The following is a 57,671-nucleotide window of genomic DNA, read 5'->3' as shown; positions in this document are numbered from 1 at the left end:
TGGGTCAAGGCGCAGGCACCGTCCAAGACCGGACCGTCGGGCGTCGGCAAGGCCGATTACGACTGGTACATGAAGCATGTTCAACTCCTCCCCTATGACTGGGAGGCGCAGCGGCAGATGCTCCAGCGCGAGCTCGACCGGGCCTGGGCGGGGCTGCGTCTGGAGGAGGCGCGCAACCGCAACCTTCCACCGCTCGCCGCGATCGATGATCCCGCCGCCTACCGCCAGTTCGCCGAACGGAAGATGGCCCGCTTCACCGATTTCCTGGTTGCCAACCGGCTGATGGCCGACAAGCCCTATTACCGGGCGGCGCTGGCGGCGCAGACGCTGAACTATGTTCCGCCCGAGCGGCGCAACTTCTTCTACCACGTGACCGCGCTCGACCCATGGCCGCTCTATTCGCACGACATCCACTGGATGGAACTCGCGCGGATCAAGCATGAGCCGAATGAAGATCCGATCCGCCGGACCGCGCCCCTGTTCAATATCTTCCAGTCGCGCTCCGAAGGCTTCGCGACCGCGCTCGAAGAGATCGCGATGCATGCGGGTCTCTATGACGAGGAGCCGCGTGGCCGGGAGCTGGTGTGGATCATGCTGGCCAATCGGGCTGCGCGGGGCCTCGCTTCGCTGCATGTGCAGGCGAATGAATGGACCCTCGCCGAGGCGGGGCGCTTCCATGCGCGCTGGACGCCGCGCGGCTATTCGGATCCCGACAACCCGCTTGTCGGGTTCGAGCAGCTGCTCTATCTGCGTCAGCCGGGCTACGGCACCAGCTACATCACCGGTAAGCTCGAGCTCGATGCGCTGATCGCGGACGCTGCGGCAGCAGACGAGAAGCGCCCGGCGGCTGACATAGTGGCCGATGTCTTCGGGACGCTGAACCGTGAAGGGGCGGTACCCTTCGCGCTTTATCCCCGCCGGACCCGCTGAGGCGGCGCGGCGGGTCGACCTGGCCCTTTGGCCCTTGTCGATCCTGCCGCGCCGCGCTCCGGGGGACGGTGAGATGTTGGCGGGACGTCGGCCTCAGAAGCTCGACCAGTCGTCCTCTTCCGCCTTCAACGCGAGATTGCCCGTGACTCGAGGCGCGGCTGCGATCTTCCTCGGGGCAGGGGCGGGGGTTGGGGCCCGCGCTGGCACGACCATGGCATTGCCGCCGAACTGAAAGCGCGCGACCTGCTCGGAGAGCGTCTGTGCCTCGTTGGCCAGGTTGACCGCCGACGCGGCGCTTTCCTCGACCATCGCGGCATTTTGCTGAGTCATCCGGTCCATTTCGCCCACGGCGTCGTTGACCTGGGTGAGGCTGGTGGACTGGCTTTCCGCCGAAGTGGCGATGTCGGTGATGACTTCGCTGACCTCGCCGACGCGATCGACGATGCGGGTCAGCATCCGGCCGGTTTCTCCGACCAGCTTCACGCCGATCTCGACCTGCTCGGTGCTGTTGGTGATCAGGTTCTTGATCTCCTGTGCCGCTTCCGCGCTGCGCTGCGCGAGCGCCCGCACTTCGTGGGCGACGACAGCGAAGCCCTTGCCCGCATCCCCTGCGCGCGCGGCCTCCACCCCTGCATTCAGGGCGAGAAGATTGGTCTGGAAGGCGATGCCGTCGATCACCGAGATGATCTTAGAGATTTCGCCCGACGAGCGCTCGATCGCGTCCATCGCGCTGACCGCCTGCTTGACCACGGCGCCCCCCTCGGTCGCCTCCTTGTGGGTCTTGGCGATCGAACTGTTTGCGGCGGCCGCGTTCTTTGCGGTTTGCTGCACCATCGCGGTCGCCTGACGCATCGCTTCTGCGGTTTCGGCGAGCGAAGCCGCCTGCTTCTCGGTGCGGGCCGCGAGGTCGTCCGATCCCACACGGATCTCGCTGCTGCCCGAGGAAATCATGTTCACGCTGGTGCTGACCGCCTGCAGCGTGTCGCGTAGCGCCTCGATCGCGGCGTTGAAGTCGCGCTCGACCTGGGCATATTCGGCCGGAAGTCCGGACATGCGGGCGGTCATATCGCCCTCCGCAAGCTGCGTCAGTGCAGACCCCATCTGCCCCAGGACCACCGCGCGCACCTTTTCTTCGGCGTTCACGAAGTAGGTCGACAGGGCGATGTCGATGTCGAGCAGAGCGACCTTGATAAGCGCGGATACATCCTGTGCCAGTCGGCGCTGCGACGGCAGCCAGCCGAGCCGGCCGGACGTCACCATGTCCGTCACCAGTTCTTCCAGGATGACCGCATAGCCGCCGACATACCATTTCGGCTCGAGACCGATGCGCGCATGCACGCGTCCGACGCCGACGGCGCGCTGATAATAATCCTCGGTGAGGCCGTCACCGAAGACCTTCATCCAGTGGCTGTTCTGTGCCGCCTTCGCATGTTCGAGCATCCCGTCGCTCGAAAAGAAATGAGTCAGTTCCGGAAAGTTCTTCACCTTACTGTAGAACTTCTCGAGAGCTCCGCCAACGTAGCGCGAGAGTGCGCTCCTGACGCTGTGAAAGGCCGATGTGTCGGCTTGTTCGAGACCGTAAAATTTAAGGCGTGCCTGCAACTCCGGATTCATCGCACCGTGCTCCCGTTGTGTAGAAACGCATCCCCGGGAGCCGTGTTGTCGAACCCAGGTAAATATATCGTGTAATTCCCCCTGGTCGATGAAGGTCGGTCAGCAAAATCTATAAGTATATATACTGATTAACGCGGCATTTACGGTCAAATTTCAGACTGTGTCCGCCCTGTTTCCCGCATAGCCAGATCACCTTGATCTATGTGTCTTTTTCTTTCTGAAAAGAGCCATCCTTAACGGGGTGTTTACTCGGAAAGACTAAGGGCGAGATCTCCAAAGAAAGAGGTCGCTGTGGGTATCGTCGTCACGCTCCAGGAAAAGGTCAATCTGCAGTCGATTGCCGCTGTGCAGATGCAGATCGTCGAGGCCATCGAGGCCGATGCAGATGTCGCCCTCGACATATCCGGTGTCGCGGATGCCGATCTGTCCTTCGTGCAACTGCTCGAAGCGGCCCGCCAATATGCGACCCATGACAACAAGCTGTTGAGGCTGACGCAGCCGGCGTCGGCAGACTGCGCCGCCTTGCTCGCCCGCGCCGGCTTTCTTCCGGGCTCTCCGGAGACGATCGATTTCTGGTTCCAGGGGAACGCCCCCGAATGAGCGCGGCACCGTGCTCCTCGACACCGGCCATGCGTGCTGCGCGTAGGATCATCGGGCAGCCGTCACCGCTTCGCGCGCGCGCGGTCGTACTGACCGCCCGACGGGGCCGTCCTTCGCTTCTGCGGACAGGGTCCAGCATGGCGTCGGCCTGCCTGTGTTTCGGAGTCGCGCTGCTGCCTGCCCCTGCGCGGGCCGCCAATCTCAAGCCGATCGTCGACCTGCGTTTCCGCTATGAGGGCGTGGACCAGAAGGGCTTCGACAAGCCGGCCGATGCGACAACATTGCGCGGCCGCCTGGGCGTGGAAGCCACGCAGGGGCCCCTCAGCCTGCTCGTCGAGGGCGAGGCGACCCTCGCGCTGGACGAAAGCTATTTCAGCGGGCTCAACCGCAAGACCGACCGTCCCCTGGTTCCGGACCCCGAGAATGTCGAGCTGAACCGGGCCCAGATTCAATACCGGAGCGAGGTCTTCACCTTCACGGGCGGGCGTCAGCGCGTCATTCTCGACGACCAGCGCTTCATCGGGACCGCCGCATGGCGCCAGAACGAGCAGACTTATGACGCCGCGCGGGTCGAGTGGCATCCGACGCCGAAGCTGAAGGTGGATCTCACCTATGCGTGGGCGCTGCGTACCGTCTGGGGCGTCGACGGTGGAGCGCGGGGCTTCGTCACCCGCCCGCAGGCGATCGACGGCAACAACATCTTCGCTCAAGTTTCGGCGGCCACGCGCCTGGGCGCGCTGTCGGGCTTCTTCTATCGCATCGAGGAGAATGAACCCTCACAGATTCTGCGGCGCAACAGCTCCGACAGCTATGGCGCCAGCCTGGTCGGCAGCCGCCCGCTCGGCGCCGGGTGGAAGGGGGGCTACAGCCTTCGCTTCGCGCATCAGCAGGATAACGGGGTCAACCCGCTCGACTATGCCGCAGACTATTTTCTTGTCGAGGGCGGTCTCGAAAAGGGCGCCTGGAAGCTGGGTCTGGGCTTGGAGCAACTGGGTGGCGACCGCTCGGTCGTGACCAAGGCGGGCGGAACCCCGTTCGCGGCGGGCTTCGCCTTCCAGACGCCTTTCGGGCTGCTGCACAAATTTCAGGGTTGGGCCGACAAATTCGTCGCGACGCCGCCACTTGGCGTTGCCGATCATTATGCATCGGTCGGCTATGGCTGGCAGCATGTCGGCCCGTTCGACACGGTCGCCGCGATCGCGATCGCGCACCACTTCAGGAGCGCCGAGGGCGATGTCCGTTACGGCGACGAGGTCGACCTCCGTCTGACCGCGACGATGGGGCGCTACGCCTTCCTGGTCAAATATGCCGATTATCGCCGGCATCGTCAGCCGAGCTTTCCGGGCGATGCGACGGTCAAGAAGCTGTGGGTGTCGGGAGAATGGATATTCTGACCGAGGCCAGCATGCTCCACGAGAGCTTCTCGGAAGAAGTGCGCAAATACAGTCGGATAGTGGTTTATCCGATCTTAACCAGACGGGGATAAGATGTCGATCAAGGCATTTGGGAATGAAAGCTCGATAGCATCGAGGGAGATCGTTGGATGACTGCTTCCATTTTGACGGTGGATGACTCTTCGAGCCTGCGCATGGCGACGCGTATCGCCCTGTCGGGTGCCGGCTACACGGTGACCGAGGCGGCCGACGGTCGAGAGGGCCTGACCAAGGCGCAGGACCGCAAGTTCGACATGATCATCACCGATCTCAACATGCCCAATATGGACGGCCTCAGCATGATCCGGGAGATCCGGAAGCTGCCGATCCAGGCGGGCACGCCGATCATCTTCCTGACCACCGAATCCGACGATGCGGTGAAGCAGCAGGCGAAGGCGGCGGGCGCGACCGGCTGGCTGGTCAAGCCCTTCGTCCCCGACCAGTTGCTCAAGATCGCCAAGAAGGTCCTCGGTCGATGAGCGACCAGGATCCCGTCGCCGCATTCCGGATAGAAGCGGCCGAACTTCTCGATCAGGTGGAGCAGGCCCTGCTCGACCTGACCCACAGGCTCGACGACAAGTCGCTGATCGACGCCACGTTTCGCGGCCTGCACACGCTGAAGGGATCGGGCGCGATGTTCGGTTTCGACCGGCTGGCGACCTTCACCCATCATTGCGAAAGCGCCTTCGACCGCGTGCGCAAGGGCTTCGTGCCTGCGACCGCCGAACTGGTCGCGGTCATTCTCTCCGCCATGGATCACATGCGCGCGCTGGTCGATAACGAGGCTGCAGCCGAAGAAGCGGTCGGGTCGGCCATTCTCGCCCGTCTGCAGGATGCGATCGGTGACGCGGGCAGCGCGTCGGCGGCGCCGGTGTCGGTCGATACGGACGCTGCGCCGGGTGACGTGCGCGCCGCGGGCTGGAAGCTCTTCTTCCGGCTGCCGCCCGATGCGATGGCAAACGGCACCAATCCGCTGATGCTGCTCGACGAGCTGCGCGACCTGGGCGAGTGCACCATCACCGCGCGGACCGACGCGATCCCGCCCTTGCCGGATATGGTGCCGACCGAATGCCATATCGGCTGGGACGTCGAACTGCGCGGCGACATCGAACGCAGCGCGATCGAGGATGTCTTCCTGTTCGTCATGGACGACATGGAAATGCAGCTGGAACCGCTTGGCGATACAGTCGGCGAGCATGTCGACAGCGCTGGCCCGGCACAGGTCGCGGTCGTGCAGGCGGCCGATACCACCGGCCCGACCGGCGAGGCTGCCGCGCGGCCGGGTGCCAAGGCCGGCGAGAGCGTTCGCGTTCCCGCCGAGCGCCTCGACATATTGATGGACCGCGTCGGCGAGCTGGTGATCGTGCAGAGCCGCCTGTCGCAGCTTGCCAATGGCGGCGCTTCCGGGCCGGCCGGCGAACTGGCGCTGCGGTCGATATCCGAGGAGATCGAACGGCTCGCGAGCGAATTGCGCGACACGATGATGGTCCTGCGCATGGTGCCGATCGCGGCGCTGTTCGGTCGCTTTCGTCGTCTCGTCCATGATCTGTCGCGGGAAACCGGCAAGACGATCGATCTGGTCACCAGCGGCGAGAGCACCGAGGTCGACAAGACCGTCACCGAGCGGTTGGCCGACCCGATCGTCCACCTGATCCGCAACGCCTGCGACCATGGGCTCGAAACGCCCGACGAGCGTGTCGCCGCCGGAAAGCCGCCGGCGGGACAGGTCCGCCTGGCCGCACAGCAAGCCGGTGGCGAAGTGCTGATCACGATCGAGGATGACGGGCGCGGCATCAACCGCGAGCGCGTGCGTGCCAAGGCCGAAGCAAACGGGTTGATCCAGCCCGGCCAGATCCTGACCGATCAGGATCTGCTCCAGATGATCTTCCACCCCGGCTTTTCGACGGCGGCGCAGGTCACCAACCTGTCGGGACGCGGTGTCGGCATGGACGTGGTCAAGCGGACCATCGAGATGCTGCGCGGGACGATTGACATGGTCAGCGAGGAGGGGCGCGGCTCGCGCATCACCCTGCGTATCCCGCTGACGCTCGCGATCATCGAAGGCCTGCTCGTACGGGTCGGCGACAGCCGCTACGTCATTCCGCTGGCGGCGGTCGAAGAGTGCCTCGAACTGTCGCTGGAAGAGGATCTGCGCTCGCGCGGTCGCAGCATGATCCAGGTGCGCGACACGCTCGTGCCCTTCATCCGCCTGCGTGAGCTGTTCGACACGGGCACGCGCCCGGACCCCTATCAGAAGATCGTGGTCATCACGACCGGGGGCGAGCGCGTCGGGCTGGTGGTCGATCAGATCATCGGCAGCCACCAGACCGTGATCAAGTCGATGTCCGTCCTGCATCAGGATGTGGCGAGCTTCTCCGGGGCGACCATCCTCGGCGACGGCGGGGTCGCGCTGATCCTCGACGTCGTCCAGCTGGTCGCGCTTGGACAGAACCGGGAGGAGCGGCTTCGCGCCGCTGGATGAACATGCTTGAACCCGAAAAGACAGCCTGGGACGACGCCGGCAACCTCGAGGTGCTCACCTTCGACATCGGCGAGGAGAAATTCGCGCTCGAAGCCGTGATGATCCGCGAGATCCTGGATCTCCTGCCCGAAACGAAGGTGCCTGGCGCCGCCGATCTGGTGGGCAGCATCGTCAACTTCCGCGGCAAGATCATCCCGATCGCCGACCTGCGGCTGGCCTTCGGCATGCCGCAGGAGGAGCCGGGTGCCGACAGCCGCATTGTCGTGATCGAAACCGAGATCGAGGGCGAGAGCATTCAGCTCGGCATCCGCACCGATCGGGTGCACGAAGTCGCCACGCTCAGCCGCGCGTCGAGCGCCGAGCCACCGATGGTGGGCATGCGCTGGCGTCGGGAGTTCGTTCGGGAACTGGTGCGAGAGTCCGAGGGCGTGGTGGTTCTTCCGGACCTCGATGCGATCTTTGGATCGATGTCGGGACGCGGTCAGGCAGCTGCCTTGTGACGATCACTTCGCCGGACGGGAAGGGTAGCGGAAGCCGCCCTCCTGATCGGCGCGCCGCCGGGCGGCGGCACATCAGAGATGAAGGCCCGGACGGGGGGGCATACCCGTTCGCTTTCGAAACAATATCGCCAATCGGCGGACGGAGCTAATTAATGCGCGCGACAATCAAGATGAAGCTCGGTGTGACCTTTGCGGTCCTACTGCTGATGCTGGCAGCCGTGGTCGGCGTCGCCATCACCAGGATGAGCGTCCTCAACACTGCGATCACCGACATCATATCGGGGCCGGCGGCCCGCCTGTCGCTCGCCCGCGAACTGGCGACGGAAACGAACCGCCTGCTGCGTCGTGAGAAGAATGTCGTCCTGGCGCGGGATCTGGAAGAGACCAAAAAATTTGACCAGACCTCGGGAGAAACGGTCGAGAAAATCGGTCCGATGATCGATCGCGGCATCGAGATGGCCAGCGAGGAAGGCAAGCCGCTTTGGCTGAAGGTCAAAGACCAGTGGAAAGGCGTTGCCGATCTCAATGCGAAGGTTCGCAGCTTGAGCCTCGAAGGCAAGAAGGCAGAGGCGGGGCTCGTGACTATGGTCGAATCGCGCAAGGCCGCGAATGACATGGAAGACACGATCAACAGCATCATCGATCTTCAGACCGAGCAAATGCGCAAGGCGGACGAGGACACCAACGCCCTCTATGCCAACGCGCGTGCCACTCTGTTGGGGACCGCTCTTGTCGGCTTCCTGATCGCGCTCGGCAGCGGGATCTGGATTTCGCTGACCGTATCGCGGGGCCTGGGTCGCGTCAGCGAGGTGATCGGCGCCGTCGCCGTTGGCGATCTCAACAATAGCGTCACCATCACGAGCAACGACGAGATCAGGGACCTGGTCGACGTCGTCGAGGGGATGACCGCGAATCTGCGCAAGACCGCCGACATCGCAGACAAGATTGCTGCTGGCGACCTGACCGTCGAGCACAAGGCTCTGTCCGAGCAGGACCGGCTGGGTCACGCGCTGATCGAGATGATCGACCGGCTGCGCAGCGTCGTGTCCGATGCCACCGCAGCTTCCGAAAATGTGTCGGCAGGCAGCCAGGAACTGGCGGCCAGCTCGGAACAGGTGTCGCAGGGTGCCACCGAGCAGGCGGCCTCGGCCGAGGAAGCCTCGGCGGCGATGGAAGAGATGGCGGCGAACATCAAGCAGAACGCCGACAACGCTGCGCAGACCGAGAAGATCGCGCGCCAGTCGTCGAAGGATGCCGAGGCTTCGGGTGTGGCGGTCGAGAAGGCTGTCGGCGCGATGCGCACGATTGCCGAGAAGATCGGCATCGTTCAGGAGATCGCCCGTCAGACCGACCTGCTCGCGCTGAACGCGGCGGTCGAGGCTGCCCGTGCCGGCGAACATGGCAAGGGCTTCGCGGTGGTCGCTTCGGAAGTGCGCAAGCTCGCCGAGCGCAGCCAGGCGGCAGCCTCCGAGATCGTCGCCGTGTCGTCCGACACGGTCAAGGCTGCAGCCGATGCGGGCGAGATGCTCACCCGGCTGGTGCCCGACATCCGTCGGACCGCCGAGCTTGTCTCCGAAATCAGCGCCGCGTGCCGCGAGCAGGACATCGGCGCCTCGCAGATCAACGAGGCGATCCAGCAGCTCGACAAGGTGACCCAGCAGAATGCCGGCGCGTCCGAGCAGATCTCGTCGACCTCTGAAGAACTCGCGGCGCAGGCCGAGGAGCTCCAGGCCAGCATCGCCTATTTCCGCGTCGATGCGCGCGGTGGTTCGCGCGCTGCCCGGCCGATCAGCGCCAGCCGACCCGCGCCAGCAAAGGTATCAGCAAAGGTATCGGCAAAGTCTGCGGGCCGTACGTCGCGCAAGGCAAAGCCCAATTCGGTCGCCGATCAGCAGGCGCGCGTGAAGGGGTTTGCGCTCGATCTGACTTCTGGCGGCGCGGACGATGAAGATATCGAGTTCGGCCAGGTTGCCTGATCGGGAGGGTGCCTGTCGACGGATGCCCTCCGTTTACAGGCACCACTGACGGCAAGTCGAACTCGCTGGGAGTGGATGGAGAAAAGCAATGCGTGCAACCATTAAGATGAAGCTGGCGGGATCCTTCGCCGCCATCCTTTTGCTGATGGGCGTACTGGGCGCCATCGGCATTCTCAAAATGTCGAGCATCAACGAGCAGTCCACGATCATCACCGAGAACTGGCTGCCCAGCATGGATGCCATTCACCGCATGAACACGGCGACGTCCGATCTGCGGGTTGCACAATATAATCATGTGGTTTCGACCGATCCAGCCGTGATGGCCCGGCTCGAGACCGAGATGGCCACGCTCCAGAGCGACATCAAGAAGAACCGGGCGCGCTATGAGCCCCTGATCACGGGGCCGGAAGAGCGCGCGATGTACACCGCCTTCTCCGAAAAATATGATCGCTATCTGGAGGTATCGAACGGGTTCCTGGCCCTCTCGCGGGCTCTGCAGACCGAAGCTGCCGCGGCGAAGCTCGACGCCAGCAAGGCGCTCTACGACGAAATGTCGGCCGATCTGCTGAAACTGGTCAACTACAATGTCGATGGTGCAGGCATTGCCAGCAAGGACGCGGACGCAGCTTTTGCAGATGCCAAGAGCATCTTCCTGACCGTCATTGCCATATCGCTGGTCGTTGGCATCGCGGCCGCGCTGTGGATCGGGCGCACCGTTTCCAAGGGGCTCAGCAGCATCGATACGGCGCTCAAGGCAGTTGCCGTAGGCGACCTCACCAGCAGCGTTTCCGTGACGACCAACGATGAGATCAAGGACCTGGTCGAAACCCTCGAAGGCATGACCGCGAATCTGCGCAAGACCGCCGACATCGCGGACAAGATTGCGGCTGGCGACCTGACCGTCGAGCACAAGGCTTTGTCCGACAGCGATCAGCTGGGCAACGCCCTGGTCGAGATGATCGACCGTCTGCGGGCGGTTGTGTCGGATGCGACGGCGGCGTCGGAAAATGTGTCGGCGGGCAGCCAGGAATTGGCGGCGAATTCGGAGCAGGTGTCGCAGGGTGCCACCGAGCAAGCGGCCTCGGCCGAGGAAGCCTCGGCGGCGATGGAAGAGATGGCGGCGAACATCAAGCAGAACGCCGACAACGCTGCGCAGACCGAGAAGATCGCGCGCCAGTCCTCGAAGGATGCCGAGGCTTCGGGTGTGGCGGTCGAAAAGGCGGTCGGCGCGATGCGCACGATCGCCGAGAAGATCGGCATCGTTCAGGAGATCGCCCGCCAGACCGACCTGCTCGCGCTGAACGCGGCGGTCGAGGCTGCCCGTGCCGGCGAACATGGCAAGGGCTTCGCGGTGGTCGCTTCGGAAGTGCGCAAGCTCGCCGAGCGCAGCCAGGCGGCAGCCTCCGAGATCGTCGCCGTGTCGTCCGACACGGTCAAGGCTGCAGCCGATGCGGGCGAGATGCTCACCCGGCTGGTGCCCGACATCCGTCGGACCGCCGAGCTTGTCTCCGAAATCAGCGCCGCGTGCCGCGAGCAGGACATCGGCGCCTCGCAGATCAACGAGGCGATCCAGCAGCTCGACAAGGTGACCCAGCAGAATGCCGGCGCGTCCGAGCAGATCTCGTCGACCTCTGAAGAACTCGCGGCGCAGGCCGAGGAGCTCCAGGCCAGCATCGCCTATTTCCGCGTCGATGCGCGCGGTGGTTCGCGTTCGTCCCGACCTGCAGTGGCGAAGGTCACCCCGAAGGCTGCTGCCAAGTCTGTGCGCAAGGCAAAGCCTAATTCCGTCGCCGATCAGCAGGCGCGGGTGAAGGGCTTCGCCCTCGACCTGACCACCGGGGGCGCCGACGACGACGATGCAGAGTTCGGGCAGGTCGCCTGACGAGAAGTGAACGGAATTGGTTCTGTGGCGGCAACCGCGGATCCGGAAGGTCCTGCCGGAAGGGTGAGGCAGGGGGAGAGGACTAACGGAATTTCGGCTCGGCTTCGGGCCAAGGAGACAGGCAGATGCGTGCAACGATCAAGTTCAAATTGGGGGCGACTTTCGCGGTTCTGATACTGGTTCTCATGGCCATGGGTGCCGTGGCGATCACGAAGATGAGCGGGTTGAATTCGAACACGTCGGCGGTCATCGCGGGACCGGTGGCGCGCCTCACCCGCGTTCGCAGCATCGCGATCGAGATGAACCGCCTCATTCGCCGCGAAAAGAACGAGATCCTTGCCGGTACGCCGGAAGAAACCAAGAAATTCGATCTTCAGGCGATCGAGACCTCTGCAAAGATCAAGCAGATGATCGACGAAGGCATCGCCGGCGCCAGCGAAGAGGGGCGCCCTCTCTGGCTCGACATCGGCTCGCAGTGGCAGGCTCTCAAGGAAGTCGACGAGCGCATCCGCCAGCTCAGCCTCGAAGGCGATAAGCAACAGGCGGGCGTGCTTTCCATGACGGCGGGACGCAAGGCGGTCGAAAGCATGGAGCAGACGATCACTCGCGTGCTCGATCTCAACATGCGCCAGATGAAGGAGGCCGAGGAAAACGCCAATGCCACCTATGTTGCCGGCCGCAACATCATGATCGCGACGATCGCCTTCGCCCTGCTGGCGGCGCTCGCTGGCGCGATCTGGATATCGATGACGCTGTCGCGTGGTTTGAAGACAGTCGGTGCGGCGCTCGACGCCGTCGCTGCAGGCGATCTCATCAACCAGGCGAAGGTTCGCTCGAACGACGAGATCAAGGATCTGGTCGATACCGTCAACATGATGATCGAGCGTCTACGCAGCGTCGTATCCGATGCGACGGCCGCTTCCGAGAATGTGTCGGCGGGCAGCCAGGAACTGGCGGCGAGCTCGGAGCAGGTGTCGCAGGGCGCCACCGAGCAGGCGGCGTCGGCCGAGGAGGCGTCGGCCTCAATGGAAGAGATGGCTGCGAACATCAAGCAGAACGCCGACAACGCGGCGCAGACCGAGAAGATCGCACGTCAGTCGTCGAAGGATGCCGAGGCTTCCGGCGTAGCGGTGGACAAGGCCGTCGGCGCGATGCGCACGATCGCCGAGAAGATCGGCATCGTGCAGGAGATCGCCCGCCAGACCGACCTGCTCGCGCTGAACGCAGCGGTCGAGGCGGCCCGTGCCGGCGAACATGGCAAGGGCTTCGCGGTGGTTGCTTCCGAGGTGCGCAAGCTGGCCGAGCGCAGCCAGGCGGCAGCCTCCGAGATCGTCGCCGTGTCGTCCGATACGGTCAAGGCTGCAGCCGATGCGGGCGAGATGCTCACCCGGCTGGTGCCCGACATCCGTCGGACCGCCGAGCTTGTCTCCGAGATCAGCGCCGCGTGCCGCGAGCAGGACATCGGCGCCTCGCAGATCAACGAGGCGATCCAGCAGCTCGACAAGGTGACTCAGCAGAATGCCGGCGCCTCCGAGCAGATTTCGTCGACCTCCGAGCAGCTTGCGGCGCAGGCCGAGGAGCTCCAGGCCAGCATCGCCTTCTTCCGCGTCGAGCAGAGCGGGGCGGTTCGCGCGGCCAGCGCACGATCCTCGGCGCGCCCTGCCGCAGCCAGGTTCGTGGCCAAGCCGGTGCAGCGCGCCAAGCGCAATTCGGTCGCCGACCAGCAGGCGCGTGCACGGGGGTTCGCGTTGGACATGACCAATGGCGGCGCAGACGCCGAGGATATCGAATTTGGAGCTGCGGCATGAGTATGAGCGAAATACAGGTCGTAACCTTCGGTCTCGATGATGAGGTCTTCGCGGTGCCGGTGGCACTGGTCCGCGAGATCCTCGACTATCGCGAGCCCTTCCACGTGCCGAATGGCCCTGCCCATTTCGTCGGCCTGACCGACGTGCGCGGGCAGGGCGTGCCGACGGTCGATTTCCGGTTGCGAATGGGACTGGCATCCGCCGAGCCCACGCTGGCGACGCGGATCATCATCCTCGACATTCCGCTGGCGGACCGGACGCTGTCGCTGGGCGTGGTGATCGATCGCGTGCTGGGTGTCAGCGCCTTTCCGACCGACCGGATCGAAAAGGCGCCCGACATCGGCATCGGCTGGCGGTCGGACTACATCACCGGCGTGATCCGCGAGGAAGCGGGCTTCGTCGTGATCGTCGACGTGGCGCACATCTTCACGACCGACGAGAGCGTGAACGCCGCGCAGGACGTGGCCAGGGTCGCATGACGAGGGGACGTCATGCCGCATCGACGGACGGGCTCGGCCTCGCGCTGTCCGTCCGCCGCATGAATTCGATCGAACGGAGTTTCTGACGTGCCAGCCACCCCCGCCTCCGCCGTGCTCGGCGACGGCATCAGCCCTCGCAATTTCAAGAAGCTCGCAGCCTTCATCTATGGTCAGAGCGGGATCCGGATGCCCGAATCCAAGCTGACCATGGTCGAAGGACGCCTGCGCCGTCGCGTGCGGGCGCTGGGCATGGCCAGCCTCGACGCATATTGCGAGCATGTCCTGGGGGACGGGGTGTCGGACGAAGAACTCGTCCACCTGATCAACGCGGTGACGACCAACAAGACCGATTTCTTCCGCGAGCCGCGACACTTCGATTATCTGCAGGAGACCGTCCTGCCGCACTATAAACGGGAGGGGCAGCGCCGGATCCGTGTCTGGAGTGCCGCCTGTTCGACCGGGGCCGAACCCTACACCATCGCGATGGTTCTCGACGACTTCGCCCAGAAAAATGGCGGACCCGACTATCAGATCCTGGCGACGGACCTCGATACCGAGGTCCTTTCGACAGCGGTCAAGGGAATCTATCCGGCCGAGCTGCTTGCTCCGGTACCGCCGGAATTGCATCGCCGCTACATCCTGCGCCCGCGCTCGCCCGAGCGGCGCGACGTCAGGATCAGCCCGGGACTTCGCTCGAAGGTGGCGTTCGGCCGGCTCAACCTGATGGACGATCATTATCCGATCGGAGAGCCTGTCGACATCGTCTTCTGTCGCAACGTCCTCATCTATTTCGACAAGCCTACCCAGCAGAAGGTCGTCAGCAGGCTCTGCGCCAAGCTCCGGCCCGGCGGCTATCTGATGCTGGGCCATTCGGAGTCGATCGCGGGCATGAATCTGCCCGTGACGGCGGTTGCGAACACGGTGTTCCGGAGGAACTGAGCATGCTTAAAGCCAAGACCCGTGTCCTCGTGATCGACGACAGCGCCAGCGTCCGCCAGACGATGAAGACGATCCTGGAGGAGGACCCCGAACTGGAGGTGATCGCCACCGCTGCCGATCCTTTCGCAGCGGCCCGCTACCTGCAGACCGAGCTGCCGGACGTCATCACGCTGGACGTCGAAATGCCACGCATGGATGGCATCACCTTCCTGCGCAAGCTGATGCAGCAATGTCCGATTCCGGTAGTGATGTGCTCCTCGCTGACCGAGGAAGGCTCCGAGACCCTGCTCGAAGCCATGGCGGCGGGCGCGGTCGACGTGATCCTCAAGCCGCGCCTGGGCGTGGCCGATCACCTGTCCGAAGCGCGGATGATGATCCGCGAGACCGTCAAGGGTGCCGCGCGGGCTCGCGTCAAGGGACGGCGCGTCAGCACCTCCACGCCCTCCAGGATCGAGCCTCAAGCCAAGCTCACCGCCGATGCGGTTCTGCCGCCGCCCAGCGGCAAGGCGATGAGCCGCACCACCGAGATGGTGGTCTGCATCGGTGCGTCGACCGGGGGAACCGAGGCGCTGCGCGAGGTGCTTGAGGCGCTGCCCGCCAATTCGCCGGGTATCGTCGTCGTGCAGCACATGCCCGAGAATTTCACCCGCGCCTTCGCCAAGCGGCTCGACGGCTTGTGCGAGGTGAGCGTCAAGGAAGCCGAGGATGGCGACACCGTCATGCGCGGCCACGTCCTGATCGCGCCCGGCGGCCGGCACACGATGCTCGAACGCCAGGGCGCCCGCTATCTCGTTTCCGTCCGCGACGGGCCGCTCGTCTCGCGGCACCGTCCGTCGGTCGACGTCCTGTTCCGCTCGGCGGCGCGCTGCGCGGGATCGAATGCGGTCGGCATCATCATGACCGGCATGGGCGACGATGGCGCCCGCGGCATGCTCGAGATGAAACAGGGTGGCGCCCGCACCTTCGCGCAGGACGAGGCGACGTCGATCGTCTTCGGCATGCCCAAGGAAGCGATTGCGCGCAACGCGGTGGACAAGGTCATCCCGCTCGGCGCCATCGCCCGCGAATTGCTGCACGCGACGGCACGCTAAGGAGAAGATTGGATGCAGCACGAGATCCTCTCCATCGAGCAACCCTGGCCGGGCCAGGTCTTTGCATCGCAGGACGAGCTGTCGCGGATCGTTACCAGCCTGGACGCCCGCTTCCTGCAGGTGGGGACGACGCTCGCCGCAGCGGTCGAGTCCATCGACAAGGTGGTTGCGTCACTGAACGAGGTCGGTACCGTTTTCGAGCGCGGGGACGCGGCGGCGGCGGTCGACAATCTGACGCGCGCGGCGCGCAGGCTGTTCGACGTGTCGGCGCAGGTTGCCGACCGGGCGGCGGAAGTATCGCTCATCCGCACCGCATCCTCGACCTTGCGCAAATATGTCGACGATGTGCAGCGGACCCTGGAAGTGCTCCAGATCTACAGCATGAACGTCAAGATCGCCGCGTCCGGCGCACCCGACTTCGTCGAGTTCGCGGACGTGATGCGGCAGCAGCTTCACGACGGCAAGCTCGAGGCCGATGGCTTCGGCATCAAGCTCGAGCAGCTCGAGGTGAGCCTTGCCGGGATGGAGCGCACCGACCGGCAGCTCGCCTCCGAATGTGCGCGCGTCGTCCCGCAGGTGCCCGAACGCCTGCTGCAGGACGCGAGCGACCTGCGCGATCACCAGGCGCAGCTGGCCAAGCTTGCCGATGCGACCGGTCAGATCGCCCGCTCGATCCAGGGCAACGTCGCGGCAGTGCTGGGCGCGATCCAGATCGGCGATATCGCACGGCAGCGGCTGGAACATGTCCTGACTGGCTGCACCTTGCTCGAAGCCTTTCTGGCGGGGCCGGATTGTGCGGCCGAAATCGGGACGCAGACCCGTCATCATGTGCTGGCGATGCTCGTGGCGCAGCTGTTCGACACCGCTGCGGATTTCCGCCGCGAGACCGAGGTCGTTATCGGATCGCTGCGCGCGCTGGGGCCCCAGGCGGGCCGATTGCTGGCGCTCAAGGATCATGGCGGCAGCGGGGACGGCGGGCAGATATTCCTACGCCGGCTCGAGTCCGGCATCGCCGACGCGGCGGCCATGCTCGCGCAGCTCCACTGCGCGGACCGGCAGGCGGACGAAACGCTGAAGATCATCATCGCCACCGTCTCCGATCTTTCGACCCGCGTTGTCGCAATTCGTGACCTCCGGCTCGACGTGCAGCAGATGGCGATCAACATCGGCCTGCGGTGCAGGCGGGTGGAGGCCATAGGCAAGGCAGTGACGGTGATCTCGAACGAGATTCGCGGCTATTCCGAAAAGCTCGACACCACCATCTGTGGCATCACCAAGTCGGCGGACGAGCTGAACATGATCTCGCTGCGCATGCGCGACCGCTCCGAGGCGGCGGGCGCAGGGGCGGGCGACGAGTTGACCCGCTCGCTCGACGCCATCCGCGAGGGCGCCCGTCGCACCGAGCAGGCGATGAACAACGCGACGAACGAAGCCAATGGCATATTGGCGATGCTACGCCAGACCACCGATGAACTGGAAGCCGGGCTGGACCTGGGCGGAATCATCGAAGGCATTGCGACCACGCTCGCGGCAGAGGTGAAGACGGAAGCCGCGCTCCCGCCCGATGTCGACCATCCGGCCCGGATCGTGCTCGACGAGATCGCCCGCACCTACACGATGGCGAGCGAACGGCGCATCCACGATCAGTTCCGTATCGGTGAGGCGGTGAGTTTCTCCGCGGCGCCCGTTTCCGGCGCGGCGGCGGGCGGTGACGACGACGATGCGCTGTTCGACGATGCTCTTTTCTAGCAGCGGCATCCGGTCCATCGGATGAGTTACGCTTTCTCCGATTTTCCGGTCGACGGCAACGGCCTCGCGGCTGCTCTCGATGCTTTCGCGAGCGCCTCATTGCCCGAAACGCTTGCGCTCGCGCGGTTCGATGCGGACGGTCGTCTGGAAGAGGCCAGCGACCATTTCCTGTCGCTGTTCGGCTATCAGCGCGAGGATGCGCTGGACAAGCCGTTTGCCGACTTCGTCATGACCGGGGAATCGGGCAATGCCGACTTCGCCGCGATCTGGGCCGCCGCCGCAGAAGACGAAGACGCCTCCGGTACGATCCGGGGGCGGCGGCGCGATGGCGGACTCATCCTGCTGCGTGGCGACTATCGCCTTTGCGAACCGCATCCATCGGGCGGCCAATATCTGATCCTTGCGGGTTTCGACGTCACGGCGGAGAGCGACGCCGCGGCCCAGTCACGCAACGAGATCGCCGCCCTGCGGCGCACGATGATGGTGGCGGAATTCGACCTCGACGGACGGATACTGACCGCCAACGAGAATTTTCTGGCCGCCTTCGGCTATGAGCTCTCCGAACTGGTGGGCCGCTATCACGCCATGTTTGTCAGCGCCGCCTATGCCGGCACCGACGAATATCGCCAGTTCTGGTCGGCGCTTCGCCATGGCCGGTGTCAGACGTCGCAGCTGCGCCGTTTCGGCAAGGACGGTCGCGAGCTGTGGATCGATGCCTTCTACAGCCCGATTCCCGATGCGGCGGGGCTGCCGGCGAAGATCGTCAAATATGCGCTGGACCGGACCCTCGAACGGAGGGTGGAGCAACGCCGGCAGGACGAGGTGCGCTATCTCGCCGATCGCGACGCGCTGACCGGCCTGTACAACCGTGCGGCCTTCAGCCGGCATCTTCAGGAACTGGCGCTCGGGCGCGTGGGCGGACGGGACGGGGCCCATGCCGCGCTTATCGTCGACCTCGACGGGTTCCGGACGATCAACGATGCCTATGGGCATCAGGCGGGGGACGCGCTGCTGTGGGTCGTGGGCCAGCGCATCCGCTCGGTGGTGCGGGACCAGGACTTCATCGCGCGGCTCGGCGGCGACCAGTTCGCCGTCGTCGTCCCGCTGTCGCCCGGGGACGACGACCTGCCCGAGCAACTCGCCGAGCGCCTGCTGCGCGAGGTTGCGCAGCCGATCGACGTCCAGGAGGAGCGGCTGTCGGTCGGCGCATCGATCGGCGTGGCCCTGTTTGCGGGCGGCGATGGTCCTGAGCCGGCCGCCGAGGATTGGCTGGCCCATGTCGATTCCGCGTTGGCCGAGGCGAAGCGGAGCGGGCGGGGAACCTATCGCCTGTTCGATCAGGCGCTCCACGCACGGATACAGCGGCGCCAGCTGATCGAGCGCGAGCTCGACGGTGCCATCCGCCAGGGCGATATCATCCTGCACTATCAGCCGATCGTCCGCTTGTCCGACGAGCATGTCGTGGCGTTCGAGGCTCTGGCGCGCTGGTCGCATCCCAGTCTGGGCGCGGTGTCGCCCGACGAGTTCGTCACCGTCGCCGAGAAGACCGGTCAGATCCACGCCATGGGGATAGCGTTGATGACGCAGGCGCTGCAGTTTGCCGCGTCGCTGCCGGCCGACATCGGCGTGGCGGTGAATCTCTCGCCGATGCAGCTCCGCCGCGACGGGCTCGCAGCACGCGTGGCCGATCTCGCGCGGCTTCACGGCGTCGATCCCCGCCGGATCGAGATCGAAATCACCGAGACTGCGGCGCTCGGCAAGGCGCCTGCCGTTCTGGCCAATTTGCGCGCGCTTAAGGCGGCCGGCTTCCGGCTATCGCTCGATGATTTCGGGACGGGCTATTCCTCGCTGTCGCATCTGCTGCTGCTCAGCTTCGACCGGATCAAGATCGATCGCAGCTTTGCCGGCCGCTTCCTCGAATCGACAGAATGCGCCTGCATCGTCGATGCGGTGCTGGGCCTCGCACGCGCCTTGGGCGTCTGCGTGATCGCCGAGGGAATCGAGACGGCAGACGGCGCCGCACGCCTGCGCGAGATGGGCTGTGCCTATGCGCAGGGCTATTATTACGGGCGCCCCATAGCGCCGGCCGAGGTCGATCGCACGACACTCGGCGTGGCGTAGCCTGTCCTCTGGAGCACTGTCACCATGGGTGAAAACGCTCTATGTTCTCGATGCCGCTTTTTCCGAGCCATCCACCGCATCCGATCAATTTGAAAATTCTCTAGTCGCGCAGAAATAGCTCCGCTGCCGCTTCAACGATCGCATCCCGGTCGAGCCGATAGGTCGCATAGAGATCGGGCAGGTCGCCCGTCTGGCCGAAGCGGTCGAGACCAAGCGGGCTCGTCCTGTGTCCTCGCACGCCACCCAGCCAGGAGAGGGCCGAGGGGCTGCCGTCGATCACCGTTACCAGTCCCGCACCCGGAGCGAGGTCGCTCAGCAGCCGGGTGACGTGGGACGTCTGCGACGGCGCACCCCGCCAGCGCGCGGCGCGGCTGGACGACCAGTCGCGATGCAGCAGGTCTGGCGAGGTCACGGCGAGCAGGCCGAGACCCGCTATGTCCTCGTTCAGCGTCTCCCAGGCCGCCAGCGCCTCGGGTGCAATCGCCCCGGTGAAGGCGATCGCGGCCTCGGCACCGGGCGCCGGTCGTCGCAGCCAATAGGCGCCCTTCAGCGCATCGGCCTGCCATGCGTCATCTTCGCGCGCGACCTGCGCGATGCTGCGCGTGGTGAGGCGCAGATAGACCGATCCGCCATCGTCGGCCTGGAGATGTTCGAACGCCCAGCGCATCATGAGCGCCAGCTCGTCGACCCAGGCCGGCTCGAAATAGGTTAGGCCGGGCTGGCCGATGCCGATCAGGGGGGTATTGATCGATTGGTGCGCGCCGCCCTCCGGCCCGAGCGTGACGCCCGAGGGGGTCGCCACCAGCAGGAAGCGCGCATCCTGGTAGCAGCCATAGTTCAGCGCATCGAGGCCGCGCGCGATGAACGGGTCATAGACGGTGCCGATCGGGATCAGCCGCGTGCCGAAGGTCGGGCCGGACAGGCCGAGCGCGGCGAGCATCAGAAACAGATTATGTTCGGCGATGCCCAGTTCGATATGCTGGCCCGCGCCATGGCCGGTCCACTTCTGCGCCGACGGGATTCGTGCCGCCTGGAAGACGTCCTTGAGCTCCTGCCGCCGGAACAGCCCGCGCTGGTTCACGAAGGCGCCGAGGTTGGTCGACACGGTCACGTCGGGCGATGTCGTGACGATGCGGTCGGCCAGAGGATGACCGGATTTGGCGAGGTCGAGCAGGATGCGGCCGAAGGCCGCCTGGGTCGATTGCTCGTCACCCTCGGGCACCGGCAGCACCGCCGGCACCGGAATCGATGGCGCCTTTGCGGGGGCAGGGCGGACGGCGAGGGGGGAGGCGGCCACGAAGCGGCGCACGACCGCCTCGACATTATCGCCGAGCCCGGCATAGGGCGACCATTCCTCGCCCTCCGCGATCCCCATCGACTGGCGTAGGCCGTCGATCTGGGTCGGGTTCATCAGCCCGGCATGGTTGTCCTTGTGGCCCGCGAAGGGCAGGCCATAGCCCTTGACCGTATAGGCGATGAATAAGGTCGGCCGGTCGTCGTCTGCGCGCGCGAAGGCATCGAGCAGCGTTTCGATGCAATGCCCGCCCAGATTGGTCATCAGCGCGGCGAGACCTGCGTCGTCGAAGCTGGCGATCAGCGCCAGCGCCTCGTCCTGCCCGGCGAGATCGCGGGTAAGCCGCTCGCGCCAGGCTGCCCCGCCCTGATAGGTCAGCGCGGCGAACTCGGCGTTCGGGCAATTGTCGATCCAGTCGGCGATCGCCTGTCCACCGGGCCTGCGGAATGTCTCGCGCTGGAGCCGCCCATGTTTGAGCGTGAGCACGCGCCAGCCGCAGGTGCGGAAGATGTCGTCGAAGCGGCCAAACATGCGGTCCGCCGTCGTCGCATCGAGCGATTGTCGGTTATAGTCGACGATCCACCAGCAGTTACGGATGTCGTGCTTATAGCCCTCGATCAGCGCTTCGTAGATATTGCCCTCGTCGAGCTCGGCATCGCCCATCAGCGCGATCATGCGCCCGGCATCGGCCTCGTCGAGCTGTCCATGGGCGATCAGATAATCCTGCACCAGGCTGGCAAAGGCGGTGATCGCGACGCCCAGGCCCACCGAACCGGTCGAGAAATCGACCGGGATCTTGTCCTTGGTCCGGCTCGGATAGCTCTGCGCGCCGCCCAGCGCGCGGAAGCGCTGCAACTGGTCAAGGCTCTGATTGCCCAGAAGATAGTGGATGGCGTGGAGCACCGGCCCGGCATGGGGCTTCACCGCGACGCGGTCCTGCGGGCGCAGCGCATGGAAATAGAGCGCCGACATGATCGCGGTCATCGACGCGCAGGATGCCTGATGTCCGCCGACCTTCAGCCCGTCGCGGCTGTCGCGCAGATGATTGGCATTGTGGATCGTCCAGCTCGACAGCCAGCGCAGCCTGCCCTCCAGCGCCTCTAGCGCGGCAACGGTGTCGGGGTCCTGCGGCTTTACGTCGTGCTGCATCGGCATGCTCCCTGCGCTGCCGGACGGCCGGCCCGAAGCAGGATAATCGAAAGCGCCGCGCCAATTCTTGCGAATGCGGTGGGATGTGCCTAGGTTGGTGGCAGAATATTGCTCGGAATTATTGTTTGAGGGTAGGTTATGCCAGACAGCGCTTTGGATGCGATAGATCGACGGATATTGGCGGAACTGCAGACCGACGGGCGCATTACCAATCATGAGCTTGCGTCGCGCGTCGGCCTGTCGCCCAGCCCCTGCCTGCGTCGCGTTCGCCAGCTCGAGGATATGGGGGTGATCTCCGGCTATGTCGGGCTCGTCGATCCCGCCGCACTCGGCCTGCACGTCAGCGCCTTTGTGCGCGTGCGGCTCGATGGACAGGATGATCGCCACCTTGCCGCCTTCGAGGAGGCGGTGTCGGGCTTTCCGGAAGTGATGGAGTGTTATCTGATGACCGGCGAAAGCGATTATCAGCTGCGCGTACTCGTCGCCTCGCTCGCTGCGTTCGAGATTTTCCTGCGGCAGAAGTTGACCCGCATCGCGGGCGTGTCACAGGTGACGTCGAGCTTTGCCCTGCGGCCCGTGGTCTATCGCACCGCGATCCCTGTCGAGGCGAGAGGGAAGGGGATATCTGCGGGATGATCGATGCCATTGCCCATCTGGGGCTGCTCGACGACGAGGACATAAGGCTGGACCTCGCCGCGCTCGAACTGAGTGCGCTCGACCATCCGGGCCTCGATCTCGCCCCTTATGTCGATCTGCTCGACGCGATCGAGAGCGACCTGCGCGGCATCGCGGCGGCGGAGGGCGATGTGATGGCGCAGGCGGGAGTGTTGGCGGAGGTCTTCGCCGTCCGCCACGGCTTTACCGGCGACCGCAACAGCTATGATGCGCCGGTCAACGCCGATCTGATCCGCGTGCTCGACCGCCGCATGGGCCTGCCGATCGCGCTCTCGATTCTCTATGTCGCACAGGCGCGCCGGCTCGGCTGGTCGGCGCATGCGCTCAACACCCCCGCCCATGTCATGGTCCGGCTCGGCGCCGACGAGGGCGCCGTCGTGGTCGATCCCTTTCACGAAGGCGCGCTGGTCAGCCGCGACACCGTCGTCCGCCTGATCCGGCAGGCTCTCGGGCCGGGTGCTACGATCGACGCGCAGAATATGGCGCCCTTATCCAACCGTCTGACGCTCGTCCGCCTGCTGACCAACCAGGTGATCCGCGCCGAGCAGGGCAAGGATCTGGCGCGCGCGCTGTCGGTCCAGGAACGGATCGCGACCGTCGCACCGTCGCACGGTCAGGGCTGGTGGGATCTCGCCCGTTTTCAGCTGTCGGCCGGGCAGGTCGATAGTGCGCGCGAAAGTCTCAGCGCCATGCTCGAGGTGACGCGCGATCCGGAGATGCGCGCGCAGGTCAGCACAGCGCTGGAGAGTCTCGCCGGTCGCTGAGGTTGTGCGTCAGAAGGCGGAGCGTTGCAGCGCCTTGTCGACCAGCGTCTTTTCGCCGATCGGCCGGGCGACGATTGCGAGCCTTCCGTCCGCCTCGCGGCGCGCGATCAGCAGCACGATGTCGCTGTCGACCTCGCCCAGATCGACGACCGCACGGGCAGGTGCACTGCCGAGCAGCATGCGTGCCGACAGGGCGCGATCGACCTTCAGCGCAGGACGGCGTTCGCCCCGCTCTGCCGCGACCACCGCCTTGATCCCGCCTTCGACGCCGGACAGCCAGCCCTGGAGCGAGCCCGGCGCGAGACACAGGCGGTGGGCATGGGTCAGGACGGCGGCGAACTCGGTCACCCGCTTGCGATCATAGTCGCGTCCGAAGACCAGCTTGACGACCGGGGTCATCGGCGCGCGCGCCTGCGGCACGATCCCCGCCTCGGCGATCATCGCCTCGAACGCGGCCGGCTCCGCCTCGGCCGCAAGCGCGACGTCATAGGCGAGCGACAGCGCACGATAGAGCGCGTTGCGCGTGCGGCCCTCGCAGGCGACCGCTTCCTGTGCCAGCTCCTGCGCGTCCTGAACCAACTCGGCCAGGGCCGGCTGGTCCAGGTCGGTGAAGGCCGGCGAATCCTGGTCGTCGTCGTCCTGCGCGACGACATCGCTTGCCGGCTGGGCCGGGCCCGCGAAGGCGGTGGTCACCGCCTGCACGATATCCGCAGGCAGGTTCGCGCCAGCCGCTTCCTTCCAGTTGACGACGCCGTGGATCATGTCGATCCGGCTGCCGTCGGACGAATAGGGCATCAAAATGCCGCGATAGAGGATCGGCTGGCCGCGTCCGTTGATATAGTCGGCCTCGAAGCCGACCGGCGCGCGGTTCGCCAGTATCTCCGCATAATGTTCGGTCAGGCGAGAGAGCAGCGCCTGGTCGGGCACGTCGGCCACGGTCACCACGTCGGGCGCGATCTCGCCCTCCTCGCGCAGGGCGCGGCCAAGATAGGTGATGCCGGGGTTGAGCGCGTCCACCGAGAAGTCGAGCAGCACCGAATGCGGCCCGAATTCGCCCAGCGCGTCGGCGTCCAGATCGCCGATCGCCGGATAGTCGCGCCCGTCGAGCAGCGACAGCCACATCTCATAGGCGCGGATGTGCATGCGCCGCTCGTCCGCTCCGATCATCGGCGGCAGGTCCATGCAGGGTTCGTCACCGATCGGGAAATCCCAGTCGATGCAATCCTCCGCGATGAACGAGCGATAATCTTCCATTCGAGATCCCCACGCGCGGCCAGTCCGGAATCGCCGCCTTTGCCGCCGTCATGCGCCCCGGCCGGTTGAGGATTGGTAAAAAAGCAGGTCATCAGGTGGAGTCCGAAGCGCCACCGGCCCCTCCCGCCGATCCGACCGGCCGCCGCGACGCGCGGAAGCGACGATCCGAACATCGAGCGCTTGAATATGCCGAAAACCACTGTTAAGGCGCGCCTCACCAGCGAGCCGCTTTAGCTCAGTTGGTAGAGCATCGCATTCGTAATGCGGGGGTCACAGGTTCGAGTCCTGTAAGCGGCACCATCCATTCAGCAGTATAAAGAGCGCGTTTCCTGCGGGAGGCGCTTGCGGCTGTTCATCACAGTTTCAGCCGGCGTTGAGCTCTCGTCGACGTGGCGGCCACTTACTCTTTTTCGGCGCGTGATATAGGCGAGGGCCGGGCCCGGCCGGGCCGATTGTGCTTCATTGGAGGGGCTTTCTCATATGCGCTTGTTTCTTCACATGCCTAAATGCGCGGGCTCTTCCGTCAGGAAGCTGCTCGAGGATATGGCGCCCGCCGAACTGCATCTCGATTATGAAAGCTATTTCGGTTTTCCATTCCCCGAGCGATCCTCGAAGATGATCGACGCGCTCTTCAACCCAATCAAGGCACCTGCGAATAAGATCGTTTACGGCCACTTCTATCCGATGAAGTATATCGGGTCCGGCTTGGCTGACCATGATGTTCTTGTCACGATAATCCGTGACCCGGTAAAAAGATTGTTATCGCACTATAAATTCTGGAAGTCAGGATACTTTCCAGGCCATTATCTATGGCGGAAAATGAAAGATGAAAATTGGAGTTTTTCGCAATTTTCCTTGTGTAACGAGATGAAGAATTTTTATTCTCAATATCTATACCAAGTTAAATTAAGTGATTTTTCCTATATCGGTGTATATGAGGATATTGAAAAGTCCGTCATCGAAATATTAAAAATTCTCAATATAAACAATAACTTAAAGTTAGAATTACCTCATTACAATAAAACCGACGAAAATGAACGAATTGGCATGGATAAAAATCTTGAAGAGGAAATTCGATATTTTCATGCGGAAGATTGTCTCATGTATGATTACGTGATTAAGAAGTGGCACGATGCTCTGCGCCAACAGCCATTGTAATTGGTGAGCACTGCTCTGGCAGAAGTGTGCAGGGAAGCGTGTTGAGTCTGCATCCGCAATTTGGGCAGAGCCCGGGCGACGAGCGAGGCGGTGGTCAAGGATTTCCTGGGCGGCGTGTACAAATTCCGATGGCGAGATGGTAGCGTCTCGGCGTTTACGATGTAAGCTCCTGCTCATGGCAAGTTCTGAACACATCGGTCGGAGGTTTTGGCGCTGGTTTATAACGCCTCCCACAACTGCCACTCTCTGGAAGCGGATGGCGGTGTCGCTTTGGAGGACGCCGCCGATCATGTTGTTTCCGCTGCTGCTGCCACTCCTTGAGCCAAGCACCATCCCAACCGTTTTGACTGAAAACTGGCAGGTGTACGCGCTATTCTTCGTCCTCCCTTTCGTATTGGGAGTACTTTGCTGGCAAAGAGCGCACCGCGTCGCACGGAAGTGATTGACCCAGTGGCGACAGGTTGATTCCAGGCTGCCTTTTGGAGGCAAGCTTAAGCAGGGGAGATCTCACAGAAGCGGAATGGCGCATTCTGAAGGATTTGCTGCCAATTGAGCCTGAGAGCCGAGGTCGAGGCAGACCGCGCGAACAGAACCGTTCCATCGTCAACGCCATACTGTGGCGGCTTCGGTGCGGAGCGCCATGGCGCGACGTTCCGCCCAAATATGGTAGCTGGAACACGATCAATCGCCCGTTCCGGCGATGGAGCGAGGCCGGTATCTGGGAAACCGTTGCCGTGACGCTGGCAGAGATCATGGTGGATACCGGCCATTACGGCATCGATAGCACCACAGTTCGCGGTCATGTCTCGGCAGCGGGTGGAAAAGGGGGAATCATCGACGCGCTCTTGGCTGCTCGCGGGGCGGGTTCACCCGTAAGCTTCACTGCTTGGCTGATGCCCTCGGACGACCGCTCGCCTTCCTCCTGACGGTCGGCGAGGCAGCAGATTGCAAAGCCTATGACGCCTTGATCGGCCTGCCCGAGCGCGCACCTGACGCTGCTTGCCGACAAAGGCTACGACCCCGGCGCAATCCGTGCCAATCTTGCCGAACGGAAGATCGCTGCCGTTATCCCCGGCAGGTCAAACCGTCGCGTGAAAATCGCGCATGACCGGACGCTCTACAAGCAGCGCAACCGTATCGAGCGCATGTTTGGACATCTCAAGATCAATCGGGCCATCGCTACCCGATACGATCAACTGTCCAACAGCTTCCTTGGCATGGTCTATATCGCCACCACAAGATACTGGCTCAAATTTGTCCACGCCGCCTAGCGGCCTTCGTAATGCGGGGGGCACAGGTTCGAGTCCTGTAAGCACACCATCCCTTCAGCAGTATAAAGAGCGCGTTTCATACGGGAGGGCGCTCGCCGCGCTTGGCCTGCTTCCGACGCACTGAAAAGCTGGCTACAATTTCCTCGATCGATCCGGACGGCATATAATGCCCGGATTGGAGTTATGCCATCATTTGGCTTGGCTTTTCATTTCCTCCGCATATTCTTCCATCGAATCTTCCGCAACTGAGAGCCCAAACCGCATCTTTTGCCTTTTCAGGCGATATTTATATGCGGCAAACTCTTGATCTTCCTCGATCAAGACGTTCTTGCCTTTCGCCGACACGCGGAATTTTCGGGGAGGGAAGCCGGTGTTACCGATCTGAAAGTAAATCGTTCCCATCAATTCTTCATAGGTGACCTGGTAGGCATATTCACACCAACCTTCACACACCGTGATGTCGACTATGCGGTTGGGCCCGGAGTGGATCTCGATCTCAATACCACCCAAGTCGCCGGTGTCTGCGCTGAACTCGACATTGCCATATATGCCCGGCGCGATGGGAGATATGTCATCATAGGACCGTGAAAAAGCGCTCGAGCTACAGAAAAGGCCGACCGCGCCTGCGATCGACAGGGCTGCTGCGGTTGTCTTCACCATGCGGCACTCATTTCCTGGGTGTGAATGTGAAATGATGATGCTTCGGATAATCCTCATTCTTCAAAATATGTCCATCCTCCATCGCGATAGCCGACAAGGCGTCTCAAGATTTTTTATCATTTTGCCATTTTATATCAATGACATTATCGCGAAGATGGTTTGAAACATATTGGCCACGATCGATTTGATTTTATATTGCGTGAGCCATGGCTGAAATAGTTTGCCGTTCATTGTATTTATGGCCGACGCCATGATCATAAACACTGATTATTTCTCTGCCGAGGGGGCCGGTATAATCTTTTCGCACATTGGCCTGGAATTTTTTATATATCGGCTTTGTTTGGAAAATGGAGCTATTCAGACCAAGCTATCGAACGTGCTGTTTCAGAAAATGGAGCAATAAGCATGTAAGCTTGAGTGTTGCTGCAGGAATCGGCACGACGCAGCCTGTCATCTCATGTTCCAACTTTCCAAGGCGCGACACGACACCATTCTTTGGACCGCCTTGGGATAGAGTTCCCCAGTCTCGGAGGTTACGGCGAACAACTCAAAAGCAAAGCGATCCAGTTATCTGGGATCGGATCATTGAGGACCAAGCCCGGACTTGTAATCGTCAAGATCAGCGCAGGAACCCAGTCTGTCAAATCGCGCATGAAATTCGACGTAGCTCGGCAGTTCAAGTGAAGTTCGCAATCATGATCGTAGAAGAATCTACTCCCAGAAATTGCACAGCGGAGTCAGCGGTAATTCCACCGTTGCTCGAGTAAAAAAGATAGGTATCGCTACCTACGGGGATGGCCGCGACCTCCCCGTTCCCTTCCCGGCTGTTAAACAACTGCTGAGCTGCTATGGCAGCTTCTGAAAAACTCGACTGCGCCGCGCCTGTCAAAATTGTCTGCACAGTATAGCCAACAGATATCGTGTCAGTACCGATCTGAAAATCTGTTACCACGTCAGCAGAGGTGCCAGCGAAGAGCGACGCTCTACCGCCAAAGATAAACGCATCGCTGCCTCCGCCACCGATGAGAGTATCGACACCCAGATCGCCGCTGATCACATCGTTACCGCCCCCGCCGAAGATTGAGTCGTTGCCCTGACCACCACGCAATGAGTCATTGCCAAACCCTCCGTCTATGATGTCGGCTCCAAGATTTCCGTTAACGGTATCGTTGCCTTCTTCACCCCGGATTGTGTCGGCGTCCGCGCCTCCATTGATGCGATCCGATCCTGCCCCGCCATCTAGTATGTCGTTGCCGGCGTTGCCCTGCATGTAGTCTGCCCCGGCGCCACCGGTCAGAATGTCACCTCCGTCCGGGCCGCCACTTGCAGATTGGCCGTACAGATGGTCGTTGCCGATACTGCCCGATATAGTATCGGCGCCATCGCCACCGAGAAGTATATCATGACCGCCAATCGCCTTCAGCAAGTCGTTGCCGGCGTCGCCTGCAAGTCGATCGTTACCGTCGCCACCCTCGATCGTGTCATTCCCATCGCCACCATTGAGGACGGTGGATGAATGATCGCTGGTTAGACGATTGTCTAATTCGTTGCCGCTGGCGATCAGATTGGCCAAGCCGCTGATCACGATAAGATTTTCAACATTAGCGCTGAGCGTATAACTTGCACTGATCATGACCGTATCGGAGCCGCCGCCAGGAACCTCCATGATCTGATCGCTTGGGCTGTCGACATAGTAGGTATCGTCTCCGATACCGCCGGCCATTGTATCGTTTCCGGCGCCTCCATCGAGCGTATCGTTGCCAGCCTCGCCCGACAAGTTGTTGGCCTGGCTGTTTCCGACGAGCAAGTTGGGAGCGGCGGTGCCAGTGCCCGAGAGGGCTGCGGAGCCTTCCAAGAGCGTCAGGTGTTCGAAATTTTCGCCCAGCGTGAGACTATAGCCCGCCACGATCGTATCGCTGCCGCCATTCGCACCTTCCACTGCGACATCGGCGGCTGAATCCAGAAAAAAAACATCATCGCCAGCACCGCCGATCATGGAGTCCGCGCCAGTTCCGCCGTCAAGCGTGTCGCTGCCCCCATTTCCGACAAGCGTGTCATTGCCAGCAAGCCCGACGAGCAGGTTCGCCCCTTCGTTGCCGTTCAAGCGTTGGCTGAACTCATTGCCACTCAGGTTGAAAGAGACAAACCCGCTTGCAGCTGAGATTTGTTCAACCTCTTGGCCTGGGCCTAATGTCCATGTGACATTTGCGGTGACGCTGTCGTCTCCGCCACCCACGGCTTCGGTTACGACATCGCCTCGGTTGTCGATGCTGTAGGTGTCATTTCCGACGCCGCCGATCATCGTGTCGACCCCGCCACCTCCGATCAGTGTGTCGTTGCCGCTTGCCCCGTTCAACTGGTCTGCCGCAGGAGAGCCGGTCAGAGTATCGTCGTCACTCCCCCCCGTCGCCGTGCTCATGTTGGGGAGGACATAGCCGCCAAGATTGAAAGCCGTGAGATCGCTCGTCCTGACATTGCGCAGCGTAACAAGGGTAACGAAGTCGCGGTAGTACCCTCCGAGTGCTGTCGGTCCGTCAGCATCGATCTGCAACAACGTATCGCCGCCAGATTCGACAAGCCGAAAATGCCCCGTCGAAAAGGGATTGTTTCTGTAAAGAGGATTGGTTGATACCGTAATATATCCAGATAGGTTGTTGTCACTCACATAAGAAAAAAGATCGACGCGATCACCGCCATTGCCAGCCGTGAAATCTGTTACGAAACGTGATCCGGGCGTATCGACGCCGTAATTACCTATAGGTGGCAGGAATATCGTGTCGGAACCCGCTCCCAGCGTGATCGTGGCATTACCCAGATAGGAGCTCAGCGTGACGATATCGTCGCCGCTGCCGGCGTCGACAGTGGCGTTGTCATAGTCCCCAGCGACGATGATATCTGATCCGTTGCCGCCATTGAGGGTGACGTTATCGACACGGAACACGCGAATTATGTCATTACCGTCTCCACCAAGCAGGGTGGCGCTGGTCGCGTTCAAGAACGAATAGAGAAAAAGGTCGTCGTCACCCCCGCGGCCATCGATGAAATCATTCCCGTCGATGCCGTCGATCTTATTATCCCCATCGTCGCCAACGAGCGTGTCTGCGAAACTGGTCCCGACCAGATCCTCGATGCTCATCAGCGTATCGATTCCGCCACCGCCAGTGTTCTGGGCGACACCCTGAAGCCTGAGGTCTACCGAGACACCTGTCGTCTCGTGCCTGTAGCCGGCTTCATCACGTCCAGTACCACCATCGATGAAATCGCTGCCGCCATCGGCGACTTGGTAAGCACCGCCTTCTAGATAATCGTCGCCAGGCCCACCGATCAGGGTGTCATTGCCGGCGGCGCCCGCGAGTGCATCGGAGTTATCGCTACCCGTGACGCTATCTGCCCCGGCGGTACCTGAGAATATAATGCCCGGCATCCAATCCCCACCACGCCATCGGTCCGTGTATAGGCAGATGTCATCGCCTGCACGAGTCTGGATTGCTCCATATTGGTGAACAGGATCTGACGTATCCCCGAAATTTCCTCAATTTGAGCTAGGGTCCTGCCATGAGAGGATCAGCTCCTCGAACTGCGCCATGCCCCTTGCGTGGAAGAAGTCGGCGTCCTTTCGGGGGGGCTTGCGCGTCGATCGGGCATTCGCCGCATAGCGCCCACTATGTTTCCCGGCGGCCGAGGCTCAATCCGGTATGAAGTTCGCCCGGATAATCGTTTATCGTCTGTGCTCGCCATGCAGTGTCTGCGGATCGATGGCGCATGTCGCGTCGAGTGGCGAGAGACGGTAGCGCCACTCGATCGCTTTTGGCTTTCCGTCGAGCATGCCCTCGATCCTTCCCGTCAGCCTGTCGCCTTCGCGCACGTAGAGAACGCGCTGCGGAAAATCATGGCCGGGATTTTCGAAGACGACCTTGCCCGTGGTGATCGACACGGCTTTGAACGCGGTCGCGGCTTGATCCTTGGGGCTGGCGAAGAAGACGATGCCCTCGGGCGTTTCGTCGATGCGCGACAGTTCCCAGCTTGTGTGATCCTTGCGGATTGATTTGCTGAGCCCGAGCATTACGCCGCCCCGGCCATCGGTCCAGGTCTCCATCGCTTCGCCTCGGGGAGAGCATTCGAGCCAATGGCCGGCCAGCCATGAAAGGTCGGAAAGTCGCGCCGTTGTCGATGCGCCGCTTCCGGTCGACAGCGCCAGGGCCGCAGCGACCGCCAGAAGGCTCCGACGCGGTCTTGATCTTATGCCCATGCGATAACCTCCCTCATAATGTTGCAGCCTTGGCCATTTCCCGTGTCAGCGTCAGGTCGCTCCGGCGATCGACCGCCGCCGGGGATAGCGCGGGAATATGCCCTTTTCACAGCGCCCTCCATGGCGGGCGTGGCGCGTCCCCGTGGACAGAGCGCCACCTAAGCCCTAGAGGAAAGTGCTTATTTCTCCGTAACGATGGTATGACCCATGATCACGCTGTCCTCTTCCGTCCAGGCGTCGCCCGATATGCTCACCGCCGATGTCGAGGGTGAGACGGTGATGATGGATGCCGAGAGCGGCTATTATTATAATCTCGATCCGATCGGCAGCCGTATCTGGCACGCGCTGGCGGAGCCGACCCGCGTCGATGCGCTCTGCGACCGACTGGCCGAGGATTTCGACGCCCCGATCGAGGTGATCCGCAAGGATGTGCTCGCGCTGCTTGAGTCGCTGGTCGAGCGCAAGCTGCTGTTGGTCGAGGGCGACTGACCCCCGATTGCCGCGCCTCGGCGGGCGGTCAGCCTGTCTCGGCGAACAGCGCGGCAACCTCGGCAAAGCGCGGATTGCGGCGAAGCGTCTGGCCGCCGCTCACATGGATCGTCTGCCCGGTAACGAACCGAGACTCGTCGCTCGCAAGCCATAGGGCGGCATCGGCCACCTCTGCGGCGACGCCCGGCCGCCCGAGCGGAATCTCCCGCGCATAGAGCGCTGCGACCTGAGGCAGGTTCAGCCCGCCGCCCGACATCGGTGTGTCGGCGATGCCGCCCGGGGCAAGCGAATTGGCGCGGATACCCGCCGGACCGAACTCGTGCGCGATGCAGCGCATGACATGGTCGAAACCCGCCTTGGTGCCCATATAGGCTGCGTGATCGTCCATCATGATCTGGGCGGTGACCGAGGAGATCTGAATCAGGCTGCCGCCACCGGCGCCCGCGCGGCTCATCATCGCCACGGCGCGCTGGAAGAACTGGAACGGCCCGGCGAATTGGAGCGCACACATCCGGTCGATCTCGTCGCGGCTGCACTGGAGGAAGGGCACGAGCAGCCCCCAGCCGCTGGCGTTGACCGCTATGTCGATCCCGCCCCACGCCTCGTCGACCTGCCGGAACAGGCGGTCGAGATCGGCCTCCACGGTGATGTCGGCTGCGATGCCCAGCGCGTGGATGTCGCTCGCCAGGCCCGCTGTCGCTTCCTCGCGCCGCCCGGCAATCGCGACCTGCGCGCCTTCCGCGCGGTAGAGGCGGGCGATGACGTCGCCCAGATTGCCCGGTGCGGCCCCGATGATGAGTGCGCGCCGCCCCGCCAGCCGTCCGCTCATGCCACTGCTCCCAGGTCGATCTCGGGCAGTGTCGATCGCCCGTCCCAGTCGCGCGACAGGGCCAATCCGGCATCATGCCCCTCGCGCGATCCGGCGCCGCAGATCAGTTCGAACAGCACGCCGGGCTGCTTCGGGTCGGCGAAATAGATGACCCGCACCGCGATATTCTCCGCTGAGAAGACGCGCCGCATTCCGCGCGCGTCGAGCAGCGCAGCCTCGGCATCGAGATCGTCGACGATCCAGGCCAGGTGGTGGAGCCCGGCGAGCGGCTGGCCGCCCTCGCCTTGATAGGGGGAGGGGGTGTCGCTGCGGACCTGGATGAACTCGATCTGCTCGGTCCCGCGATAGCCGAGCGCCACGTCGATGACGACGCGGGTCGGCTGTCCGAGATAGTGACCGTCCAGGGCGACGTTGCGATAGACCTGCCACGGCCCCACGCCCAGGCTCTCGCTCCAGAAGCGGACGGCATGGTCCAGGTCGTCGGTGACGAAGCCGATCTGGTCGATCGGCGCGCGGTCCTCGCGGACGGGCATGGCATTCTCTCCTCGGTTCGCGGCTTTTTGCCGTCTGCGGCGGCGATAGCATGGCCGGTAACCGCTCGGGTAGCCGCAGCGCGAATGAAAAGAATCCGTGGCGCGTTCCGCCTCTCGTCGTGCGGCGCGGGCTCGGCTATGGCGCCGTAATGGCTCTACCTCCCGACATCGCCCAGACCGCTCGCTCCGCCACCGATCAGGCGCCGGCGATCAACGCACCTTCGCTGCGCTTCTTCGTCTTCGGGCTGTTCTTCATCTTCGGTGGGATCACGTCGCTCAACGACATCATCATCCCCAAGCTGAAGGAGCTGTTCACGCTCAACTACACGCAGGCGATGCTGGTGCAGTTCTGCTTCTTCGCGGCTTATGCGATCGTCGGCATACCGGGGGCGCAGCTGGTCAAGCGGATCGGCTATATGCGCGGCGCGACGGTTGGGCTGCTGGCGATGATGCTGGGCTGTCTGCTGTTCATCCCGGCAAGCGCCTATGCCGCCTATCCGCTGTTCCTGTTCGCGCTGTTCGTGCTCGCCAGCGGGGTCGTGGTGGTGCAGGTCGTTGCCAATCCGCTGATCAGCCTGCTCGGGCCCGCGCGCACCGCTTCCAGCCGGCTGACCTTCGCCCAGGCTTTCAACTCGCTCGGCACGACGCTCTTTCCCTATGTCGGGGCGATCCTGATCCTCGGCAGCCTTGCCGGAACCAACGCGCAGGGGCTGTCGGGTGCGGCGCTCGATGCCTATCGGACGGCGGAAAGCCGGGCGATCGTCCACGGCTATGTCGGGCTCGCCGTCGCGCTGGCGATCATCGCCGGCGTCGTCTGGCTGCTCCGCGACCGGCTGAAGGGCGAAAGGCATGAAAGCGGCAGCGTCCTGTCGGGGCTCGCCCTCCTGCGCCGGCCGCGTTTCGGCTTCGGCACGCTGTCGATCTTCCTCTATGTCGGCGCGGAGGTTGCGATCGGATCGCTGCTGGTCAGCTATCTGATGCAGCCGCATGCGCTCGGCCTGTCCGAGCAGGCGGCGGGCAAGCTCATTCCCTTCTACTGGGGCGGGGCGCTCATCGGCCGCTTCGTCGGCTCGGCCACGCTGCGTTTCGTCAATCCGGGCGTAGCGCTGGCGGGGGTTGCGACGATCGCGATCGCACTGGTGGCGCTGGCGGCGGGCGTGCCGGGGCATGTCGGCGCCTATGCGCTGCTGGCGGTCGGCCTTGCCAATGCGATCATGTTTCCGACGATCTTTAGCCTGGCCTGCGCGCGCCTGGGAACGCAGGCGGCGGACGGGTCGGGGATCATTAACGTCGCGATCTGCGGCGGTGCGATCGTGCCGCTGCTCGTGGGCGGCCTGGCCGACTGGAGCGGCAGCCTGTCGGTCGCGCTGCTGCTGCCGATTGCCTGCTATGCGCTGATCGGCGGCTACGGTATCTTCGCGCGCAAGCCGGCGAATTGAGGGCTTGGGGAAAGCGGCCAAAGAGGGGGGACAAGGCGATGAGCAGAATGGCAGTGACGGCGGTGATGTTCGCCCTGGCGGCCCCGCTCGCAGCGCAGCAAGCGCCCAGCGCGCTCGATGGCCGCTGGACGGTCGACCTGTCGAGCGAGCCGGGACAGGTCTACACCAAGGACATGGTCCTGAAGCTGGCGACCGACGGCACCGTGACCGGCAGCTTCTACGACAGCGAGATCGAGGCCGGCCGCTGGAAGACCGATCGCGGTCGCACCTGCGTCAGTTTCCGCACCACCGACGGCGTCGGCCCCTATCACAGCGCCGCCTGCCTGCGTGGCGACCAGATCGAAGGCCAGACCTGGGCCGAGCATCGCCGCTTCCTGTTCAACTGGAATGCGGTTCGCGCGAAATAGGCGCTTTCCCCTGCCAGCCTTCCCCTCCACCGCCTTCGGCGGTCCCCCTCCCCGTGCCGGGGAGGAACTTAGGGGTGCGCGCGGGAAGTTCCTCCCCGGCTACGGGGAGGGAGGGGGACCATCCGCAGGATGGTGGAGGGGCTTTCCCTACATCCTCGCGATTCGATCGTTGTCGATTGCGTCCTCCGCCTCCTGTCGCCGTCCGCTGAAGATCGCGTACAGCGCCACGCCAAGCACATTCCAGAGCAGGAAGTAGAGCTGCGTGCGGCTCGGCAGGCTTGCCAGGAGGTAGAGGCAGCCCCCGATCGCGACCAGTCCGGTGCCCCAGGCGAACGGGGTGCGGAACTTCCGGGGAGCGTCTGGGGCGCGGCGGCGCATAATCAGCATGCAGGCCGACACCGCGATGAACGCCGCGAGCGTTCCGGCATTGGCGAGGGCGGCGATCTGGTCGAGCGGGAAGAAGCCCGCGATTGCGCCGACGATGAGCGCGGTGAACAGCGTGATCCTGACAGGCGTTCCGCGCGAAGATACCTTGGCCAGGCTGCGCGGGAGCAGTCCGTCGCGTGCCATGACGAAGAAGATGCGCGACTGTCCATAGAAGAAGGCGAGGATGACGGTCGGCAGGGCGATGACGGCCGAGGCCGCGAGGAAGATCGCCGCGCCCGGCTGGTTCAGCGCGCGCAGGATCAGGGCCAGCGGCTCGGGGCTGTCGGCGAAGGTGCGGAATGGTACCGCGCCGACCGCCGCTGCGGCGACGCCCATATAGATCAGCACGCAGGCGATCATCGATCCGACGATCCCGATTGGCAGGTCGCGTTCGGGGCGCCGCGTCTCCTCGGCGGCGGTGGCGATCGCGTCGAAGCCGTAAAAGGCGAAGAAGATGATCGCCGCGGCCGCCATCACGCCGCGTTCTACGCCGTCGGGCCCCATCGTCTTGGGGAAGCCGAAGGGGGCGAAGGGATCGAGATTGGCCGCGTCGAAATGGGGCAGCGCAACCGCTACGAACACGATCAGGGCGACGATCTTCACCAGTACCAGAACACTGTTCAGCGTCGCGCTCTCGCGCGTGCCGACCATCAGCAGCCCGGCGACCACTGCGATGATGAAGATGGCGGGCAGGTTGACGAGCCCCCCGATCTCAGGGCTCTGCATCAGCGCCATCGGTATGCCCGCCGCTGCCTGCAGCAACGGCGCGGCATAACCCGACCAGCCGACTGCGACCGCGCTGACCACCAGACTATATTCGAGGATCAGGCTCCAGCCGACGACCCAGGCGACCAGTTCGCCGATCACGACATAGCTATAGGTATAGGCGCTGCCCGAGGCGGGGATCATCGTCGCCATCTCGGCATAAGCGAGCGCCGCGCAGGCGCAGATCAGCCCCGCGATGACGAAGGACAGGATGACGGCCGGGCCAGCCTTGTCCGCGCCGACGCCGATCAGCGTCAGGATGCCCGTGCCGACGATCGCGCCGACGCCCAGCGCGATCAGATGCGGCCAGCCCAGTGTCGGCTCGAGCCGATGCTCGGGCGCCATATCTTCCCGCGCCACAACGCTTTTTCGGCTGTTCCACTTTCCCACCACGCATCCCCTTGTTAGGTCTTCTTACGGTCGCCGGTCCCGGCGATGGTCCCCGACCTGCGAAAGGCCGATACATGCACGTCCGTCCCTATGAGCCGCGCGACGCCGATGGCGTCTGGCGCATCATCGAGCCGGTGATCCGCGCGGGCGATACCTATGCCCTGCCGCGCGACTGGAGCCGGGAGGAGGCGCTCGCCTACTGGACGCTCCCCACCCATGACGTGTTCGTCGCGGAGGCGGACGGGCAACTGCTCGGCACCTATTATCTGCAGCCTAATCAGATGGGCGGTGGAGCGGGCGTCGCCAATTGCGGCTATATGACCGCCGCCGAGGCGACCGGCCGCGGCGTGGCCCGCACGATGTGTGCCCACTCGATGGACCATGCCCGCGCGCGGGGATTCCGCGCGATGCAGTTCAACTTCGTCGTATCCACCAACGAACGCGCGGTGAAGCTGTGGCAGTCGCTCGGCTTCGAGATCGTCGGCCGCCTTCCAGGCGCCTTCGATCACCCACAGGCCGGCCCGGTCGACGCGCTGGTCATGTATCGCTTCATCTGAGCGGGCCGGCGCCGGCATCAGCGGGCGGTCCTAGAGGCTCAGCAGCGCGGGGTCGCCGCCCTGCGCGGTGATGTTGACCGACAGCGCGCGCTCGGTCGCGTAGCGGAGCAGCGCATGCGGGCCGCCGGCCTTCGGTCCAGTTCCCGAAAGTCCTTCGCCGCCAAAGGGCTGGACTCCCACCACCGCGCCTGTGATCGAGCGGTTCACATAGACATTGCCCGCGGGCACATGACGGCGGACTCGTCTGGCGAAGCCTTCCAGCCGGCTGTGTATGCCGAGCGTCAGGCCATAGCCGCGCGCGGCGAGCCTGTCGGCGACCGTCTCCAACTCGCCTGGCTCATAGCGATAGACGTGGAGGATCGGACCGAAGACTTCGCTGTCGAGAAAATCCGGGGTCGGGATTTCGGCCACGATCGGCGCGAAATAGCAACCGTCGGCGGGGAGGCCGCTGTCGTCCGCACGCACGAGGATGCTGGCCTCGCGCTCGAGCCGCTCGACATGGCGTTGCAGCATCGCGCGCGCATCCTCGTCGATCACGGGACCGATGTCGGTCGCGGGATCCGACGGGTCGCCGATCGTCCAGGTGGCAAGGGCGCCAGCGATGGTTGCAAGGACATCGTCGGCGGTGTCCTTGGGAATGTAGAGCAGGCGAAGCGCCGAGCAGCGCTGTCCGGCCGATCCGAAGGCCGACAGCAGCACATCATCGACGACCTGCTCGCGCAGCGCGGTGCTGTCGCAGAACATGCCGTTCAACCCGCCGGTCTCCGCGATCAGCGGCACGATCGGCCCGGGCCGCCGCGCCAGTTCGAGGTTGATCGCGCGCGCCGTCTCGGTGCCGCCGGTGAAGGCGACCCCCTGGACCAGCGGGTGACGGCACAGCGCGCTGCCTACGACTGCGCCATCGCCGGGAAGCAGGGCAAGGAGGGCCGGATCGAGCCCGGCGCGATGGAACAGGCGGACGGCTTCCGCCGCGACGAGCACGGTCTGCTCGGCCGGCTTGGCAAGGACCGCATTGCCGGCCGCGAGGGCGGCGGCGATCTGGCCGGTGAAGATGGCGAGCGGGAAGTTCCAGGGTGAGATGCACGCGAAGATACCGCGTCCATGGAGGGCGAGGCTGTTGGTCTCGCCGACGGGGCCCTGAAGCGTTTCGGCATCGCCGAACTGCCGTTCGGCCAGCAGGGCGTAATAGCGGCAGAAGTCGATCGCCTCGCGCACCTCGGCGACGCCGTCATTCAGCGTCTTGCCGCCTTCGCGCGACAGCAGGGCGATCAGCCGGTCCATCTCGCTTTCCAGTGCATCCGCCATGGCGCGGAGAACGGATGCCCGGCCCGCGCCGCCGAGGCGATCCCAGCCGGGCTGGGCCGCAAGGGCGAGCGCTGCCGCGCGATCGATGTCCTCGCCGCTGGCATCGGCGACGTCGCCGATGATGCGGTCGCTTCGCACAGGGCCGGTGATCGTGCGCCGGTCGATCCCATTGCCGCTGTGCCCGCCGACGATCGGCCCGCCGGATAGCGGTGAGAGCGTCGCTGCTGCCCGCGCAGCGGTCTCGCGCACGGCGGCGATGCTATAGTCGCGACCCAGCGGATTGCGCCGCTGCGGTCCGTAGATATCGGCGGGCAGGGGGATGCGCGGGTGCGGTACCGGCATGTCGCGGACGGCGTCGATCGGATCTCCCACCACATCGGCCGGCGGCACTTTCTCGTCGAGCAGGGCGTGGACGAAGCTGGAATTGGCGCCGTTTTCGAGCAGACGGCGGACGAGATAAGGCAGAAGCTCCTCATGACCGCCGACCGGCGCATAAGCGCGCAGGGCGACGTCGTTCGCCCGGCTCGCCGACTGGTAGAGGGCCTCGCCCATGCCGTGCAGCCGCTGATGCTCGATCTGGACGCCGGCCCGCTGCGCCATCTTGCGCACGGCCGCCAGCGTATGCGCATTGTGCGTGGCGAATTGGGGGAAGAGCAGGGGGCTGGCCTCGATCAGCCGGGCTGCGCAGACCAGATAGGACAGGTCGGTCGCGGCCTTGGTCGTGAAGACGGGATAACCCGGCGCGCCTGCCACCTGCGCACGCTTGATCTCGCTGTCCCAATAGGCGCCCTTGACGAGGCGGATCATCAGCCGACGGCCGCTCTGGCGCGAAAGGTCCGCCAGCATGTCGATCACCGACAGGGCCCGTTTCTGATAGCCCTGAACGACGAGGCCAAGGCCGGTCCAGGCACCGAGCGCTTCGTCCCGCGCCAGGCGATCGACCAGCTTGAGCGAGAGAACCAGCCGATCGGCCTCTTCGGCATCGATGGTGAAGTTGAGGTCATGTTCCGCCGCGATCAGGGCGAGCCGCCTGACGCGCGGATACAGGTCGGCGAACACGAAGGCTTCGCGCGTCGCGTCGTAGCGCGGGCAGAGGGCTGAGAGCTTGACCGAGATGCCATGGCCTTCCTCGGGGCTTTCCAGCGCCGCCCGCGACGCGCCCACGGTGCGGATCGCCTCCGCATAGAGCGCCTCGTAGCGATCGGCATCGGCCATCGTCCGGGCGCCCTCGCCCAGCATGTCGAACGAGCAACGATAGCCTTCCTTGCGCGCGCGCTCGATTGCGGACTCGATCGTGCCGCCCAGCACGAACTGGTTCCCCATCATCCGCACGGCGGTCGCGACGGCCTTGCGGATGACCGGCTCGCCCAGGCGGCCGACGAGGGCCTTGAGCCAGCCGCCGACGTCGCTGCGTATCTCCTCGTCGACGTCGACCAGCTTGCCCGTCAGCATCAGGCCCCAAGTCGAGGCGTTGACGAACAGGCTGTCCGATTTGCCGATATGGGCGGCCCAGTCGGCGGTGCTGATCTTCTCGGCGATCAGCCGGTCGCGCGTCTCGGCATCCGGTACGCGCAGCAGCGCCTCGGCGAGGCACATCAGCGCAAGGCCTTCGCGGGTGCCGAGCGAGAATTGCTGGAGGAAGCTCTCGACGAGCCCCTGCTTGCGGGTGGCCGCGCGGGCGGCCTCGACGAGGCCGATCGCTTCGGCGCGAACATCGCGCTGCTCCTCGGGGGAGAAGGGGGTGAGGGCGAGGAGGTCGGCTATTGCCTGGCGCTCATCGCGATATTTACCGGCGTCGATCCTGTCCCAATCCAGCCCGCTCTGCACGTTACGCACTCCAGTCCTTCGATGATCGCGGGATGCAGGCATCCCTCTCCGGCCGCATGGGGCGGCCGGCAGTTTTTCCTGTTGTCGACTGCCGGCCTTCGCTCAGGACGCGATGGAGCGCCCGGGCGATGCCTGCTTTTGTCGTCGTCGTCGCACCCCGACCGGCGGCGGCGACATGATGCCTAAAGGGAAGTTTTCGGCTCTTCCGCTCATTGCCGATAATGCTACACTAGGTTCACCTGATAGCCCGAAGGATCTTCGATGCTTGACCAGATAGATCGCAAAATCCTCAATACTCTTCAACGGGATGGCCGGATCACGAACCAGGATCTGGCCGCCCAGGCGGGGATCTCCCCTTCGGCCTGCTTCGACCGCCTGAGGAAGCTGCGCGAGCAGGGCTATATCGATGACATCGTTGCCCTGCTGAACCCCAAGAAACTCGACCGTGCCCTGCTCGTCTTCATCGAGGTGATGCTCGACCGGACGACCAACAATGTCTTCGACCATTTCGCGGACGCCGTGAAGGCGATGCCGGAAATCCTCGAATGCCATATGGTCGCCGGTGGCTTCGACTATCTCCTCAAGGTTCGCGTGCAGGACATGGAGGCCTATCGTCGTTTCCTCGGGACCTCGCTGACCCACATGACCGGCATCCGCGAGACACGGACCTATGCCGTGCTCGAGGAGGTCAAATATTCGACCTCGCTGCCGATCTGACGCTGTCATTTACGGAAGCGGGGCCAGCGGAGCCGGCGGCGGCACCGGCGTCGTGACGTTCTGCTTCTCCTGGGCGACCATCGTCGCGATCTCGGACAGCAGCTTGGGCGCGTCGTAGACGATGCCGTCCTTGACCGTGTAGCGGACGCCGCCGATCCGCTCCTGCTTGTTGGTCTGCGGGTTCAGGCGGACGAAGCCGGTGCCGTACAACGTCTTGAGGTTCTGCAGCGGGTTCTCCTTCACGATCACCAGATCGGCGAGATAGCCGGGGCGGACGAGACCGAAGTCCGGTTCGGCGCCCTTCGGGTCCATGATCTCCCTGGCGCCGTTGATCGTCGCCGAACGGAAGATCTCCAGCGGCGAGAAGCCCGCCTCACGGAACAGCTCCAGCTCCTCGACATAGGCGAAGCCATAGACCTTGTAGATGAAGCCCGAGTCCGTGCCGACGGTGACGCGTCCACCCATATTCTTATAGTCGTTCACCAGCGTGAAGAAGCGATCGTAGAAGCGCTTCCACGAGGTCTCGATCTCGCTCGTCCAATCGAAGAAATAGGAACCGTGATTGTCGCGGGTCGACTGGAAATAATTCCACAGCTGCGGCGTGGTGTAGCTGCCCTGCCAGTCGGCATTGCGCGCGCGCATCAGGTCGCGCGAGGCGGCATAGATGTTGAAGGTCGGGTTGAAGGTGACCTTGTTGGCCTTCTGCTTCTCCAGATAGTCCTTCCACTCGGGGCTGCCCGGCTCGTACACCTCATCCCAGATGTCGGCGACCTGGCCGAAGCGGTCGAGCTCGTTGTAGAAATTATAGCCGGCCGAGAAGTCCTGGATCGTGCGGTTCTTGAGCAGCGATTCCATGTGGCCGTAGAAATGGGTGATCGAGTCGAGATGCGCCTCGCCCGCCACACGGCCGTTGAAATTGGCGACGCCCAGCTGGCTGAGATGGGCGACGGTGCCCATCTTGTTCTTGTGCGCTTCGTCGATCGCGGCGGTGATCACCTCGGGCGTCTCGTCGTTCCAGCCGAAGAATTTGATGCCGTCGATATTGTTCTTGGCGGCCCAGCGCACCCATTCGCGCGCCTTGTCCGGCCCGGTGATGCGCCCGCCGGTCCAGCCTGAACCGAGCGTTTGATAATTGAAGATGCGGGGGGCTGCGATTTCGTTGGCCGCCGACCGGTTCTTCTCGCGCGAGGCCAGTGCCTGGTTGGTCAAGGGAACGCCCCGTACTGCCGTTACGCCATGCGCCAGCCACAGCTTATAGGCATAAGAGGCGTCGGGGGCCTTGTCGGGGCCGGGCAGGTGGACATGCGTGTCGACGAAGCCCGGCAGGACGTACATGCCGGTCGCATCGATCTCCTGGTCGAAGTCGCGCGGCTCGCGGTCCTGCTTCCAGGCGAGGCCGGGCCAGCCGGCCTGCTTGATGTCGGTGATGCGGTTGCCCTCGACGATGATGTCGACCGGCCCGCGTGGCGGGGCGCCGGTGCCGTCGATGAGCGTCGCACCACGGATCACCAGCTTGCGGAACGGACCCATGCCTTCGCCTGCCGTGCGTGCCGGAGCGCCCTTGGCCACCCGGTTCACCTCGGGCTCGGCGGGCTTGCCGCCAGCCGTCTGATGCGCGGCTGCAGGAAGCGCGATGGCGGCCAGCGCGATGCCTGCGGCGAAGAGAGATGCGAGCTTCATTCCGATATTTCCCCTTTGCCTTCCGTCAGATCCGGATGAAGGACCATTGCTTGTCATAAGGCACGCGGCTCATGCGATAGCCGGCCCCTTCGCCCGTCACGATAGTGTCGGACCAGTTGTAACCCACGCCCTTCTCGGGATCGTACAGCCCCGGCTCCTGGCTGAAGAGCATGTTCTTCTGCAGCACCGTATGATCGCCCAGCGCGATATAGGGCGCATAATGGCCTTCGGATTGCTGGCCATGGCCGGGACGGTGGTAGATATAGCCGGCCATACCCTGGTCGACCTGATATTTGTGGATCGCGGCTGCGACCTCGGAACAGCGCCGGCCGGCCGCCTGCAGGTCGCGCTGCATGTCGCAGGTGTGCTGCGACACTTCCCACATCTTGGTGCCATGCGCGTCGAAGCCGCCGCTGGCATTCGCCGTCTGGTACATGCGGTAATTCTCGCCGCCGCATCCGCCGACCTTGGCGACGATCACGACCTGCAGCGGCATGTCGCGGCCCAGCCGCTGATAATAAGGCTGGTTGGGATGCGGATAGGCGGTGGTCCGACCGCAGCGGACCATGACCACGCCACCGCTGGCAACCCCGCGATTGGGCAGGCCGCCGTCGAGCTTGAGGCCCGAGCGCAGCGTATCGAGCAGCCATAGCTGGGTGGCGAGCTGAATTTCCAGGTCGGTGACGTCGGTACCGTGCGCAAGGACGTAGTCGCGAGCGAAGGCATGGGCGCGATCGTTGAGCTGATAGGCGCGATGCGAAAGGGCGAGTTCCTCGGGCGTGCTGATCCAGCGGATCTCACGGACGATGTCGGCGACGTTGACGATTTCGATACCGGGCAGGATCTTGGCGAACTTGGCCTGTTCGGACGGGTAGAGTTCGCCGTCGATCGCGAGCTTGCCGCCTTCGATGCCCTTTTCCTTCATACCTTCCAGCATGAACTCGAGCATGTCGACCGTCGCCCCTGTCGAGACCTTGCCTTCATTCGGAAAGGCGCCGGTTGCATGGGGAAAGTCGAAATAGGCGCGGCCGCCGCCATACCAGCCGCTCTTGATCAGCTGGGTGTCGATGACCGGATGATAGTACCAGGGCGCCTCGTCGCCGGCGTTCATCAGGATCGCCTGCGGACGCTCGGTGTTGGAGAACCAGTAGCCAGTGAAATAGGAACAGTTGTTGGCGTTGCGCAGCAGCACCGACTTGCAGCCGCGCTCGGCGACGCGATCGTGCAGCTTCCTGAAGGCAGCCTTGTTCCAGGCGCGTGGCAACATGTCGTAGGTTGCGGGCGGGGGCGGGCTGTTGACCCCGGTGAGGGGGGCAAGGAGCAGCTTCTGGCTGTCGCCGCCCGTGGCACGGAGTTGCGCGGTCAGCGACTTCTCGCCCGCCTGCGACGGCGATGACTGCATCGCTGCGACCTTGTCGACGCGGCCGGTGAAGCCTGCCGCGATGAGGCCGAGCGCCCCATATTTCATGATATCGCGGCGAACGATCTGCTGCTGGTTATCCATCGCGCTCTCCTGTCGTCATGCCTTGTCGTGCCGGAAGAATAGGGCGGCGCGCCGGGGGCTGCCGGCGCGCCGACGGCTCATGGGTGCGGGAGGCCCGTTTCAGGCATGCCCATGCGCCGTTTCTCGGAAGCGACCATCTCGGCCACGTCGGCGAGCAGCTGCTTCGCGTCGTAGACGACGCCGTCCTTGACCGTGTAGCTGACGCCGCCGACCCGCTCGAGCTTCTGCGTGCTCTCGTTCAGGCGCAGCGCGCCCGTGCCGTAGAGCGTCTTGAAGTTCTGCAGCGGGTTTTCCTTGAGGATCACGAGATCGGCGAGCTTGCCGACGCGGACGGTGCCGATCGGCGGGACCGGCTGGCCCTTCGGCTCGTACAGCGTCAGCGCGCCGTTCAGCGTCGCCGCCATAAGAACCTGGCTCGGATTGAACCCTGCTTCCTGAAGCATCTCGAGCTCCTGGACATAGCCGAAGCCATAGGGCTCGAAGATGAAGCCCGAGTCCGAGCCTGTCGTCACGCGGCCGCCGATATTCTTGTAGTCGTTCAGCAGGCGCATGAACTTGTCGTAGAATTTGCGCCACTTCACCTCGGTGGCGAGTGTCCAGTCGTAGAAGTAGGAGCCGTGGTTCTCACGCGACGACTGATAGAAGCCCCACAACTGTGGCATGGTATATTTATCATGCCAATCGGCGTTGCGAGCACGCATCAGGTCGCGGCCGGCGGCATAGATCGTCATGGTCGGGTCGAAGGTGACCTTGTTCGCCTTCTGCTTTTCCAGATAGTCCCACCATTCGGGCGAGCCGGGCTCGACGCTCTCGTCGCCCAGATTGGCGACGTCGCCGAAGCGGTCCTGCTCGTCGGCATAATTATAATCATGCCGCCAGTTCTGGACCTGCCCGTTCTTGAGCATGGATTCGAAGTGGCCGTAGAAGTGGGTGACCGTGCCGAGGCCGGCCTCGCCCGCCTGGACGGCGTTCATGCGACCCACGCCGATCTGCGACAGGTGGGCGACGGTGCCGAGCTTGGTCTTCTTTGCCTCGTCCATGATCGCGGCCATGACTTCGGGCGGCTGGTCCTCGCTGTCGAGGATCTTGATGCCGTCGATGCCCTGCTTGGCGGCCCACTGGACCCAGGCGCGCGCCTTTTCGGGCGTATTCACTCGCCCGCCGGTCCAGCCCTTGCCCTGGCCGGGCCGCTGATAGGCGAAGATGCGCGGGGCCGCGATCTCGTTGCGGGCCGAGCGGGCGCGCTCGCTCAGTGAAATCTCGAACGGTGCAAGGTCGACGCCGCGGACCGTGGTGACGCCATGGGCCAGCCACAGCTTGTAGGAATAGGACAGGTCGGGCGCCTTGTCCGAGGTCGATCCATGGACGTGCATGTCGACAAAGCCCGGCGTCACAAACATGCCGGTCGCGTCGATCTCATAATCGAAGTCGCGCGGCTCGCGGCCCTGCTTGAGCGGCAGGCCGGGCGTGCCGGCCGGCAGGATGTCCGCGATGACATTCTTCTCGACGACGATGTCGACCGGGCCGCGCGGCGGCGCGCCCGAACCGTCGATCAGGGTGACGCCGCGGATGACCATCTTGTTGAACGGGCCCGCGCCCTCGCCCTGCTTGCGCGCAGGCGCCGGGTTGGCACCAGCCCGCGGCTTGACGGCTTCGACCTTGCCGGGGGCCGGGTCCTGTGCCGCCAGATTGCCGGCAGCCACCATCATCGTGCCGCCCAGAAGCGCGAGCACGGTCCTCTTACCGATCTTCATCTCTAATCCCCTCTTGTCGTTCGAAGGTGGGGCGCGGGCTCCGGGCCCGCGCCCTGCCGTCAGAAGCGCTTCGTGACGTTGACGCCGAAGGTACGGGGCGGCGCGCTGAAGGTATTGGTCAGGCCGCCCGTGTTCGCCGACGAACTCGAGCTGTTGATCGCCGTGTCGTCGAACAGGTTGTTGATGTAGAAATAGAGGCCCCAGTCGTTGTCGGGCTGCTGCACGCCGAAGCGCAGATTGGCCATCTCGTGGGCCGGGATCAGCCGGCGATAGATGTCGGCCGGGGACAGCGTGCTGTACGACCTGCCGACATGGCTCGCGTCGAAGCGGGCGATCGCTTCCATGTCGTCGTTGAGCTCGTGCGTATATTCCGCCGCGATGCCGGCCGTGATCTTCGGAATGAAGGCCAGGCGATTGCCCTTGCGGCCGGTGGCCGTGACGATCGTGCTGATCTGATCCTCCGACAGCTTGGCATCGGTATAGCCAAGGTTGCCGCTCACCGAGAAATTGCTGGTGATGTCGGCGGTGAGCTCGGCTTCCGCGCCCCAGATGCGCGCCGCGCCGGCATTGGCAATCAGGCCGAACACCGAACCGGTGCCGGTGGTGCGCGCCGAAACCTGGAGATTATCCCAGTCGATGCGATAGCCGGCGAGGTTGAAATAGATGCCGCGGGCGAGCTTCGTCTTCGCACCCAGCTCATAGTTCCAGATGCTGTCCGACGAATAGCCCGCGAGGGCTGCCGGAAGGCCGATCACCTGGTTGACGCCGCCGGGACGGAAGCCCTGCGCCGCCTGGGCATAGAACAACAGGTCGGGATTGGCCTGCCATGCCAGGTTGAACTTGTAGATGAAGCCATCTTCCTTGTTCTTGGCTTCGGTATAGGGTGTGACCACCGACGAATAATGGATCTGGCCGACGTCGATCTTTCCGCCGACGCGCTTGCGGAAGTCATAATAGCGCGTGCCGGCGGTAAACGTCAGCTGGTCGAAGAACTTGTAGCTGAGTTCGACATAGGCTGCCTTCTGCTTCAGATAGTCGAAGATGGTGCGGTCATAGGCGAGCGCGGTCGGATCATCGACGTCGTAGAGCGAACCGGTTGCCGGATTGGCGGTGAGAAGCGTCGAACGGACGACGGTCTTGCGGTCTTCCAGGAACAGGCCGGCCGTCCACTGGAAGGGGCTCTCGTTGTTCGAGCTGACGCGCAGTTCGTTGACCCAGTTCTTCACGCTCTGCGGCTGATAGAGCGAGGACTGCTGGATGGCGCGCGTCGCCGGCAGGTAGCTGGCGAGTTGCGCGTCGGTGCAGGTGCCTGCGTTGCGTAGCAGATATTGGCGGCAGCCGGCGGCCGTGTCGCGGCCGTTGAAGGTATCGCCGACGTCGGAGACGGCGACGCGGTCACGGTCGAAATAGGAGGTCACGCCGACGAGGGTGAAGCCGTCGAACTCATAATGCAGCGTGCCGTTGTAGATCCGGTTCTCGTCGTAATTGCCGGCGCGGGCACGGGCGGAGGTCACATATTTCCGGCCGAGGATAGCCGAGGGTTCGAGGCGCCAGCCCGGGCTCTGCGTGCTGACCTTTTCGTAGAAGGCCGCAAGGTCGATGGTCAGGCGCTCGCTCGGCGTGAAACGGACCAGGGCGCGTCCGCCGGCCGCATAGCCGTCGTTGATGTCCTTGTCGTTGCGCAGGAACGGATCGCCGGCCGGGGTGCTGTCGATGACGTTCTTCGCGGTCGGATCGCTGGCGAGGATGACATTGTCCACATAGCCAGCGAACTTGTTGTAATAGCCGACGAAACGCACCGCGAGTTTGTCTTCGATGATGGGCAGGTTGACCATCGCGTCGATCGAATAGCCTTCCTTGCCGCCCTCGACGGTCGACAGATTGGCGCTCACGGCACCCTCGACCTTATCCGAGCGGGGCTTCTCGAAGATGACGCGGAGCGTACCGCCCATTGAGCCCGACCCGAACAGCGTGCCCTGCGGACCCCGGAGGACCTCGGCGCGCTCGACGTCGAACAGGCGGAAATCGGGCGTAGTGCCGGCTGCGTCCGAACTGGTCGAAACCGAACCCGAAACCGGGGTTTCGTCATAATAGACACCGACCGTGGGTTCGCCCGAAGACTGGATACCGCGGATGAGAACGCGGCGCTGGCCGGGGCCGCTGTCGACGATGCGCAGCGAAGGTGCGTTGCGCGTCAGGTCGGTGAAGCTCGACGAGCCGGCAGCGGCGAGCGCTTCGCCCGAAGTGGCCGAGATCGCCAGCGGCGTCTCCTGGAGGCGTGTGTTGCGGCGGAGCGCAGTGACGACGATATCCGCGCTGTCGATGGCCTCGGACGCCGTCGTGGCGGTGTCGCTGCCTGACTGCGCGAGCGCTGCGCCCGGTGACGCCATCAGCGTACCTGCCAGCAGAAATACCCGGAACAACGGGACGCGCGTCTTCGCTTCGAGAATCGTCGTCATGATCGGTCTTCCCCTTTTCTGATTAGGCCTTCCGGGCCCTCCCGCCCGGTCGGCCCGCACCGACTTTCTGCGGTCAGCCTATGACGAGTTCTCCCGAAGGTGCTTGGTTTGTTTTCGGCTGAAAGAGAATAATATGACGAATATGGTCAAATATGCCGCAGGATATTCGATAATCGAATTTCTGCTGAAAATGTTGATTCGGTGGCAAAGATGTAAGTAGGCCGATGAATATTCTGGATATACTATATCATTCCGTATCATCTGCGCCGGAATGTGGGTGGTCTTGCATTTTTACGAATGAGAAAGTTGGAGAATATTGTTCGGCGGCTTCATAGTCGAGCACGCCAAAAGAGCCACGTTCATCGCTTATTCAGCCAGACGCCGTGCATCCACATGATCCATTCATATGTATATATATGTTGAGCGCGCAGTATCCGCCGCAGCGCCATTGAGGCAGTGCTGGTCCTATTCGTGCGGCAGTGGCTGGATCTGCGAAATATTATGTGAATATTGCTGTGCTTTGTGACATGGCTGCTGCATTCACGCTGCTGGTAGCTGATGCTCAGGCTGCGACGGCGGGCTGTCCTTAGTCACAGATGCAAAGGGAACAGCGCTGACCGATTGTCACGGTGGGGCGCGACCTTTGCCGACGCCCAGGGAGAGAGACGCAATGGGTGCACCGCCCGGGATAACCGCCGACCGGATCGTGGATTTCGACATCTTCAATCCGCCGGGAGGCGAGCGGGACTATTTCGCGGCATGGCAGGGCCTTGCCCGTCCGGATGGACCAGGGCTGCTATGGACCACGGCGAATGGCGGGCACTGGATCGCGACGCGTGGCGAGCTGGTCCGTAGCCTCTGGGCGGACAGCGAACGGCTGTCGAGCGACGTCCTTGCGGTGACGCCGGGCCTTGGCGAGGTGATGAAGTTCATTCCCCTGCAGCAGGACCCGCCCGAGCATGGGCCCTATCGGATGTCGGTGATGAAGGGGCTCGCCTCGCGCTATGTGGTCGCGCTCGAGCCCAAGGTCGCCGAGGTGACGCGTGAACTGATCGCGACGATCAAGCCCGCCGGCGCCTGCGAGTTCGTCGAGGAATTCGCCGAGATATTGCCGCTGCACATCTTCCTGACGCTGATCGATGTTCCCCTGTCCGACCGGCCACGCCTGCGCGCTCTGGGCGCGCAGCTGACCCGCCCCGACGGTTCGATGACGGTCGAGCAGTTGCGCGACGCTGCCGACGAATATCTGCGTCCCTTCATCGAGGCGCGCATGGCCAATCCGGGCGAGGACCTGTTCAGCCGGATATTCGTCGCGGGTGTCGACGGCCGGCCGTGGACCATGGATGATGCGCGGCGCATGTGCCGCAATCTGCTATTCGGCGGCCTCGATACGGTCGTCGCGATGATCGGCATGATAACGCTCCATCTGGCGCGCCATCCGCAGGATCAGGCTTTCCTGCGCGCCCATCCGGAATTGCTGCCCCAGGCTGCGGACGAACTGATGCGCCGCTACCCGACCGTGTCGGTCAGCCGAAACGCCGTCGTCGACATGGACGTCGACGGGGTCCGCATCCGCGCGGGGGACATCGTTTATCTGCCGAGCGTGTTGCACAATCTCGACCCCGCCAGCTTCGACGCGCCCGAAGAGGTCCGCTACGACCGTGCGCTCAATCCGACGCGGCATACCACGCTGGGCGCGGGCGCGCATCGCTGCGTCGGCGCGGGGCTGGCGCGCATGGAGGTCATCGTGTTCCTGCGCGAATGGCTCGCCAACATGCCCGACATCCGGCTCGATCCCGACAAGCCCGTGCTGATGAAGGGCGGCAATGTCGGGGCCTGCACCGCGCTCCCGCTGGTCTGGAACTGACGCCCGGCGCAGCGGGCGGTTCAGTCCGCGAAACGCGCGGCGAAATCATGGGCGGTGCTTTCCAGCCGCCCAAGCTCGTCGTCGACATCCCTGAAGCCAGTGGCCACCGCGTCGATCTCGCTGGCCACCGCTTCGGTGTCGGCGCGGATCGCGGCAATGGTCGAGGACATGGAATCGGCGGACAGCGCGGTCTCGTCGACGGCGGTCGTTATGGTCGTCACGGTCTTTGCCTGCTCGTCCATTGCCTGGCGGATACGGCCCGCGAGCCGTTCGACTTCGCCCACAGTAGTACGGATCGATCCGTTTGCGTCCAGCGCCCGCCGCGCGGCGGATTGGATGGCATCGATTTTCCGGGCGATGTCGTCAGTGGCGCGCGCGGTCTGGCTGGCAAGATCCTTGACCTCCTGCGCAACCACCGCAAAGCCGCGCCCGGCATCGCCGGCCCGGGCGGCTTCTATGGTGGCGTTGAGCGCCAGGAGATTGGTCTGTCCCGCGACGTCGCGGATGAGGCCAAGGATGGACTCGATCGCCCGCGCGTGCGTCGACAGGGCCTCCGATACGGCGACGGCGTCCGCCGACTGGTCCGCTGCCCGCGTCGCCACGCTCGCCGCGACATCGACCTCCCGGCGTGCGTCGGCGATCGCGCGAATGAGCCCCGCCGCAGTGACTGCCGCCTGACGCATCGCACCGGCCGACTGCTCCGATGCCGCAGCCACCTCGGACGCCTTGCTCAGCATGCCGCGCGCCGCCGATGCCGTCGCGCCGGTCTGCTTGCTCAGCGAGCGCGATCGGACGCGCGTGGTCGAGAGAATGTCGCCGATGTCGGTCCGAAAGGCCTCGCTGGCGGATTCCCGCGCCGCGAGCGAGCGCTTCTGCCGGACGGCATTGTCGTAGGAGAGGGTCAATTCCAGCTCGATGCCGCCAAGCATGTTGATGCTGCGCTGCGCGAACAGGACGAATCCGGGATCATCGGCAAAGCGCTCCGCGATGCGATCGACCGCCAGATGCGTCTCGCCATACATGTTCATGAGGAAGACGGGCGGTGCCACCTGCAGCCGATGGATGAACTTGGCCGTCTGGTTGAGGATCCGCATCCATTCGAGATCGATCGGACGGGTGTAGAGAAAGCGGCGCCGCTCGACGAGATCGGCGACGTCGAACGACAGGCTTTCGTCCTCGCGCTTATCGCGCAACACACGGAGCACCGGCTCCCAATGGAGGCGGGCCGCGTCGAGGATGATGTCCGATGCGCGCTCCCACACCGCCGCCAACCGCTGCCGCAGCTGGCCGCCGGCATTATAGGTCGCGATCCGGTCCCTAAAATCCTCGTCCGTCAGTGCCTTGGATTGCACGTCCTTCACGGAACGCGGAACGGCCGCCAGGTCCATGGCCTTCTCCTCTCGGGGTGGGCAATGGGCCTTTGAGGGTTAACCAAAAGCAAATGTTACGGAAGCGTTGCGACAATAGGAGGCCGTTACCCTAGCGTAATGGTCGGTCCATTATGCCCGGCAGGTCCAGCCCCCGCGCACGCGCACAATCGAGCGCGATGTCATAGCCCGCATCGGCATGACGCATCACCCCCGTGGCCGGGTCGTTCCAGAGGACCCGCTCAAGGCGGCGTGCGGCCGCCTCGCTCCCGTCGGCGACGATCACCATCCCCGAATGCTGCGAATAGCCCATGCCGACTCCCCCGCCATGGTGCAGCGAGACCCAGGTCGCGCCCGAAGCGGTGTTGAGCAGCGCGTTCAGGAGCGGCCAGTCCGACACGGCATCGCTGCCGTCGCGCATCGCCTCGGTTTCGCGATTGGGGCTGGCAACCGATCCGCTGTCGAGATGATCGCGGCCGATCACCACGGGCGCCTTAAGTTCGCCGCTGGCGACCATTGCGTTGAACGCTAGGCCGAGCCGGTGCCGGTCGCCCAAGCCCACCCAGCAGATCCGCGCGGGCAGGCCCTGGAAGTGGATGCGCTCGCGCGCCATGTCGAGCCAGCGGTGGAGATGCGCGTCGTCGGGGAGCAGCTCCTTCACCTTGGCGTCGGTCTTCCAGATGTCCTCCGGATCGCCCGACAGCGCCGCCCAGCGGAACGGGCCGACACCCCTGCAGAAGAGCGGACGGATATAGGCGGGCACGAAGCCGGGGAAGTCGAACGCGTTGTCGACGCCCTCGTCTTTCGCCATCTGCCGGATGTTGTTGCCATAGTCCGTGGTCGGTACGCCCGCCGCCTGGAAGTCGAGCATCGCACGGACATGGGTGGCCATCGATGCCTTGGCGGCCCTGGCGACCACCTCCGGCTCGCGTTCGCGGCGCTCGATCCATTCGGCGACGGTCCAGCCGGCGGGCAGATAGCCATTGACCGGATCATGGGCCGAGGTCTGGTCGGTCAGCAGATCGGGCCGGATGCCGCGGCGGTAAAGTTCCGGCAGCAGTTCGGCGGCATTGCCGAGCAGACCGACCGACAATGGGGCCCGCGCGGCGCAGCTCTCCTCGATCATCGCCATCGCTTCGTCGATCGTCTCGGCGGCGCGGTCGAGATAGCCGGTGCGCAGGCGCATCTCGATCCGGCTCGGCTGGCATTCGATCGCGAGGCAGGACGCACCCGCCATCACCGCGGCCAGCGGCTGCGCGCCACCCATGCCGCCGAGACCTGCGGTCAGCAGCCAGCGACCCGACAGGTCGCCGCCACAATGCTGGCGCCCCATTTCGACGAAGGTCTCGTAGGTGCCCTGAACGATGCCCTGGGTACCGATATAGATCCAGCTGCCGGCGGTCATCTGGCCGTACATCGCCAGCCCCTTGCGATCGAGCTCGGCGAAATGCTCCCAGGTCGCCCATTTCGGCACGAGGTTGGAATTGGCGATCAGCACGCGCGGCGCGTCGGCGTGAGTCCGGAATACGCCGACCGGCTTGCCCGACTGAATCAGCAGCGTCTGGTCGTCTTCCAGCCGCCGCAGCGTCTCGACGATCCGGTCATAGCTCTCCCAGTCGCGCGCCGCCCGGCCGATCCCGCCATAGACGACCAGCTCCTCGGGCCGCTCGGCGACGTCCGGGTGAAGGTTGTTCATCAGCATCCGCAGCGGCGCTTCGGTCAGCCAGCTTTTGGCCGAAAGAGTGGTGCCGGTGGCGGGGCGGATGGTGCGGCTGTTGTCGAGACGGGTCATGGCTCTTCCGTTCAGCGGGTGCGGGCGAAGTCGAGGCAGGCGGTCAGCACCTGCCGGAGCGTATCGATGGTCGCTGCCTTGGGCGCGAAGGGCGCTGGCCAGTTGTCGGGATCGGGAGCCTCCGGCTCTTGCAGATAGCCGCGCATCGACAACTCCATCTGGATCGCATGGACATGGTCCTGCGGCCGCCCATGATGGCGCGTCGTCCAGCCGCCCCGGAAGCGACCGTCGACGACATGGCTTTCGCCGCTGGCGGCCACCACTGCCGTAACGGCGTCGCGCAAGGCGCTGGCGCAGCTCATGCCGGTGTTGGTGCCGATGTTGAACAGCGGCAGCTCGCCATCGAACAGGCGGGGCATATGGCTGAGGATCGAATGCGCGTCGTACAGCACTACCTGTCCGTGCCGTGAGCGCAGGCGGTCGATCTCGGTTTCCAGCGCCTGATGATAGGGTTCGAAGAAGCGGCGCCGGCGCTCTTCTATGTCCGCTTCGTCCGGCCCGCCGTCGCGATAGAGGTGCTCGCCGGCGAAGGTCGTCGTGGGGCAGAGCTCGGTCGTGGTCATGCCGGGGTAGAGCGACGCCCCCGAAGGGTCGCGGTTGACGTCGATCACGCTGCGCGAAATCCGCGTGCGGATGGTCGTCGCGCCGAGTTCGCCCGCAAAGCCATAGACGCGGTCGATCCACCAATCGGCGTCCTTGCGCGCCAGCCAGGGCGAGACGAAGCGCGGTTCATAGTCGGCGGGAATGTCGGTGCCGCTGTGCGGAAAGGCCACGATCAGGGGCGCCTCGCCGCGGTCGATCTCCAGCCAGCCGGTCATGCGATCCCCGGCAGGTCGGATGCGGCAGCGGCAACCACGGCACCCGAGCGGACAAGGGCATTGGCCGCCTCCATGTCGGGATGGAAATGGCGGTCGTCCTCCAGCGTCGGCACCTGCGCCCGCAACAGCCGGCGGACCGCTTCCAGCGCTTCGCTGGAGACAAGCGGCTGGTGGAAGTCGCAGCCTTGCGCGGCCGCCAGAAGTTCGATCCCCACCACGGCCTGCGCATTGGCGGCCATGTCGAGCAGCCGCCGCGCGCCATGGGCTGCCATCGAGACATGGTCCTCCTGATTGGCGGAGGTCGGCAGCGAATCCACGCTGGCGGGGGTGGCGCGCTGCTTGTTCTCCGACACCAGCGCAGCCGCCGTCACCTGCGGGATCATGAAGCCCGAATTGAGCCCGGGCTTCGGCGTGAGGAAGGCGGGCAGACCCGACAGCGCCGGATCGACCAGCATCGCGATGCGGCGCTCGGTGATCGACCCGATCTCGCATATGGCGAGCGCGATCATGTCGGCGGCGAAGGCGACGGGCTCGGCGTGGAAATTGCCGCCGGACAGCGCCTCGTCGGTATCGGGGAAGATCAGCGGATTGTCGGTGACGCCATTGGCTTCGGTCTCCAGCGTGCCGGCGGCATGGCGCAGCATGTCGAGCACCGCGCCCATCACCTGCGGCTGGCAGCGCAGGCAATAGGGATCCTGCACGCGTGCGTCATTGTCGAGGTGGCTGGCCCGTATCGCCGACCCGGCCATCAGCCCGCGCAGCGTCGCGGCGACCTCGATCTGGCCCGGCTGGCGGCGCAGCTGGTGGATGCGGTCGTCGAACGGCGTGTCCGAGCCTTTCGCGGCCTCGGTCGCCAGCGCGCCCGTCACCAGCGCCGACTGGAACAGCGTTTCCGTCTCGAACAGCCCGGCCAGCGCGTTGGCGGTGGAGAATTGCGTGCCGTTGAGCAGCGCGAGCCCTTCCTTGGGGCCAAGTGTCAGCGGGTTCAGCCCGGCCTTGGCCAGCGCTCCCGCCGCGGTCAGCGTCTGGCCCGCAATCTCGATATGGCCCACGCCGATCATCGCGGCCGCCATATGTGCGAGCGGGGCGAGGTCGCCGCTGGCGCCGACCGACCCCTGTGCCGGCACGACCGGCGTGAGGCCCGCGAACAGCATCGCTTCCAGCAGCCGGACCGTCTCGGGCCGGACGCCCGATGCGCCCTGCGCGAGGCTGGCGAGCTTGAGCGCCATCATCAGCCGCACGATTGGCGCGGGGGAGGGGGCGCCTGTTCCCGCCGCATGGCTCAGCACGATGTTGCGCTGGAGCGTGGCGAGATCCTCGTCGCCGATCTTGACGCTGGCGAGCTTACCGAAGCCGGTGTTCAGGCCATAGACGGGCTTGTGCTGGGCGATGATCCGCTCGACGGCGGCCGCGCTGGCCTTGATCGCGTCGAGCGAGGCGGGGTCCAGCGTGGGCATCGCGCCGCGATAGATGGCGCGCCAGTCGGCCAGCGATACCGCGCCGGGCTTCAAGAAAATCCTGTTCATAATCCCTTCCACACGCGGTCGTGGAGAGGGTTGTCCCCCATCCGATAGACCAGTTCGGCCAGACGCTCGACATTCCAGATGGCGAGGTCGCATTGCTTGCCCGCCTCCAGCGTGCCGGTTCGTCCGTGCAGGCCCAGCGCCCGCGCCGCGTTGCGCGTCACCCCGACCAGGCATTCCTCGACCGTCAGCCGGAACAGCGTCGCCCCCATGTTCATCGCCAGCAGGAGCGAGGTCAGCGGCGAGGTGCCGGGGTTGCAGTCGGTCGCGAGCGCGATCGGTACGCCCGCCGCGCGCAGCGCTGCGACCGGCGGCTTGCGCTCCTCGCGAGTGAAATAGAAGGCGCCGGGAAGGAGCGTCGCGACGGTACCCGCGCGCGCCATTGCGGCGATGCCGTCGTCGTCCAGATATTCTAGATGGTCGGCCGACAGTGCGCCGGCTTCGGCCGCCAGCCGGGCGCCATGAAGGTTGGAGAGTTGCTCGGCGTGCAGCTTGACCGGCAGGCCCGCCTTGCGCGCGGCATCGAACACGCGCTGCGTCTGGTAGGGGGTGAAGCCGATCCCCTCGCAAAAGGCGTCGACCGCGTCGGCCAGCTCGGCTTCGGCCGCAGCCGGGATCATCTGCGTGCAGACCAGATCGACGTAGCCGTCCGCATCGTCGCGATATTCGGGCGGCAGCGCATGGGCGCCGAGCAGCGTCGTCCGCACGGTGATCGCCCGCGCGGTCCCGATCCGGCGGGCCGCGCGCAACATGCGCAGTTCTGTCTCGAGATCCAGCCCATAGCCCGACTTGATCTCGACCGTCGTCACCCCCTCGGCGATCAGTCTGTCGATGCGGGGCAGGGCGCCCTCCAGCAGTCCATCCTCGTCGGTCGCGCGCGTCGCCGCCATGGTCGAGACGATGCCGCCGCCGGCGCGCGCGATCTCTTCGTAGGACGCACCCTTCAGGCGCAGCTCGAATTCATGCGCGCGGTTGCCGGCGTGGACGATGTGGGTGTGGCAGTCGATCAGGCCGGGCGTGATCCAGCGGCCGCCGCAGTCGGTCGCCTCGACCGGGTCGAAGCGGGGAGCGTCTGCCGCCGGTCCGGCATAGAGGATGTCGCCGTCGCGCGCGGCCACGACGCCGTCATCGACGACGCCCAACCC

General features: G+C 64.3%; 44 protein-coding genes and 1 tRNA gene (2 of these 45 running past the window's edge). 26 read left to right on the top strand and 19 right to left on the bottom strand.

All coding sequences use genetic code 11. The features are described from left to right. Positions 1-930 carry the 3' portion of a DUF885 domain-containing protein gene (locus G6P88_RS04910; protein WP_165322101.1) on the top strand. 744 nt of this gene lie to the left of the window's left edge, so only the last 930 of its 1,674 coding nucleotides appear in the window; its start codon lies off the left edge, out of view; it ends in the stop codon at positions 928-930. A gap of 93 nt (positions 931-1,023) precedes the next feature. On the opposite strand, the gene G6P88_RS04905 is transcribed toward G6P88_RS04910, so the two are convergent. Beyond that, a complete protein-coding gene (locus G6P88_RS04905; protein WP_165322100.1) occupies positions 1,024-2,544 on the bottom strand; it encodes a globin-coupled sensor protein in 1,521 nt (506 codons plus the stop codon). A 291-nt stretch (positions 2,545-2,835) separates the two neighbouring features. On the opposite strand from G6P88_RS04905, the gene G6P88_RS04900 reads away from it, so the two are divergent. From G6P88_RS04900 to G6P88_RS04840, 13 genes are all read left to right on the top strand, one after another. Beyond that, positions 2,836-3,144, top strand: a complete 309-nt coding sequence (locus G6P88_RS04900) for an STAS domain-containing protein (RefSeq protein ID WP_165322099.1) — start codon at positions 2,836-2,838, stop codon at positions 3,142-3,144. 137 nt (positions 3,145-3,281) lie between these two features. Next, a complete protein-coding gene (locus tag G6P88_RS04895; RefSeq protein WP_165322098.1) occupies positions 3,282-4,538 on the top strand; it encodes an alginate export family protein in 1,257 nt (418 codons plus the stop codon). A 149-nt stretch (positions 4,539-4,687) separates the two neighbouring features. Next, entirely contained in the window at positions 4,688-5,056 is a 369-nt protein-coding gene (locus G6P88_RS04890) for a response regulator (RefSeq protein ID WP_165322097.1), read from the top strand. Next, positions 5,053-7,059, top strand: a complete 2,007-nt coding sequence (locus G6P88_RS04885) for a chemotaxis protein CheA (protein ID WP_165322096.1) — start codon at positions 5,053-5,055, stop codon at positions 7,057-7,059. Before G6P88_RS04890 ends, G6P88_RS04885 begins: the two co-directional genes overlap by 4 nt. Positions 7,060-7,061: 2 nt before the next feature. Beyond that, on the top strand, positions 7,062-7,559 hold the full coding sequence (locus G6P88_RS04880; RefSeq protein WP_206335926.1) for a chemotaxis protein CheW: 498 nt from the start codon (positions 7,062-7,064) through the stop codon (positions 7,557-7,559). Between the two features lie 152 nt (positions 7,560-7,711). Continuing rightward, entirely contained in the window at positions 7,712-9,535 is a 1,824-nt protein-coding gene (locus G6P88_RS04875; protein ID WP_165322094.1) for a methyl-accepting chemotaxis protein, read from the top strand. Between the two features lie 88 nt (positions 9,536-9,623). Beyond that, positions 9,624-11,417: a methyl-accepting chemotaxis protein gene (locus tag G6P88_RS04870; protein WP_165322093.1), complete on the top strand. Its 1,794-nt coding sequence runs from the start codon at positions 9,624-9,626 to the stop codon at positions 11,415-11,417. Positions 11,418-11,542: 125 nt separating this feature from the next. After that, complete coding sequence (locus G6P88_RS04865) at positions 11,543-13,225, top strand: methyl-accepting chemotaxis protein (RefSeq protein ID WP_165322092.1); 1,683 nt, start codon at positions 11,543-11,545, stop codon at positions 13,223-13,225. Further along, positions 13,222-13,704 (top strand): chemotaxis protein CheW, encoded by a 483-nt coding sequence (locus tag G6P88_RS04860; protein ID WP_165322091.1) that lies wholly within the window; start codon positions 13,222-13,224, stop codon positions 13,702-13,704. The genes G6P88_RS04865 and G6P88_RS04860 overlap by 4 nt, the downstream gene beginning before the upstream one ends. Before the next feature lie 87 nt (positions 13,705-13,791). Then, complete coding sequence (locus G6P88_RS04855) at positions 13,792-14,643, top strand: CheR family methyltransferase (protein ID WP_282097779.1); 852 nt, start codon at positions 13,792-13,794, stop codon at positions 14,641-14,643. Between the two features lie 2 nt (positions 14,644-14,645). Continuing rightward, positions 14,646-15,734, top strand: a complete 1,089-nt coding sequence (locus G6P88_RS04850) for a protein-glutamate methylesterase/protein-glutamine glutaminase (protein ID WP_165322090.1) — start codon at positions 14,646-14,648, stop codon at positions 15,732-15,734. A gap of 12 nt (positions 15,735-15,746) precedes the next feature. Next, positions 15,747-17,483, top strand: coding sequence for a hypothetical protein (locus tag G6P88_RS04845; protein WP_165322089.1), 1,737 nt, complete (start codon positions 15,747-15,749; stop codon positions 17,481-17,483). A 21-nt stretch (positions 17,484-17,504) separates the two neighbouring features. Continuing rightward, positions 17,505-19,604, top strand: coding sequence for an EAL domain-containing protein (locus G6P88_RS04840; RefSeq protein ID WP_165322088.1), 2,100 nt, complete (start codon positions 17,505-17,507; stop codon positions 19,602-19,604). A gap of 100 nt (positions 19,605-19,704) precedes the next feature. Here G6P88_RS04840 and G6P88_RS04835 read toward each other — a convergent pair whose 3' ends face one another. After that, complete coding sequence (locus tag G6P88_RS04835; protein WP_165322087.1) at positions 19,705-22,047, bottom strand: transketolase; 2,343 nt, start codon at positions 22,045-22,047, stop codon at positions 19,705-19,707. A gap of 138 nt (positions 22,048-22,185) precedes the next feature. On the opposite strand from G6P88_RS04835, the gene G6P88_RS04830 reads away from it, so the two are divergent. Beyond that, entirely contained in the window at positions 22,186-22,683 is a 498-nt protein-coding gene (locus G6P88_RS04830; protein WP_165322086.1) for an Lrp/AsnC family transcriptional regulator, read from the top strand. Continuing rightward, the gene (locus G6P88_RS04825) at positions 22,680-23,486 is read left to right on the top strand and encodes a SirB1 family protein (RefSeq protein WP_165322085.1); all 807 of its coding nucleotides are present in this window, start codon (positions 22,680-22,682) and stop codon (positions 23,484-23,486) included. Before G6P88_RS04830 ends, G6P88_RS04825 begins: the two co-directional genes overlap by 4 nt. Positions 23,487-23,495: 9 nt before the next feature. Here G6P88_RS04825 and G6P88_RS04820 read toward each other — a convergent pair whose 3' ends face one another. Beyond that, on the bottom strand, positions 23,496-24,740 hold the full coding sequence (locus tag G6P88_RS04820; protein ID WP_165322084.1) for a PAS domain-containing protein: 1,245 nt from the start codon (positions 24,738-24,740) through the stop codon (positions 23,496-23,498). 224 nt (positions 24,741-24,964) lie between these two features. Between G6P88_RS04820 and G6P88_RS04815 the strand changes: the two genes are divergently transcribed. The 4 genes from G6P88_RS04815 to G6P88_RS20505 all read left to right on the top strand — a co-directional run bounded on the left by G6P88_RS04815 (position 24,965) and on the right by G6P88_RS20505 (position 27,169). Next, positions 24,965-25,040 (top strand) — tRNA-Thr (locus tag G6P88_RS04815). A gap of 180 nt (positions 25,041-25,220) precedes the next feature. Further along, on the top strand, positions 25,221-25,898 hold the full coding sequence (locus tag G6P88_RS04810) for a sulfotransferase family 2 domain-containing protein (protein WP_165322083.1): 678 nt from the start codon (positions 25,221-25,223) through the stop codon (positions 25,896-25,898). Between the two features lie 461 nt (positions 25,899-26,359). After that, positions 26,360-26,824, top strand: coding sequence for a transposase (locus G6P88_RS20510; RefSeq protein WP_206335861.1), 465 nt, complete (start codon positions 26,360-26,362; stop codon positions 26,822-26,824). Positions 26,825-26,887: 63 nt separating this feature from the next. Next, positions 26,888-27,169, top strand: coding sequence for a transposase (locus tag G6P88_RS20505; protein ID WP_206335925.1), 282 nt, complete (start codon positions 26,888-26,890; stop codon positions 27,167-27,169). Positions 27,170-27,358: 189 nt separating this feature from the next. Here G6P88_RS20505 and G6P88_RS04800 read toward each other — a convergent pair whose 3' ends face one another. From G6P88_RS04800 to G6P88_RS04790, 3 genes are all read right to left on the bottom strand, one after another. Then, on the bottom strand, positions 27,359-27,829 hold the full coding sequence (locus G6P88_RS04800) for a hypothetical protein (protein ID WP_165322082.1): 471 nt from the start codon (positions 27,827-27,829) through the stop codon (positions 27,359-27,361). A 676-nt stretch (positions 27,830-28,505) separates the two neighbouring features. Further along, entirely contained in the window at positions 28,506-31,253 is a 2,748-nt protein-coding gene (locus G6P88_RS04795) for a calcium-binding protein (RefSeq protein WP_165322081.1), read from the bottom strand. A 294-nt stretch (positions 31,254-31,547) separates the two neighbouring features. Then, complete coding sequence (locus G6P88_RS04790) at positions 31,548-32,078, bottom strand: DUF6265 family protein (protein ID WP_165322080.1); 531 nt, start codon at positions 32,076-32,078, stop codon at positions 31,548-31,550. Positions 32,079-32,285: 207 nt separating this feature from the next. On the opposite strand from G6P88_RS04790, the gene G6P88_RS04785 reads away from it, so the two are divergent. Beyond that, positions 32,286-32,567 (top strand): PqqD family protein, encoded by a 282-nt coding sequence (locus tag G6P88_RS04785; RefSeq protein WP_165322079.1) that lies wholly within the window; start codon positions 32,286-32,288, stop codon positions 32,565-32,567. Positions 32,568-32,595: 28 nt separating this feature from the next. Here the strand turns inward: G6P88_RS04785 and G6P88_RS04780 are convergent, their stop codons facing one another. After that, positions 32,596-33,396, bottom strand: a complete 801-nt coding sequence (locus G6P88_RS04780) for an SDR family NAD(P)-dependent oxidoreductase (RefSeq protein WP_165322078.1) — start codon at positions 33,394-33,396, stop codon at positions 32,596-32,598. Beyond that, the gene (locus G6P88_RS04775; RefSeq protein ID WP_165322077.1) at positions 33,393-33,929 is read right to left on the bottom strand and encodes a VOC family protein; all 537 of its coding nucleotides are present in this window, start codon (positions 33,927-33,929) and stop codon (positions 33,393-33,395) included. Before G6P88_RS04775 ends, G6P88_RS04780 begins: the two co-directional genes overlap by 4 nt. A 149-nt stretch (positions 33,930-34,078) precedes the next feature. Between G6P88_RS04775 and G6P88_RS04770 the strand changes: the two genes are divergently transcribed. After that, positions 34,079-35,368 (top strand): sugar MFS transporter, encoded by a 1,290-nt coding sequence (locus tag G6P88_RS04770; RefSeq protein ID WP_165324902.1) that lies wholly within the window; start codon positions 34,079-34,081, stop codon positions 35,366-35,368. 38 nt (positions 35,369-35,406) lie between these two features. Further along, positions 35,407-35,775, top strand: a complete 369-nt coding sequence (locus tag G6P88_RS04765; RefSeq protein ID WP_206335860.1) for a hypothetical protein — start codon at positions 35,407-35,409, stop codon at positions 35,773-35,775. A 147-nt stretch (positions 35,776-35,922) separates the two neighbouring features. Here the strand turns inward: G6P88_RS04765 and G6P88_RS04760 are convergent, their stop codons facing one another. Continuing rightward, complete coding sequence (locus G6P88_RS04760; RefSeq protein WP_165322076.1) at positions 35,923-37,311, bottom strand: amino acid permease; 1,389 nt, start codon at positions 37,309-37,311, stop codon at positions 35,923-35,925. A gap of 119 nt (positions 37,312-37,430) precedes the next feature. Here G6P88_RS04760 and G6P88_RS04755 point away from each other — a divergent pair, with 119 nt between their 5' ends. After that, positions 37,431-37,913 carry a GNAT family N-acetyltransferase gene (locus G6P88_RS04755; RefSeq protein WP_165322075.1) on the top strand — a complete coding sequence of 161 codons (483 nt, stop codon included), beginning with the start codon at positions 37,431-37,433 and terminating at the stop codon, positions 37,911-37,913. Between the two features lie 30 nt (positions 37,914-37,943). Here G6P88_RS04755 and putA read toward each other — a convergent pair whose 3' ends face one another. After that, a complete protein-coding gene (gene putA, locus G6P88_RS04750; RefSeq protein ID WP_206335859.1) occupies positions 37,944-41,045 on the bottom strand; it encodes a bifunctional proline dehydrogenase/L-glutamate gamma-semialdehyde dehydrogenase PutA in 3,102 nt (1,033 codons plus the stop codon). 261 nt (positions 41,046-41,306) lie between these two features. On the opposite strand from putA, the gene G6P88_RS04745 reads away from it, so the two are divergent. After that, entirely contained in the window at positions 41,307-41,762 is a 456-nt protein-coding gene (locus G6P88_RS04745) for an Lrp/AsnC ligand binding domain-containing protein (RefSeq protein ID WP_165322073.1), read from the top strand. Positions 41,763-41,771: 9 nt separating this feature from the next. On the opposite strand, the gene G6P88_RS04740 is transcribed toward G6P88_RS04745, so the two are convergent. The 4 genes from G6P88_RS04740 to G6P88_RS04725 form a co-directional block, all read right to left on the bottom strand. After that, entirely contained in the window at positions 41,772-43,442 is a 1,671-nt protein-coding gene (locus tag G6P88_RS04740) for an amidohydrolase family protein (protein ID WP_165322072.1), read from the bottom strand. Between the two features lie 25 nt (positions 43,443-43,467). Beyond that, the gene (locus tag G6P88_RS04735; protein WP_165322071.1) at positions 43,468-44,946 is read right to left on the bottom strand and encodes a M24 family metallopeptidase; all 1,479 of its coding nucleotides are present in this window, start codon (positions 44,944-44,946) and stop codon (positions 43,468-43,470) included. A 77-nt stretch (positions 44,947-45,023) separates the two neighbouring features. Next, positions 45,024-46,655: an amidohydrolase family protein gene (locus G6P88_RS04730; protein WP_165324901.1), complete on the bottom strand. Its 1,632-nt coding sequence runs from the start codon at positions 46,653-46,655 to the stop codon at positions 45,024-45,026. A 104-nt stretch (positions 46,656-46,759) separates the two neighbouring features. Further along, a complete protein-coding gene (locus G6P88_RS04725) occupies positions 46,760-49,159 on the bottom strand; it encodes a TonB-dependent receptor (RefSeq protein WP_226946727.1) in 2,400 nt (799 codons plus the stop codon). A gap of 670 nt (positions 49,160-49,829) precedes the next feature. Here G6P88_RS04725 and G6P88_RS04720 point away from each other — a divergent pair. After that, on the top strand, positions 49,830-51,026 hold the full coding sequence (locus tag G6P88_RS04720) for a cytochrome P450 (RefSeq protein WP_165322070.1): 1,197 nt from the start codon (positions 49,830-49,832) through the stop codon (positions 51,024-51,026). A gap of 20 nt (positions 51,027-51,046) precedes the next feature. Here the strand turns inward: G6P88_RS04720 and G6P88_RS04715 are convergent, their stop codons facing one another. The 5 genes from G6P88_RS04715 to hutI form a co-directional block, all read right to left on the bottom strand. Beyond that, positions 51,047-52,414, bottom strand: a complete 1,368-nt coding sequence (locus G6P88_RS04715; protein ID WP_165322069.1) for a methyl-accepting chemotaxis protein — start codon at positions 52,412-52,414, stop codon at positions 51,047-51,049. A gap of 91 nt (positions 52,415-52,505) precedes the next feature. Continuing rightward, the gene (gene hutU, locus G6P88_RS04710) at positions 52,506-54,185 is read right to left on the bottom strand and encodes a urocanate hydratase (protein ID WP_165322068.1); all 1,680 of its coding nucleotides are present in this window, start codon (positions 54,183-54,185) and stop codon (positions 52,506-52,508) included. Between the two features lie 11 nt (positions 54,186-54,196). After that, positions 54,197-55,003, bottom strand: a complete 807-nt coding sequence (hutG, locus tag G6P88_RS04705) for an N-formylglutamate deformylase (RefSeq protein ID WP_165322067.1) — start codon at positions 55,001-55,003, stop codon at positions 54,197-54,199. Beyond that, on the bottom strand, positions 55,000-56,529 hold the full coding sequence (gene hutH, locus G6P88_RS04700; RefSeq protein WP_165322066.1) for a histidine ammonia-lyase: 1,530 nt from the start codon (positions 56,527-56,529) through the stop codon (positions 55,000-55,002). The genes hutG and hutH overlap by 4 nt, the downstream gene beginning before the upstream one ends. Then, a protein-coding gene (gene hutI / locus G6P88_RS04695) for an imidazolonepropionase (protein WP_165322065.1) crosses the window boundary here: on the bottom strand, positions 56,526-57,671 show its 3' portion. It continues 54 nt past the right edge of the window; 1,146 of the gene's 1,200 nt are visible here — the last part of the coding sequence; the start codon falls outside the window, past its right edge; its stop codon occupies positions 56,526-56,528. The genes hutH and hutI overlap by 4 nt, the downstream gene beginning before the upstream one ends.

Origin of the sequence: Rhizorhabdus phycosphaerae, assembly GCF_011044255.1 — a bacterium.
In the GTDB taxonomy this organism is placed as follows: Bacteria; Pseudomonadota; Alphaproteobacteria; order Sphingomonadales; family Sphingomonadaceae; genus Rhizorhabdus; species Rhizorhabdus phycosphaerae.
Note: the sequence above shows the minus strand (reverse complement) of the source record. Positions and strands in the feature narration are given on the sequence as shown.

What these genes read in the sequence shown, in the direction of transcription:
- G6P88_RS04875 (WP_165322094.1), top strand. Translation starts at nt 7,712, where the DNA reads ATGCGCGCGACAATCAAGATGAAGCTCGGTGTGACCTTTGCGGTCCTA.
- G6P88_RS04760 (WP_165322076.1), bottom strand. Translation starts at nt 37,311, where the DNA reads ATGGCGCCCGAGCATCGGCTCGAGCCGACACTGGGCTGGCCGCATCTG.
- G6P88_RS04785 (WP_165322079.1), top strand. Translation starts at nt 32,286, where the DNA reads ATGATCACGCTGTCCTCTTCCGTCCAGGCGTCGCCCGATATGCTCACC.
- G6P88_RS04840 (WP_165322088.1), top strand. Translation starts at nt 17,505, where the DNA reads ATGAGTTACGCTTTCTCCGATTTTCCGGTCGACGGCAACGGCCTCGCG.
- G6P88_RS04725 (WP_226946727.1), bottom strand. Translation starts at nt 49,159, where the DNA reads ATGACGACGATTCTCGAAGCGAAGACGCGCGTCCCGTTGTTCCGGGTA.
- G6P88_RS04820 (WP_165322084.1), bottom strand. Translation starts at nt 24,740, where the DNA reads ATGGAAGATTATCGCTCGTTCATCGCGGAGGATTGCATCGACTGGGAT.
- G6P88_RS04890 (WP_165322097.1), top strand. Translation starts at nt 4,688, where the DNA reads ATGACTGCTTCCATTTTGACGGTGGATGACTCTTCGAGCCTGCGCATG.
- G6P88_RS04885 (WP_165322096.1), top strand. Translation starts at nt 5,053, where the DNA reads ATGAGCGACCAGGATCCCGTCGCCGCATTCCGGATAGAAGCGGCCGAA.
- G6P88_RS04770 (WP_165324902.1), top strand. Translation starts at nt 34,079, where the DNA reads ATGGCTCTACCTCCCGACATCGCCCAGACCGCTCGCTCCGCCACCGAT.
- G6P88_RS04755 (WP_165322075.1), top strand. Translation starts at nt 37,431, where the DNA reads ATGCACGTCCGTCCCTATGAGCCGCGCGACGCCGATGGCGTCTGGCGC.
- hutH (WP_165322066.1), bottom strand. Translation starts at nt 56,529, where the DNA reads ATGAACAGGATTTTCTTGAAGCCCGGCGCGGTATCGCTGGCCGACTGG.
- G6P88_RS04745 (WP_165322073.1), top strand. Translation starts at nt 41,307, where the DNA reads ATGCTTGACCAGATAGATCGCAAAATCCTCAATACTCTTCAACGGGAT.
- G6P88_RS04800 (WP_165322082.1), bottom strand. Translation starts at nt 27,829, where the DNA reads ATGGTGAAGACAACCGCAGCAGCCCTGTCGATCGCAGGCGCGGTCGGC.
- G6P88_RS04880 (WP_206335926.1), top strand. Translation starts at nt 7,062, where the DNA reads ATGCTTGAACCCGAAAAGACAGCCTGGGACGACGCCGGCAACCTCGAG.
- G6P88_RS04825 (WP_165322085.1), top strand. Translation starts at nt 22,680, where the DNA reads ATGATCGATGCCATTGCCCATCTGGGGCTGCTCGACGACGAGGACATA.
- G6P88_RS04865 (WP_165322092.1), top strand. Translation starts at nt 11,543, where the DNA reads ATGCGTGCAACGATCAAGTTCAAATTGGGGGCGACTTTCGCGGTTCTG.
- G6P88_RS04780 (WP_165322078.1), bottom strand. Translation starts at nt 33,396, where the DNA reads ATGAGCGGACGGCTGGCGGGGCGGCGCGCACTCATCATCGGGGCCGCA.
- G6P88_RS04835 (WP_165322087.1), bottom strand. Translation starts at nt 22,047, where the DNA reads ATGCAGCACGACGTAAAGCCGCAGGACCCCGACACCGTTGCCGCGCTA.
- G6P88_RS04730 (WP_165324901.1), bottom strand. Translation starts at nt 46,655, where the DNA reads ATGATGGTGGCTGCCGGCAATCTGGCGGCACAGGACCCGGCCCCCGGC.
- G6P88_RS04765 (WP_206335860.1), top strand. Translation starts at nt 35,407, where the DNA reads ATGAGCAGAATGGCAGTGACGGCGGTGATGTTCGCCCTGGCGGCCCCG.
- G6P88_RS04850 (WP_165322090.1), top strand. Translation starts at nt 14,646, where the DNA reads ATGCTTAAAGCCAAGACCCGTGTCCTCGTGATCGACGACAGCGCCAGC.
- G6P88_RS04905 (WP_165322100.1), bottom strand. Translation starts at nt 2,544, where the DNA reads ATGAATCCGGAGTTGCAGGCACGCCTTAAATTTTACGGTCTCGAACAA.
- G6P88_RS04870 (WP_165322093.1), top strand. Translation starts at nt 9,624, where the DNA reads ATGCGTGCAACCATTAAGATGAAGCTGGCGGGATCCTTCGCCGCCATC.
- hutG (WP_165322067.1), bottom strand. Translation starts at nt 55,003, where the DNA reads ATGACCGGCTGGCTGGAGATCGACCGCGGCGAGGCGCCCCTGATCGTG.
- G6P88_RS04895 (WP_165322098.1), top strand. Translation starts at nt 3,282, where the DNA reads ATGGCGTCGGCCTGCCTGTGTTTCGGAGTCGCGCTGCTGCCTGCCCCT.
- G6P88_RS04810 (WP_165322083.1), top strand. Translation starts at nt 25,221, where the DNA reads ATGCGCTTGTTTCTTCACATGCCTAAATGCGCGGGCTCTTCCGTCAGG.
- G6P88_RS04775 (WP_165322077.1), bottom strand. Translation starts at nt 33,929, where the DNA reads ATGCCCGTCCGCGAGGACCGCGCGCCGATCGACCAGATCGGCTTCGTC.
- G6P88_RS04830 (WP_165322086.1), top strand. Translation starts at nt 22,186, where the DNA reads ATGCCAGACAGCGCTTTGGATGCGATAGATCGACGGATATTGGCGGAA.
- G6P88_RS04790 (WP_165322080.1), bottom strand. Translation starts at nt 32,078, where the DNA reads ATGGGCATAAGATCAAGACCGCGTCGGAGCCTTCTGGCGGTCGCTGCG.
- hutU (WP_165322068.1), bottom strand. Translation starts at nt 54,185, where the DNA reads ATGACCCGTCTCGACAACAGCCGCACCATCCGCCCCGCCACCGGCACC.
- G6P88_RS04735 (WP_165322071.1), bottom strand. Translation starts at nt 44,946, where the DNA reads ATGGATAACCAGCAGCAGATCGTTCGCCGCGATATCATGAAATATGGG.
- G6P88_RS04720 (WP_165322070.1), top strand. Translation starts at nt 49,830, where the DNA reads ATGGGTGCACCGCCCGGGATAACCGCCGACCGGATCGTGGATTTCGAC.
- G6P88_RS04740 (WP_165322072.1), bottom strand. Translation starts at nt 43,442, where the DNA reads ATGAAGCTCGCATCTCTCTTCGCCGCAGGCATCGCGCTGGCCGCCATC.
- G6P88_RS04795 (WP_165322081.1), bottom strand. Translation starts at nt 31,253, where the DNA reads ATGCCGGGCATTATATTCTCAGGTACCGCCGGGGCAGATAGCGTCACG.
- G6P88_RS04845 (WP_165322089.1), top strand. Translation starts at nt 15,747, where the DNA reads ATGCAGCACGAGATCCTCTCCATCGAGCAACCCTGGCCGGGCCAGGTC.
- G6P88_RS04860 (WP_165322091.1), top strand. Translation starts at nt 13,222, where the DNA reads ATGAGTATGAGCGAAATACAGGTCGTAACCTTCGGTCTCGATGATGAG.
- G6P88_RS04715 (WP_165322069.1), bottom strand. Translation starts at nt 52,414, where the DNA reads ATGGACCTGGCGGCCGTTCCGCGTTCCGTGAAGGACGTGCAATCCAAG.